The sequence below is a fragment of the Nitrosococcus watsonii C-113 genome, assembly GCF_000143085.1.
GTDB classification, from domain to species: domain Bacteria; phylum Pseudomonadota; class Gammaproteobacteria; order Nitrosococcales; family Nitrosococcaceae; genus Nitrosococcus; species Nitrosococcus watsonii.
The window spans coordinates 1,035,263-1,092,933 of the sequence record NC_014315.1; the positions used below are offsets into that span (position 1 = coordinate 1,035,263).

Annotated in this window: 50 protein-coding genes and 3 pseudogenes (1 of these 53 cut by a window edge); 31 read left to right on the top strand and 22 right to left on the bottom strand. The window is 51.4% G+C overall.

What is annotated here, in order from left to right:
- Nucleotides 1-932: the 3' portion of an argininosuccinate synthase gene (locus NWAT_RS04835; protein WP_013220026.1), read on the top strand. It extends 286 nt beyond the left edge of the window; 932 of the gene's 1,218 nt are visible here — the last part of the coding sequence; its start codon lies beyond the left edge, outside the window; its stop codon occupies nt 930-932.
- A gap of 13 nt (nt 933-945) precedes the next feature.
- Here the strand turns inward: NWAT_RS04835 and NWAT_RS04840 are convergent, their stop codons facing one another.
- Together NWAT_RS04840 and purB are read right to left on the bottom strand one after the other, a co-directional pair.
- A complete protein-coding gene (locus tag NWAT_RS04840; protein ID WP_013220027.1) occupies nt 946-1,809 on the bottom strand; it encodes a secretin N-terminal domain-containing protein in 864 nt (287 codons plus the stop codon).
- A gap of 59 nt (nt 1,810-1,868) precedes the next feature.
- Complete coding sequence (gene purB / locus NWAT_RS04845; protein WP_041350485.1) at nt 1,869-3,236, bottom strand: adenylosuccinate lyase; 1,368 nt, start codon at nt 3,234-3,236, stop codon at nt 1,869-1,871.
- A 246-nt stretch (nt 3,237-3,482) separates the two neighbouring features.
- Here purB and NWAT_RS04850 point away from each other — a divergent pair, with 246 nt between their 5' ends.
- On the top strand, nt 3,483-4,448 hold the full coding sequence (locus NWAT_RS04850) for a hypothetical protein (protein ID WP_013220029.1): 966 nt from the start codon (nt 3,483-3,485) through the stop codon (nt 4,446-4,448).
- A 103-nt stretch (nt 4,449-4,551) separates the two neighbouring features.
- On the opposite strand, the gene NWAT_RS04855 is transcribed toward NWAT_RS04850, so the two are convergent.
- Together NWAT_RS04855 and NWAT_RS04860 are read right to left on the bottom strand one after the other, a co-directional pair.
- Entirely contained in the window at nt 4,552-5,238 is a 687-nt protein-coding gene (locus NWAT_RS04855; RefSeq protein ID WP_083781423.1) for a methylated-DNA--[protein]-cysteine S-methyltransferase, read from the bottom strand.
- Nucleotides 5,239-5,482: 244 nt separating this feature from the next.
- Nucleotides 5,483-6,196 (bottom strand): ComF family protein, encoded by a 714-nt coding sequence (locus NWAT_RS04860; RefSeq protein WP_013220030.1) that lies wholly within the window; start codon nt 6,194-6,196, stop codon nt 5,483-5,485.
- A gap of 51 nt (nt 6,197-6,247) precedes the next feature.
- On the opposite strand from NWAT_RS04860, the gene bioB reads away from it, so the two are divergent.
- The 6 genes from bioB (at nt 6,248) to NWAT_RS04890 (ending at nt 12,010) form a co-directional block, all read left to right on the top strand.
- Entirely contained in the window at nt 6,248-7,285 is a 1,038-nt protein-coding gene (gene bioB, locus NWAT_RS04865; RefSeq protein ID WP_013220031.1) for a biotin synthase BioB, read from the top strand.
- 8 nt (nt 7,286-7,293) lie between these two features.
- Nucleotides 7,294-8,454, top strand: coding sequence for an 8-amino-7-oxononanoate synthase (gene bioF, locus NWAT_RS04870; protein ID WP_013220032.1), 1,161 nt, complete (start codon nt 7,294-7,296; stop codon nt 8,452-8,454).
- Entirely contained in the window at nt 8,451-9,221 is a 771-nt protein-coding gene (gene bioH / locus NWAT_RS04875; RefSeq protein WP_013220033.1) for a pimeloyl-ACP methyl ester esterase BioH, read from the top strand. The genes bioF and bioH overlap by 4 nt, the downstream gene beginning before the upstream one ends.
- A gap of 26 nt (nt 9,222-9,247) precedes the next feature.
- Nucleotides 9,248-10,177 (top strand): malonyl-ACP O-methyltransferase BioC, encoded by a 930-nt coding sequence (gene bioC, locus NWAT_RS04880; protein ID WP_013220034.1) that lies wholly within the window; start codon nt 9,248-9,250, stop codon nt 10,175-10,177.
- Nucleotides 10,178-10,193: 16 nt separating this feature from the next.
- The gene (gene bioD, locus NWAT_RS04885) at nt 10,194-10,898 is read left to right on the top strand and encodes a dethiobiotin synthase (protein ID WP_013220035.1); all 705 of its coding nucleotides are present in this window, start codon (nt 10,194-10,196) and stop codon (nt 10,896-10,898) included.
- A 446-nt stretch (nt 10,899-11,344) separates the two neighbouring features.
- Nucleotides 11,345-12,010: an MlaC/ttg2D family ABC transporter substrate-binding protein gene (locus NWAT_RS04890; protein WP_013220036.1), complete on the top strand. Its 666-nt coding sequence runs from the start codon at nt 11,345-11,347 to the stop codon at nt 12,008-12,010.
- Nucleotides 12,011-12,017: 7 nt separating this feature from the next.
- On the opposite strand, the gene NWAT_RS04895 is transcribed toward NWAT_RS04890, so the two are convergent.
- Entirely contained in the window at nt 12,018-14,111 is a 2,094-nt protein-coding gene (locus NWAT_RS04895; RefSeq protein WP_013220037.1) for an NAD(+) synthase, read from the bottom strand.
- A gap of 396 nt (nt 14,112-14,507) precedes the next feature.
- Between NWAT_RS04895 and NWAT_RS04900 the strand changes: the two genes are divergently transcribed.
- From NWAT_RS04900 to NWAT_RS04975, 16 genes are all read left to right on the top strand, one after another.
- Entirely contained in the window at nt 14,508-16,550 is a 2,043-nt protein-coding gene (locus tag NWAT_RS04900) for an integrin alpha (RefSeq protein WP_013220038.1), read from the top strand.
- An 11-nt stretch (nt 16,551-16,561) separates the two neighbouring features.
- On the top strand, nt 16,562-18,568 hold the full coding sequence (locus NWAT_RS04905) for an integrin alpha (RefSeq protein ID WP_013220039.1): 2,007 nt from the start codon (nt 16,562-16,564) through the stop codon (nt 18,566-18,568).
- A gap of 11 nt (nt 18,569-18,579) precedes the next feature.
- Entirely contained in the window at nt 18,580-20,484 is a 1,905-nt protein-coding gene (locus NWAT_RS04910; RefSeq protein ID WP_013220040.1) for an integrin alpha, read from the top strand.
- Nucleotides 20,485-20,653: 169 nt separating this feature from the next.
- A complete protein-coding gene (locus NWAT_RS04915; protein ID WP_013220041.1) occupies nt 20,654-21,700 on the top strand; it encodes a TIGR03032 family protein in 1,047 nt (348 codons plus the stop codon).
- Between the two features lie 27 nt (nt 21,701-21,727).
- Nucleotides 21,728-22,093, top strand: coding sequence for a DUF488 domain-containing protein (locus NWAT_RS04920; RefSeq protein ID WP_013220042.1), 366 nt, complete (start codon nt 21,728-21,730; stop codon nt 22,091-22,093).
- 41 nt (nt 22,094-22,134) lie between these two features.
- Nucleotides 22,135-22,467, top strand: a complete 333-nt coding sequence (locus NWAT_RS04925) for a hypothetical protein (protein WP_013220043.1) — start codon at nt 22,135-22,137, stop codon at nt 22,465-22,467.
- Between the two features lie 5 nt (nt 22,468-22,472).
- Nucleotides 22,473-23,600, top strand: coding sequence for a V-type ATPase subunit (locus tag NWAT_RS04930; RefSeq protein ID WP_013220044.1), 1,128 nt, complete (start codon nt 22,473-22,475; stop codon nt 23,598-23,600).
- A 42-nt stretch (nt 23,601-23,642) separates the two neighbouring features.
- Nucleotides 23,643-25,529 (top strand): V-type ATP synthase subunit I, encoded by a 1,887-nt coding sequence (locus tag NWAT_RS04935; RefSeq protein ID WP_013220045.1) that lies wholly within the window; start codon nt 23,643-23,645, stop codon nt 25,527-25,529.
- 73 nt (nt 25,530-25,602) lie between these two features.
- Nucleotides 25,603-26,058, top strand: a complete 456-nt coding sequence (locus NWAT_RS04940) for an ATP synthase subunit C (RefSeq protein WP_013220046.1) — start codon at nt 25,603-25,605, stop codon at nt 26,056-26,058.
- Between the two features lie 41 nt (nt 26,059-26,099).
- Nucleotides 26,100-26,489: a V-type ATP synthase subunit F gene (locus NWAT_RS04945; protein ID WP_013220047.1), complete on the top strand. Its 390-nt coding sequence runs from the start codon at nt 26,100-26,102 to the stop codon at nt 26,487-26,489.
- A complete protein-coding gene (locus tag NWAT_RS04950; RefSeq protein ID WP_013220048.1) occupies nt 26,486-27,124 on the top strand; it encodes a V-type ATP synthase subunit E in 639 nt (212 codons plus the stop codon). Before NWAT_RS04945 ends, NWAT_RS04950 begins: the two co-directional genes overlap by 4 nt.
- A gap of 8 nt (nt 27,125-27,132) precedes the next feature.
- A complete protein-coding gene (locus NWAT_RS04955) occupies nt 27,133-28,914 on the top strand; it encodes a V-type ATP synthase subunit A (RefSeq protein ID WP_013220049.1) in 1,782 nt (593 codons plus the stop codon).
- Complete coding sequence (locus NWAT_RS04960) at nt 28,911-30,350, top strand: V-type ATP synthase subunit B (RefSeq protein WP_013220050.1); 1,440 nt, start codon at nt 28,911-28,913, stop codon at nt 30,348-30,350. The genes NWAT_RS04955 and NWAT_RS04960 overlap by 4 nt, the downstream gene beginning before the upstream one ends.
- Nucleotides 30,350-30,967 (top strand): V-type ATP synthase subunit D, encoded by a 618-nt coding sequence (locus NWAT_RS04965; protein ID WP_013220051.1) that lies wholly within the window; start codon nt 30,350-30,352, stop codon nt 30,965-30,967. The genes NWAT_RS04960 and NWAT_RS04965 overlap by 1 nt, the downstream gene beginning before the upstream one ends.
- Before the next feature lie 487 nt (nt 30,968-31,454).
- A complete protein-coding gene (locus tag NWAT_RS04970) occupies nt 31,455-32,258 on the top strand; it encodes an RDD family protein (protein WP_013220052.1) in 804 nt (267 codons plus the stop codon).
- A gap of 118 nt (nt 32,259-32,376) precedes the next feature.
- On the top strand, nt 32,377-33,039 hold the full coding sequence (locus tag NWAT_RS04975; protein WP_013220053.1) for a hypothetical protein: 663 nt from the start codon (nt 32,377-32,379) through the stop codon (nt 33,037-33,039).
- Nucleotides 33,040-33,676: 637 nt separating this feature from the next.
- On the opposite strand, the gene NWAT_RS15590 is transcribed toward NWAT_RS04975, so the two are convergent.
- From NWAT_RS15590 to NWAT_RS04995, 4 genes are all read right to left on the bottom strand, one after another.
- Nucleotides 33,677-35,905, bottom strand: coding sequence for a S8 family serine peptidase (locus tag NWAT_RS15590; protein ID WP_013220054.1), 2,229 nt, complete (start codon nt 35,903-35,905; stop codon nt 33,677-33,679).
- A gap of 242 nt (nt 35,906-36,147) precedes the next feature.
- Complete coding sequence (locus NWAT_RS04985; RefSeq protein ID WP_269724273.1) at nt 36,148-36,741, bottom strand: response regulator transcription factor; 594 nt, start codon at nt 36,739-36,741, stop codon at nt 36,148-36,150.
- Between the two features lie 45 nt (nt 36,742-36,786).
- Nucleotides 36,787-37,857 carry a response regulator gene (locus NWAT_RS15595; RefSeq protein WP_198342178.1) on the bottom strand — a complete coding sequence of 357 codons (1,071 nt, stop codon included), beginning with the start codon at nt 37,855-37,857 and terminating at the stop codon, nt 36,787-36,789.
- A 22-nt stretch (nt 37,858-37,879) separates the two neighbouring features.
- Entirely contained in the window at nt 37,880-39,190 is a 1,311-nt protein-coding gene (locus NWAT_RS04995; RefSeq protein ID WP_198342179.1) for a cache domain-containing protein, read from the bottom strand.
- A gap of 398 nt (nt 39,191-39,588) precedes the next feature.
- Here NWAT_RS04995 and NWAT_RS05005 point away from each other — a divergent pair, with 398 nt between their 5' ends.
- Both NWAT_RS05005 and NWAT_RS05010 read left to right on the top strand, forming a co-directional pair.
- Nucleotides 39,589-41,682: a carbon starvation CstA family protein gene (locus NWAT_RS05005; protein WP_013220059.1), complete on the top strand. Its 2,094-nt coding sequence runs from the start codon at nt 39,589-39,591 to the stop codon at nt 41,680-41,682.
- Nucleotides 41,672-41,872, top strand: a complete 201-nt coding sequence (locus tag NWAT_RS05010) for a YbdD/YjiX family protein (RefSeq protein WP_013220060.1) — start codon at nt 41,672-41,674, stop codon at nt 41,870-41,872. Before NWAT_RS05005 ends, NWAT_RS05010 begins: the two co-directional genes overlap by 11 nt.
- An 88-nt stretch (nt 41,873-41,960) precedes the next feature.
- Here NWAT_RS05010 and msrA read toward each other — a convergent pair whose 3' ends face one another.
- The 9 genes and pseudogenes from msrA to NWAT_RS17970 all read right to left on the bottom strand — a co-directional run.
- Complete coding sequence (gene msrA / locus NWAT_RS05015) at nt 41,961-42,608, bottom strand: peptide-methionine (S)-S-oxide reductase MsrA (RefSeq protein WP_013220061.1); 648 nt, start codon at nt 42,606-42,608, stop codon at nt 41,961-41,963.
- A 156-nt stretch (nt 42,609-42,764) separates the two neighbouring features.
- Nucleotides 42,765-43,139, bottom strand: a complete 375-nt coding sequence (locus tag NWAT_RS05020; RefSeq protein ID WP_013220062.1) for a DUF423 domain-containing protein — start codon at nt 43,137-43,139, stop codon at nt 42,765-42,767.
- Between the two features lie 99 nt (nt 43,140-43,238).
- A complete protein-coding gene (locus NWAT_RS05025; protein WP_013220063.1) occupies nt 43,239-43,922 on the bottom strand; it encodes a phosphatase PAP2 family protein in 684 nt (227 codons plus the stop codon).
- A gap of 17 nt (nt 43,923-43,939) precedes the next feature.
- On the bottom strand, nt 43,940-44,797 hold the full coding sequence (locus NWAT_RS05030) for an NAD(P)-dependent oxidoreductase (RefSeq protein ID WP_013220064.1): 858 nt from the start codon (nt 44,795-44,797) through the stop codon (nt 43,940-43,942).
- A gap of 22 nt (nt 44,798-44,819) precedes the next feature.
- Nucleotides 44,820-47,771 carry an insulinase family protein gene (locus tag NWAT_RS05035; RefSeq protein ID WP_013220065.1) on the bottom strand — a complete coding sequence of 984 codons (2,952 nt, stop codon included), beginning with the start codon at nt 47,769-47,771 and terminating at the stop codon, nt 44,820-44,822.
- 67 nt (nt 47,772-47,838) lie between these two features.
- Nucleotides 47,839-48,612: an HAD family hydrolase gene (locus tag NWAT_RS05040; RefSeq protein WP_013220066.1), complete on the bottom strand. Its 774-nt coding sequence runs from the start codon at nt 48,610-48,612 to the stop codon at nt 47,839-47,841.
- Nucleotides 48,613-48,615: 3 nt separating this feature from the next.
- Nucleotides 48,616-49,485, bottom strand: a complete 870-nt coding sequence (gene hslO, locus NWAT_RS05045; protein WP_013220067.1) for an Hsp33 family molecular chaperone HslO — start codon at nt 49,483-49,485, stop codon at nt 48,616-48,618.
- Between the two features lie 385 nt (nt 49,486-49,870).
- Nucleotides 49,871-50,055 (bottom strand): annotated as a pseudogene (locus NWAT_RS17280) (tyrosine-type recombinase/integrase); the annotation flags it as partial.
- 149 nt (nt 50,056-50,204) lie between these two features.
- Nucleotides 50,205-50,282 (bottom strand): annotated as a pseudogene (locus NWAT_RS17970) (integrase); the annotation flags it as partial.
- 309 nt (nt 50,283-50,591) lie between these two features.
- Here NWAT_RS17970 and NWAT_RS05050 point away from each other — a divergent pair.
- Nucleotides 50,592-51,257 carry a hypothetical protein gene (locus NWAT_RS05050; RefSeq protein WP_013220070.1) on the top strand — a complete coding sequence of 222 codons (666 nt, stop codon included), beginning with the start codon at nt 50,592-50,594 and terminating at the stop codon, nt 51,255-51,257.
- Nucleotides 51,258-51,434: 177 nt separating this feature from the next.
- Here NWAT_RS05050 and NWAT_RS05055 read toward each other — a convergent pair whose 3' ends face one another.
- Together NWAT_RS05055 and NWAT_RS16950 are read right to left on the bottom strand one after the other, a co-directional pair.
- On the bottom strand, nt 51,435-51,968 hold the full coding sequence (locus NWAT_RS05055; protein WP_013219491.1) for a transposase: 534 nt from the start codon (nt 51,966-51,968) through the stop codon (nt 51,435-51,437).
- A gap of 13 nt (nt 51,969-51,981) precedes the next feature.
- Nucleotides 51,982-52,293 carry an IS630 transposase-related protein gene (locus NWAT_RS16950; protein ID WP_013220071.1) on the bottom strand — a complete coding sequence of 104 codons (312 nt, stop codon included), beginning with the start codon at nt 52,291-52,293 and terminating at the stop codon, nt 51,982-51,984.
- Between the two features lie 42 nt (nt 52,294-52,335).
- Here NWAT_RS16950 and NWAT_RS05065 point away from each other — a divergent pair, with 42 nt between their 5' ends.
- From NWAT_RS05065 to NWAT_RS05080, 4 genes and pseudogenes are all read left to right on the top strand, one after another.
- Nucleotides 52,336-52,488, top strand: coding sequence for an addiction module protein (locus NWAT_RS05065; RefSeq protein ID WP_269724279.1), 153 nt, complete (start codon nt 52,336-52,338; stop codon nt 52,486-52,488).
- Nucleotides 52,485-52,778 carry a type II toxin-antitoxin system RelE/ParE family toxin gene (locus NWAT_RS05070; RefSeq protein WP_013219163.1) on the top strand — a complete coding sequence of 98 codons (294 nt, stop codon included), beginning with the start codon at nt 52,485-52,487 and terminating at the stop codon, nt 52,776-52,778. The genes NWAT_RS05065 and NWAT_RS05070 overlap by 4 nt, the downstream gene beginning before the upstream one ends.
- Nucleotides 52,779-52,989: 211 nt before the next feature.
- Nucleotides 52,990-53,709: an SIMPL domain-containing protein gene (locus tag NWAT_RS05075; protein ID WP_013220073.1), complete on the top strand. Its 720-nt coding sequence runs from the start codon at nt 52,990-52,992 to the stop codon at nt 53,707-53,709.
- Between the two features lie 220 nt (nt 53,710-53,929).
- Nucleotides 53,930-54,475: pseudogene (locus NWAT_RS05080) on the top strand (IS5 family transposase); the annotation flags it as partial.
- Nucleotides 54,476-54,562: 87 nt separating this feature from the next.
- Here the strand turns inward: NWAT_RS05080 and NWAT_RS05085 are convergent.
- Complete coding sequence (locus NWAT_RS05085; protein WP_013220074.1) at nt 54,563-55,177, bottom strand: hypothetical protein; 615 nt, start codon at nt 55,175-55,177, stop codon at nt 54,563-54,565.
- Nucleotides 55,178-55,550: 373 nt separating this feature from the next.
- The gene (gene rpoD, locus NWAT_RS05090; protein WP_013220075.1) at nt 55,551-57,287 is read right to left on the bottom strand and encodes an RNA polymerase sigma factor RpoD; all 1,737 of its coding nucleotides are present in this window, start codon (nt 57,285-57,287) and stop codon (nt 55,551-55,553) included.
- Nucleotides 57,288-57,671: the final 384 nt, after the last annotated feature.

The window sequence follows — 57,671 nt, forward strand, 5'->3', positions numbered from 1 at the left end:
GTCCTCTCATCGCCAAACGTTTGGCGGAGATTGCCAGTGTCACGGGTGCGGACGCGGTTGCCCATGGTGCTACCGGTAAGGGTAATGATCAGGTACGCTTTGAATTAGGTGTCTATGCTCTGCAACCTGATATCCAAGTTATTGCCCCCTGGCGAGAATGGGATCTGACTTCGCGGGAGAAATTACTGGCTTATGCGGAGACTCATGGTATTCCGGTAGAGGGCAAGCGGGGGACCCGTTCTCCCTATTCCATGGATGCCAATCTGCTGCATATTTCCTATGAGGGAGGTCCTCTGGAAGATCCCTGGTTTGAGCCCGAAGAATCCATGTGGCGCTGGACGGCTTCCCCAGAGGCATCTGCTGATCAGGCTACTTATTTGGAACTGGATTACCGCTGTGGTGATATTGTTGCCATTAATGGTGAAGTCCTAAGTCCTGCTAAAGTGCTGGAGAGCTTAAATCAGTTAGGTAGCAAACATGGCATTGGCCGTTTGGATTTGGTGGAAAACCGTTATGTGGGGATGAAATCCCGCGGTTGTTATGAAACCCCAGCGGGAACCATCATGCTCAAAGCCCACCGGGCGCTGGAGTCCCTGACCCTAGACCGGGAAGTGACCCACTTAAAGGATGAATTGATGCCCCGTTATGCCAATCTTATTTATAATGGTTACTGGTGGTCTCCAGAGAGATTTTTATTGCAGCAGCTTATTGATGGGTCTCAGGTTACGGTCAACGGCACAGTACGCCTCAAGCTATATAAGGGTAATGTGGTAGTGGTAGGACGCCGGTCAGAGACTGACAGTCTATTTGCTCCTGAGATCGCTACCTTTGAAGACGATGCGGGTGCTTATAACCAGCAGGATGCGGAAGGTTTTATTAAGCTTAATGCACTCCGCCTGCGTATTGAAGCGCTCAAAAAACAGACCCATTAAACTGACGGGTTGCTTATTCCACTTTATCCGCGCGAATAAAGAAATGGCGCAACTCCTCGCTGCGGGAATGAGTGCCGTAGAAGGTTCCAAGCCCCTGCTGTTGACGGTTTCCATCAGCACCACCTAATTCCAGCCACCGCCCTAATGGAACCGAGACTTGTGTTGCTAACTTTTGTATTGCGATACGGCCCCCACCCTGTCTGCTTGGGTTAGCTTGATAAGGTCTAATATCCAGGGTGACTTCATCCCCATGGATGCGGGGAAGCACCTCAAATCCGCTCACCACATCGTGGTAATATACTGAGTTTTGAGTCAGCAGCCCTCCTCCTGGGAGTAGCCAGGCCCTATTGGTCATGGGAATGGAATGGCCTGCTTGTACCCGTGCGGTCTGCCCTTCCATTACCCGCACCTGCTGGGTGTTGCTGCCTTGATCTCGGGTCCGAGTTCCCGCCAAGTAGCCTATTCTCCATTCAGGCTCATTGGTCAAGAAGCTTGGATTTTCTCGTCCAGGGCGCGGAGAGGTAAGTCCTGGCGCCGGGGTATTTCTCCTTTGACTCATTCCAATGTCGGCGCGAAACCGTACTGCTTCGCGGGTGCTTAACTGCTTGACCGTAAGCAACAGTTGCCGCAACGGCTTGTCAAGTTGGGCCAGAATGGTTTTAATCTGTGCCAGATTTTCTTTATTGGTGCGGACAATAATAAGGTTATTATCGGCTTGAAGAGCGCCACCTTTGGCTAGAAAAGGGCGTAAAGCAGGTATCACCTGCTCGGGTAACCGGTGCTTTAAGGGGAGGATGGCGAGTTCTTCACTCTGACTCCAGGAAAGTGGGGAGTAAAGGATCAGCCCGAGCATTAATCCGAAAATAATGTTTGCCATAGCGCTAAGATAAAAGATCTTTTTTCCTTATGGTTAGGGGGTCATTTCCCGGTGAACCATTACACTTCTTTTGCTTGCTGTGCTGCCTGGCCAATATAAGTTTGTGGAGTCAGCGCCAGCAACTGCTGCTTAGCTGTTATCGGCAACTCCAAGCTTTCGATGAATGCCTGGAGGCTATTTCGGTCGATAGGGCGGCCTCGAGTAAAGGCTTTAAGCTTCTCATAGGGTTGAGGTATCCCATAGCGGCGCATGACGGTTTGGATTGCCTCTGAGAGAACTTCCCAGCTAGCTTCTAAATCAGAATCCATTCGTGCTTTATCTGCCTCCAGTTTGCCGATTCCCTTGAGGGCCGAGCGGTAAGCGATAAGGGAGTGAGCAAAGCCAACGCCTAGATTTCGCAGCGCGGTGGAATCGGATAGATCCCGTTGCCAGCGGGAGATAGGCAGTTTTCCGGCCAAGTGTTCAAAAAGTGCATTCGCTATCCCCAGATTGCCTTCGGCATTTTCAAAGTCGATAGGATTGACTTTGTGAGGCATGGTTGAAGAACCTACCTCGCCTTCCACCGCTTTTTGCTTAAAGTACCCTAAAGCAATATAGCTCCAGATATCCCGGCAAAAATCCAGCAATACTGAATTCAAGCGCACCATGGCTTGAAAGAGTTCAGCCATATAATCATGGGGTTCAATTTGGGTTGTATACTGATTCCAATGGAGGCCCAGCTGGGTGACAAAGGTATGGGCTAGAGAAGGCCAATCAATGTCCGGATAGGCAGCGAGATGAGCGTTGTAATTACCGACTGCGCCATTCATTTTGCCATAGAGGGGTACTTTTTCTAAAGCGTGGCGTTGCAGCGCTAAGCGGTGGGCGAAATTGGCCATTTCCTTCCCTAGCGTGGTCGGAGAAGCCGGCTGACCGTGGGTGCGGGAGAGCATGGGGATGTGCTGATAGCGATGGGCAAGGGTTCGGATTGTGGCGATCAAGGTTTCTATTTGGGGGAGAAGCACATTCCCCCGAGCTTCCTTGAGCATCAGGGCATAGGCCATATTATTGATATCTTCAGAAGTGCATGCAAAATGAATAAACTCGCCGACTGATGCTAGTTCCGGATGGTCCTTGATTCTCTCTTTTAAAAAATACTCTACTGCTTTGACATCGTGGTTAGTCGTGGCCTCAATATCCTTGATGCGTTTGGCATCTGTTTCTGAAAAATTGTCCATAATGGCGGCTAAGAAAACTTCAGCCTCATCGCTTAACCGGGAAACTTCAGCAATATCAGGGTGAGCGCTTAGTAACTGCAGCCATTGTACTTCTACCACCACCCGGTAGCGTAACAATCCATATTCACTGAAAACGGGACGAAGATCCTCCACTTTATCGGCATAGCGGCCATCAATGGGGGAAAGAGCGGTTAGCGGTGAGTAATCCATGGGACTTTTTTTAGATCGGAGAGACAAAAGAGTCATTATAACCCAGTCTAGAAAAGATTAAGCGGGCCTTTATTTACCGTGGCTTGAAAGAGAGAAACAGCTCCAGTAGGTGTTTAAACTTTTAGCGATACTGGTCGATGACTCTTACCCTATAGTATCTACAAGTAGCTCGCTCCCCATGAGAAGTTTGTGAATAAAAATAACTCTTATTGTTTGTCCACGCAGGGATTTGAATACAGAGACCTCATGGCGCTGCGGTCTTTGCTGGATCTCATCAATTCCCAGGCCCATGAAGGTTGGAGGCTTATGGAAGAGGGCCAGGCGAATGTCGTGCTGTTTGATGTGGATACCAAGGCTGGGTGGGCTGCTTGGAATACCAATCAAGGCTTGACGCAAAAGTCGATACGGGTATGGTGCTCGCGCCGGGGGCCTACCGAGGCGGTCAAGTATTATTTAAAAAAACCTTATCGGTACCGACACTTAGCCGATTTACTGGCTATGGTGGGACAATCCCAAAAGAAGGCGGGAGAAGTGGCTTTTCCTTCTGCCGCTATAAAAAGCAAACCAAGAAAAAGACTTGCTGGTCCGAGTTTTGAGCCTGCAAAATATTTTCTTGGCTTGCTGTTGTCGGCAATAGAAGAGAAACGGTCGGTACGGTTCCAGTACCAGGATAGTGCTCCCCTATATGTGGAACCTGCGGGTTGGGAATATTTCTACCCGGATAGTGAGAGAGCTTTACGAAGACTTTGCGGTAGTGTGTCATCTTGCATCCAGGTTGAATCAATAACTAAGGATTTACTAGTTCAACAAGTCGCTCAAGACGGGATAAAAAGCTGTTCTTTGCAGAGTCTCATTTGGCTGGCTGCTTTTGAAGGTTCCGCTGGACGGCCCCTCCCAGGCTGGAGAGAAGAGGGTTTATTTAAATTAAAACAGTGGCCTAATTTGGGCGTACTTCAACACGATTTGGATGAAATGCGGCTGGCTGCTTTTATGACCAAGCAGGCGGCAACTCTAGTCTCGATTCTTACTCATACGGGTGTTGCCAAGCGAAAAGCAGTGAGTTTTATTAACGCCTGCTATGCGGTAGGGTTACTGGAGAAAAATATAGAAATTGCAAGCATCTCAGCGTTAGCCACGGCCAATCAAAAGCAAGGCGGAAGCCATAGTCCAGCACACCGCTTAAGGAGTAGCGGCGAGAAGAAACCTCTTTAAAAGGCTTCTTAGCTTTTGTAGTGAGTACAGCTAAGCCGCTTTGCGAATGTTAGATTGATTGGGTATCCGCCCGCTAGGTAATGACGCCTGCCCTTAAGCAGTATCAGGACCTTACGCTCCAACTGACTGACCTTGCTTGACATTGATGAATGAATTTAAGGTCATTGGACTCCTTTTCCAGTAGGGCGCGCTTGCGCTCCAGGCCCCAGCGATAGCCGGCTAGGCTGCCATTGCTGCGGACCACCCTATGACATGGAATAGCCACCGCTAAAGTGTTTGCGGCGCAGGCCCGAGCTACAGCCCGCACTGACTTTAGGGCACCGATACGCTTGGCGATATCAGTATAACTTACGGTCGAGCCGGCCGGAATCGTGCGTAAAGCTTGCCAAACCCGTTGTTGAAATGCGGTGCCGCGTATATCCAGCGGTAAGTTTAAGCTAATACCTGGCGCTTCAACAAAGGCGACTATTTTGGCGATAAACTGCTCGAATGGGGCATCGCCACTAATCAGGATAGCGTGGGGAAATAGCTCTTTTAAGTCGCGCGCAAGTTTTTCGGGATCATCGTCCATAAAAATGGCGCAAATGCCCCGATTGCTCTGAGCGATAAGGATTGCTCCGAGGGAGCATTCGCCAATAGCAAAGTGAATTTCGGTATTCGTGCAGTCAGCACGGTAGCGGGCGGGTGTTATCCCCACGATTTCGTTTGATTTCTCGTAGATAGAAGCGGCTGCTGGAGTGATAGCCTGCTGCAAAAAGGGTGCTGGCTGGCTCTGTTGAAGTTTCGTCATGGCTGATTTCAATGTTGTTCCTGCAAAATTTATCCGCTTGGAGAATTCGTGCTTCAATGGGTACCTCAGCTCTCTTCCTCCCGAGGATAGGTTGCGCTGCTGACAATAAAGAAATGATAGCGCGAATTCGGCGAAACACAAGCAACTTGGTCCTCATTTTCCGTGTGCCGCTTCACCTTGCTTGTGCGTATCAACACGCACAGCCAAACATCGTCGCTAGGGGCGTCGGCACCCATGCGCTCCTTCACAAGGGTAGAACTCGGGCACAAGTCCAAACTTCAACCATTTGCGCTCCTCCCCGGCGTAGCGTTTTGGTGAGTTCCGCCACAGTATGACCCGTAGTTAGCACATCATCCATAATGGCCACATGGCGCGCGGTCAGAGTGTTATTGAGCGCAAAGGCGCCGCGCAGATTACGCTTCCGCTCCTGGCGGGGCAGTTCTGATTGGCGGGCGGTATTCCGCTGCCGTTGGACCGCTTTATAGTGGATAGGAATTTTTAGCTGCTTGGCCACTGGCCGCGCCAGTTCCAGGGCTTGGTTGAAGCCCCGTTCCCGGAGTCGGGTAGGGTGCAAGGGGACCGGGATGATACACTCTGGTAAAGGGTGAACCCGTTGTTCCAGGTATTCAGCGGTTAATTGTCCCAGCAGTGGGGCGAGATGTAATTTGCCATGAAACTTGAGTTGCAAAAGCAAATAATCTAGGGGAGGAGCGTAGCGGAAAGGGCTGAAAGTGTAATGTTGGGGGGGTGCCTGCTGCTGACAAGCTCCGCAAATTCCGGCGATAGGCAGCGGTCGGGCACAGCGGGAACAAGCAGCCCCGAGCGCAGGTAAATCTCTTCGGCAGGGAGCGCAAAGATCGTGCTCCGGTGTGCCTGGTGCTCCGCATAAGGCACACCGGGGAGGATACAATCCCCGCCAGAGGATTTCTAGCCAGGTTGCAGCCCGGTTGACAGTCACCGCTTCTCCATCAAGAATCCAGCGTCAGTTTGACGAGTATAATGATTAATTATGACCTATTTTCCTCCTGCAACTGAAATATGTGACAGTCCACGCCACGATTGGTCCATCCCAGAGGTGTTGACTTTGTTTGAATTACCGTTTGTAGAACTGATTTATCGGGCGCAGACGGCACATCGCCAGCACTTTAATCCTAATCAGGTCCAGATGAGCACTTTGCTCAGTATTAAAACGGGGGGATGCCCTGAAGATTGCGCCTATTGCCCCCAAAGTGTTCGCTATAGCACGCCCGTGAAAGCTGAACCTTTACTGCCCCTGGAGGAGGTATTGGTGGCGGCGCGGAATGCCAAGGCTCGGGGCGCAAGCCGTTTTTGTATGGGAGCGGCATGGCGTAGGCTCAAGGAACGGGAGCTGGAACCGGTAGCGGAGATGATTACAGCGGTAAAGGACCTGGGGCTAGAAACCTGCGTGACGTTAGGCATGCTAGGTCCAGGGCAAGCGGAACGGCTCAAGGCTGCGGGGCTCGATTATTACAATCATAATTTGGATACTTCGCCGGAATTCTATGGCGAGATCATTACCACCCGCACCTATCAGGATCGGCTGGAGACTTTGTCTCAAGTTCGGGAGGCAGGCATTCATGTATGCTGTGGCGGTATTGTGGGAATGGGCGAGGAGCGTTCTCATCGGGCGGGTTTGCTGGCTAATTTAGCTAATCTGCCCCGTCACCCGGAGAGCGTCCCAATTAATAGGCTGGTCCAGGTAGAAGGTACCCCCTTGGCTGGAACTCCCGCGCTAGACCCCTTTGAGTTTGTGCGCACCGTGGCCTGCGCCCGGATTCTGATGCCTAACTCCTTCGTGCGCCTTTCGGCAGGCCGGGAGACCATGAGCGATGAGCTGCAGGCTCTTTGTTTTCTCGCTGGAGCCAATTCCATTTTTTATGGTGAAAAGCTGCTCACGACCCCCAATCCAAGCACGGATCACGACCAGCAGTTGTTTGAGCGTTTGGGACTTGAGTTGTTGTTTCCCCAGGCACAGACTGTTACTTCTGCGCCGGATGCTGATAACGTGGAATCAGCCTCTGGCTGAAACGAGCGGTGCCCGATTTAAAAACGGCCCTTACTGGGGAGCTGAGGCAGCGCCAAACTCGGTCTCTTTACCGCTATCGGCGAGTACTGGAAGGTCCCCAGGGGGCAGAAGTCCAAATAGGTGGCCGCCGGATTTTAGCCTTTTGCAGCAATGACTATTTAGGTCTAGCGAATCACCCTGCAATCCGGACTGCTTTTATGCAGGGAGTCCAAAAATACGGAGTTGGCAGTGGAGCAGCCCACCTAGTAACGGGCCATAGTCGTGCCCATCATGCGCTGGAGGAGGCTCTGGCGGTATTTGTGGGGCGTCCCCGGGCCTTGCTGTTTTCTACCGGTTATTCGGCCAATCTTGGGGTTATCAGCGCCCTAATAGGGCGCCAAGACGCAGTTTTCGAGGATCGCCTCAATCATGCCTCCTTACTGGATGGGGGGCTGCTTGCAGGGGCCCGCTTTAAACGCTATCGGCACCGGGACTGTCAGTCCCTCGAAGTCGCTTTAACTGCCACCAAGGCCCGCCGCAAATTGGTGGTGACGGATGGGGTTTTTAGCATGGATGGGACGCTGGCCCCTCTGCCAGCCTTAGCCGCGGTTGCCGACCGTTTCGATGCCTGGCTGATGGTGGATGATGCCCATGGTTTGGGCGTTTTGGGCGAAAAAGGGCGCGGCAGCGTAGCCCATTTTGGGCTGGAAATGGCCCAGGTGCCTATTTTGGTGGGCACCTTGGGCAAAGCCTTGGGCACTTTCGGGGCTTTTGTGGCCGGTGAGGAGGCCCTTATTGAAACCTTGATTCAGCAAGCGCGGACTTATATTTATACTACGGCTCCGCCCTCTGCGGTGGCTGTGGCGACCCTAGCCAGTTTGCGGCTGATTGAAACCGAATCCTGGCGTCGGGATAAATTAACCCGCTTGATTGCTCAATTTCGGCAAGGCGCCGCTCAGCTGGGGCTTCGGCTCATGGATTCCCCGACCCCTATCCAGCCGTTGTTGGTGGGGGATGCAGGGGCTGCGGTTAAACTAAGCGAGCGCTTACTTGCACGAGGGATACTGGTGACGGCTATTCGCCCGCCTACGGTACCAGAGGGAAGCGCCCGCTTGCGAATTACTTTAACGGTGGCTCATTCCGAGGCCCAGGTAGCGCGCCTGCTGGAGGCGCTGGCCCACGTCTTATGACGCCGCTCCATGTAGTGCAATGCGGCGCAGGTCCTGAGCTAGTGATGCTCCATGGGTGGGGCTTTCATAGTGGGGTTTGGGCTCCCCTGGTGGAGCGCCTGTCGGCTTGCTTCCGTTTGACCTTGGTGGATCTGCCGGGTCATGGCCACAGCCCTCCGTTGCCCCACGGGCGGCGGTTAGCCGCCGTGGCCGAGGCGGTGATACAGGCGGCGCCATCCCAGGCTTCTTGGTTGGGGTGGTCTCTGGGAGGGTTGGTGGCTTTGCAAGCGGCTATCAATTTTCCCAGGGGAGTCAATAAACTTGTGCTGGTAGCTAGCACGCCTTGCTTTGTAGCGGCGGCTGACTGGCCTTATGGGGTTACTTCGAAGGTGTTTATGGATTTTTCAGCATCGCTTCAGCACGATCCTGCAGAGACTTTGAAACGTTTTGTTTGGCTGCAGACTCGCGGAGCCGAAAGGGCAAAAGGGGTAGCTCAGGTTCGTTTAGCCCATTTCAATGCTTCTTATCGCCCATGCACCCAGGGTCTGGAAGATGGTTTGGCCCTGCTTCAGGAGAGTGATTTGCGGGTAGAATTAGAAACCATTGCCTGCCCCACTTTAGCGATTATGGGACAGCGTGATCCACTGGTGCCTCCTAACGTGGGTGCTTGGTTGTCAGCCCATTTGCCCCAGGGTCAAGTTTGTATGATTCCAGGGGCGGGACATGCGCCCTTTCTCTCCCATGGACAAGTATTTCAAGACACTGTAAGCCATTTTTTGCAAGCATAAAGAAAGATCGTCGGAGAAATAAATTTTTGCATTCGGAATACGGTATTGATAAGCGGCAGATAGCCAAAGCCTTTAACCGAGCGGCCGCCCATTATGATGAAGTAGCCATCTTGCAGCGAAGGGTAGGAGAGCAACTCCTGGAGCGATTGGATTGGGTTAAGCTGTCTCCATCTGTGGTATTAGATGTGGGGACGGGGACGGGTCTTCAGGCGGCGGGCCTTCTGAACCGCTATAAAGAAGCGCGCCTTATCGCTTTGGATTTGGCGCCTGAAATGCTCCATAGAGCCCAACAGCGGCTCAAAGAAAGCGTGCCGCAAAGGTTGGGGAGGATATTGAAAATGGTATGGCCTCCCTTCCATCGCCATCATTATCACTTTGTCTGTGGTGATGCGGAGGGGTTGCCTTTGGCTAACCACAGCGTAGATTTGATTTTCTCCAATCTGACCTTGCAATGGTGTCCAGCACCCGATACTGTGTTCGCCGAGTTTCAGCGAGTCTTAAAACCAGGCGGATTGCTTACTTTCACCACTTTTGGACCTGACACTTTAAAAGAGTTGCGGGCTGCTTGGTCTGAGGTGGATGCCTACTGGCATGTGAATCCTTTTATGGATATGCATGATATTGGTGATGGACTTGTCCGGGCCAGATTTATAAAACCGGTGATGGACGTTGAACGCTATACGCTCACTTACCCTGACGTTTATAAACTGATGGGCGATCTTAAACGGCTGGGGGCGCAAACAGTAGGCTCGGGCCGACAAGGGAGATTGATGGGCAGAGCACGGCAGCGGAAGATGGCACAAAGTTATGAAACTTGGCGGGAGGGGGGGCGCTTGCCTGCCAGTTTTGAAGTGGTGTATGGCCATGCTTGGAGCACGACCTTGCAGCGGCGTACATCGGAGGGCTCGGTGCCCATCTCTTTTCATACGCCTAAAGACCCTTCTAAAAACACTTAAATAATATTTTTCCACTGTGGGCAAAGGTTTTTTTGTGACTGGCACTGATACGGAAATCGGTAAGACCCGTTGCAGTCTTGCTTTAATTGCTTGCTTGCAACACGCAGGCTTTCGGGTGGCGGCCATGAAACCGGTGGCAAGTGGTTGCAAGCAAACGGCAACCGGACGGTACAATGAAGATGCCTTATTACTCCAGCAAGAGGCGGATGTATCATTGGCTTATTCGCAGGTCAATCCTTATCCGTTTACCCTTCCTATTGCCCCCCATATTGCGGCCGCTCTGGAAGGGGTCAAGATTCAACCAGCCGTCATAAAAACCGCCTTTGATTCTATGGCTGCCCTTGCCGATAGGGTCGTGGTGGAAGGGATAGGTGGCTGGGCAGTGCCAATTAATGGTCAACACACCATGGCCGATGTGGCGGTGTTACTAGATTTGCCCATAGTACTAGTGGTCGGACTGCGCCTGGGGTGTCTTAATCATGCGCTGCTAACGGCCGATGCTATTTTGCATGCCGGCTTACCCCTTGTAGGATGGATTGCCAATGGAATTGGACCCCGCCAGCTTTTACAGGAAAAAGAGAATATCCAAACTCTTTGCGAACGTTTACCTGCTCCTTTATTAGGAGTTATCCCCCATCTTTTAGAACCCATTCCAGAGAAAATAGCGGCTTTCCTCGATAGAGAACAGTGTGTAACCGCAGCCAACAAGCGACATAAATAGGACGGATGTTCCCTCAAAGTAACAAAAATAGGTGATTTGGCCCGTCATATCCTTGACGCAGGGCTGCCATGGAAGCAAGAGGTAAAAAATTATATTGCCTTGCGGCTTTTTTAAAGATTTTGAAAAACAAATAATTACGTCCTTTCCATGCGTCTATCCCAGTAGCTGGGAAGGTGTTTTATAAAAATGGCATAATTTCTGCTTAATAATTAATATTGGTTAAATTTGAGTAACGCTCTCTTTCAATGTTTGTCCTGTAGTTCTCCTGGTTTTGGGCGCCTTATTATAATGATAGGCGCCTTTTTTTTATGGATAGCGGTCCTTGTCTCAAGGAATTTGCTATCTCCGTTGGAGGGTGGGATCAGAAAGGTTCGCTAGATAGAAGTTAAGGTGGGACAATGGAAATACTAACAGGGTTAATAAGTATTTTTTAGGTGGGAAATAAGATGAAGTGCCAGTATAGAGCAAAACAGTTTTTAGTGCGATGGATCATGGTAGCAGGGCTTATCGTCCCGTTAGGTGTGAGTGCCCAGGCTGCCACATCCTCACCACGGGACATTGTGCTGGAAACCTCCCAGCGGGTGCTAGAGGAATTACAGGATAAAAATGTCACTCCTGCCGATAATCCGGAGTATTTCTACCGCCTGGCGGATAAACTTATTGTGCCACATTTTAATTTTAGGCGGATGTCGCAGCGAGTATTGGGCAAGTATTGGCGCCAGGCAAGCCAGCAACAAAAAGCTGATTTTACGGATCAGTTTCGCCAACTATTGGTACGGACCTATGTGACGGCCTTACATAGCTATAGTGCAGAGGATATTCAAGATTTTCTTCAGGAGCGGATTAAGGTGCTGCCCGCGAATTATCCGCCAGAGGCGACCAGAGCCGGTGTGAAGGTACAGGTGGAGAGTGATAAGGGGAGACCTCCCATTAATATGATGTTAAATCTTTATCTCGATCAGAAAAAAAACTGGAAAGTAGATGATGTGCAGGTAGAAGGGGTCAGCTTAGTTACCAACTACCGGGCAAGTTTTTACCGCGAAATCCGGGCGAACGGACTTCAGGGATTAATTGATAGATTGACGGCGCGTAACCAACAAGTGATGAAATAATACCTCTTCATGAATCCCATGGGGGTTCCCCATCGGGAATCCGCTCTAGTTGGGTGAGCCAGGCCGTGGCCTCGCTGTCGCTGGGGGCACGGTAGTCGCCACGGGGCGACAAGGAGCCTCCGGAGCCTACCTTGGGTCCATTGGGCACACAGCTTCGCTTGAACTGGCTGGATTGGAAAAACCGTTTTAGAAAAACCCCCAGCCAGCGCTTTATGTCAGCCAAGGGGTATTGGTTGCGTTGGGTTTCCGGAATGCCAGGCCAGGCGCCGCAAGTCCGATCGTGCCAGGCAGACCAGGCGAGAAAGGCAACTTTAGTGGGATCATAACCGAACCGTAGGAGGTAATAAAGATGAAAATCCTGGAGTTCGTAGGGTCCGATAACTTCTTCCGAGCGCTGGCCGGGTTGTTCCTTGCTTTTGTGGGGAACCAGTTCCGGGCTTATGTCGGTTGCCCGTATTTCTTCCAGAATGGCGCTGGCCTCCGGGCTTAATGATTGGTTGCGCGCTACCCAGCCTATAAGATATTGAATGAGCGTCTTAGGCACGCTAGCGTTGACATGATAATGGGACATGTGATCCCCGACTCCATAGGTGCACCAGCCCAGCGCTAACTCGCTTAGGTCGCCGGTCCCGACCACCAGGGCACTATGAAAATTGGCAAGCCGGAATAGATGGCTGGTGCGCTCCCCTGCCTGTACGTTTTCAAAAGTCACGTCATAGACTGGTTCGCCCTGGGCATAGGGATGGCCCAGGTCCTTTAGCATTTGCAGGCAACTCGGGCGAATGTCGATTTCATGGGCTTGGCACCCCACGGCTGCCATTAACTGCCGCGCTTGGTTCAAGGTTCGCTCGCTGGTGGCAAAACCAGGCATGGTGTAGGCTAGCACGTGGCGGCGAGGCAGCTTCATACTATCCATTGCGCGGGCGCAGATGATAAGCGCCTGGGTAGAATCCAGCCCGCCTGAGATGCCAATAACCACTTTATCCGTGTGGGCCGCTTGAAGCCGCTTGACTAAGCCTTGGATTTGGATGTCATAGACTTCCTGGCAGCGTCGATCCCGGTTTATGGGATCGCTGGGAACATAGGGAAAACGTTCATAGATTCGCTTGAGGAGCACCGATTCCTGCGCGGGAAGAGGGGCCGAGAAACGAATGGTCCGGAAGGCCGTTAGCCGATCCCGATGGCGGGCGCGAGACTGGCCAAAGCTATTTTGACGCATCCGATCTTGTTGCAGGCGGTCCAGGTCGATATCGGCCGAGGCTAGTTGGGAGGTATAGCTGAATCGTTCCGTTTCGGCCAAGCAATCGCCATTCTCATACACCATGCCATGGCCATCCCAGGCCAGATCCGTGGTGGATTCCCCGGTCCCGGCGGCGGTGTAGAGGTAGGCGGCCAAACAGCGACTCGATTGGCTATTGGCGAGGAGGCGACGGTAATCATCTTTACCCACGGTAATATTGGAGGCGGAAAGATTAATGATCACCGTAGCTCCGGCTAAAGCCGCATAGGAAGAAGGGGGGATGGGTGACCGCAAATCCTCGCAGATTTCGACATGGAAAGTCAGCAGAGGCTGTTCCGCCACCTGAAACAAGAGATAGCTACCGAAGGGCACCTCCTTCTGGTCACACAGATCGATGCACTCCCGCAGGGCGTAATCAGCCGGAGCAAACTGGCGCAGCTCGTAGAACTCCCGGTAATTGGGCACATAGGTTTTAGGCACTACCCCCAGGAGACGGCCCCGATAAAACACAACAGCGCAGTTGAACAGTAAGTGCTCAACTTGCAGTGGCAAGCCCACGATGCCAATGAGGGGGAGCTGCTTGGAATAGTTGAGGATTTGACGAAGCCCCTGCTGGCATTCAGCCAATAAAGCTTGTTGCTGGAAGAGATCATCACAGGAGTAGGCGGAAAGCCCCAGTTCCGGGAAGGCAACCAGCAGGCTATGCTGGTCCGCGGCTTGCCCCAGCAAATCCCTTGTTTTTTGGGCGTTAAAGCTAGGATCAGCGACCCGCAGCTCAGGGACCGCCACGGTGGCGCGAATAAAATTGTGATGATAGAGGTTGAAAAAGGTCTCTTGCTTGCTCATGTTTTTATTGGCCATGCTGGGAGATCCTGCAAAATTCAAGTTTATTGTGCCACGCCCATGCCTCTAAGTAATCCCGCGAATCACGGCTGATCTGATGGTTCATGTCATTAGATTTTATCCTGATTCGAGAAACAGCCAAGAGGCTGGCGGCTAAGAGGCCACGCATTAGCGCTATTTAGCTCAGGCTGCCGTAGCCATGTTCGCCCAACCGCGCCGGGGCTTTTGGTAATGGATTTTTGATTCATGATGTGCTTTGCTTAGCAAAGACCTGGCGCATCCCGTGGTAAGTTCGGCGGCTGGCCTCCTGGGCCATATCATGAGCAATTGGGGCCACCGTCAGTATGCCGTGGTTCCGCTACCTGAGTTGGCTGTGAACAATGGACATGATTCATGACTCAATAGGAGATTTCCATGAACAACCAAGTTAACCCCACTTCTTTTCCCGTTCCGTGTCGCCCTGATTCCACGGTGAAATTCTCCGCCGCTGTGCCTCGCACCGTGGCGCTGCGGCCTTTGGCGGTGGCCCTTCGCCGGGTGCTGGGCGGAGGGTTGCTGGCGGCGGGCCTGATGGGTCCGGCCCTGGGGCAAAGCCTGGGCACGGTCTTGAGCCCGGCTCAGGTCCCCAATCAGAGCAAGAGCCTGGATCTATCCACTCTGGATGGCAGCAATGGTTTTACGCTCAACGGTATTGCAGTTGGTGATCGCTCGGGCTGGTCAGTGAGCGGAGCGGGGGATGTGAATGGGGACGGGATCGATGACTTTCTGATTGGTGCACCTTATGCCGACCCCAATGGCGCTGGCCAAAGCTACGTGGTGTTTGGAACCAACGGAGGGTTTCCTGCGGCGCTGGATCTCTCTGCCCTGGATGGGAGCAATGGCTTTATGATCAACGGCATTGCGGCCGGTGATAGCTCGGGCTCCTCGGTGAGCGGCGCGGGGGATGTGAATGGGGATGGGATTGATGACCTGGTGATTGGCGCACCCTGGGCCGACCCCGGCGGGCGCGATAATGCGGGCCAGAGCTACGTGGTATTTGGGAACAGCGCGGGCCTTCCCGCGACAGTGGAGTTGTCTGCCCTGAATGGCAGCAATGGTTTTGCGCTCAACGGTATTGCGGTTGATGATCGCTCGGGCTGGTCGGTGAGTGGTGCGGGGGATGTCAATGGCGATGGGGTCGATGACATCATCCTCGGCGCGCCCAATGCCGACCTCAATAGTGTTGATAGAGCAGGCCAGAGTTACGTGGTATTTGGGACCAACGGAGGGTTTCCCGCGGCGCTGGAATTGTCCGCTTTGGATGGCGGCAATGGCTTTATGATCAACGGTATTGCGGTTGATGATCACTCGGGCCGGTCGGTGAGCGGGGCGGAGGATGTCAATGGCGATGGGGTCGATGACATCATCCTCGGCGCGCCCGGCACTAGCTGGAGCTACGTAGTGTTTGGCACGAGCACGGGGTTTCCCGCCGTGCTGGAGCTTTCCGATCTGGATGGCGACAATGGCTTTGTGCTCAACGGCATTGAAGTCTATGACTTCTCAGTTCTCTCGGTGAGCGGGGCGGGGGATGTCAATGGCGATGGGATCGATGACATCGTGATTGGCCAAGCCGGTTTCAGCGGCTATTCAGGCCTGAGTTACGTAGTGTTTGGGACGAATGCGGGATTTCCTGCGGCGGTGGATCTCTCCGCTCTGGATGGCAGTAACGGCTTTGTGCTTGGCAGCACGCTCACCGGTTCCCGTACGGGCTTTTCGGTGAGCGGTGCGGGGGATGTGAATGGGGACGGGTTCGATGATCTTCTGGTTGGCGCCCCCGGTACTTACCCCTTTGAAGGCGACTCGCTGGGTTATAGCTACGTGGTATTTGGAGCGAGTACCTTTCCCTCGGCAATACTTCTCCCCTATGATTTGGATGGTAGCAACGGCTTTATCATCAACGGCACTGAGCTCGGTGACCGTTTGGGCCACTCGGTAGGTGGAGTGGGTGATGTCAATGGCGATGGGGTCGATGACATCATCCTCGGCGCACCTAGCGCCAGCCCCAACGGCGAGAATTCGGGCCAAAGCTACGTAGTATTTGGGACACCCTCGGTCGGTGGTCCGGCGGTTTTGCTCAAGGGGCTGATTGCCGAGGTGGAAGCGCTAGATCTGCCGGCAGGGCTTGAACACTGGCTGGCTAGGCCGCTTAAAAGGGCCGAGAAGAAGCTGGATGAGGGCGAGGTGGCCAAGGCGCTCTACAAGGTGGTGGGGTTTATCCAGCGGGCGAGGGTGCTGCGGCAATACGGGATACTGCCGGCGGACGAAGCCAACGCCCTCATTGCCCAAGCCAAGACTATCATCAAGGCGCTGCTGGACTTGCCGGAGCTCTCGCGTGTTGCCGCCACGGATCTTCTTCCCGCCGACCTGATCCCCAGTGACGGGCCGGTACCGGCAGGTCCTCCTGCCACTACTCAATAGGAGACACTACCATGCACGATAATAAAGCTACTTTTACTTCTTGTTCCGTTTCAAGCCGCTCTGATTCACAGAGCTCTACTCATCCACCTCGTGCCCTTGCGCCGCGGCCTTTGGCGGTGGCGCTTCGCCGGGTGCTGGGTGGAGGGTTGCTGGCGGCGGGGTTGATGGGTCCGGCCCTGGGGCAAAGCCCGGGCCCGGACTTAAGCCCGGCTCCGGCCCCGAGTCAGAGCAAAAGCTTGGATTTGTCCACCCTGGATGGGAGCAACGGCTTTACCATTAATGGTAGAGGCTCCTCGGTGAGTGGGGCGGGAGATGTGAATGGAGACGGGTTCAATGATATTGTGATTGGCGCATCCAGCGCTAGCCCCAATGGCGAGAATTCGGGCCAGAGCTACGTGGTGTTTGGAACCAATGGAGGGTTTCCCTCGACGCTGGAACTCTCCGCTCTGGATGGCAGCAATGGCTTTATCATCAACGGCATTGCAGCCGGTGACTACTCGGGCATCTCGGTGAGCGGGGCAGGGGATGTGAATGGGGACGGGTTCGATGACCTGGTGATTGGCGCGCCTAGCGCCAGCCCCAACATCGACCATTCAGGCCAGAGCTACGTGGTGTTTGGAACCAATGGAGGGTTTCCCTCGACGCTGGAACTCTCCGCTCTGGATGGCAGCAATGGCTTTATGATCAATGGCATTGCGGCCGGCGACTCCTCGGGTTCCTCGGTGAGTGGGGCGGGAGATGTGAATGGAGACGGGTTCGATGATATTGTGATTGGCGCGTATGGCGCCCGACTCGATAGTGATCAATCGGGCCAGAGCTACCTGGTGTTTGGGGCCAGCGGGGGTTTTCCCGCAGTGGTGGAACTGTCCGCCCTGGATGACAGCAACGGCTTTATCATCAACAACATCGGGCGCTATGATTATTCAGCTCTGTCGGTAAGCGGCGCGGGGGATGTGGATAACGATGGGTTTGGTGATGTCCTTATCGGCATACGCAATTTAGTTGGCGACGGAGGGGTAGATGTGGGCGGCGGAACCTACGTGATATTTGGAGGCAGTAGTGGATTCGGTAACGTAGTCCTCATCGATCCATCCTATTATCCTGACGATATTTTAGTGAGTGGGGCGGGGGATGTAAATGGGGATGGAGTCGATGACTTTGTGATTGGTGCGCCTGGCGTCCCTCCTTACAGCTCCTATTCGGGCCGGAGCTATGTGGTATTTGGGACAAGTGGGGGTGGCTTGCCGACGGATCTCTCCACCCTCGATGGGAGTAATGGCTTTACCATCGATGGTATTCCGATTAATCCCAGCAGCGGCGCGGTATGGTCGTCGGTGAGTGGTGCGGGAGATGTGAACGGGGACGGGCTCGATGACATTTTGATTGGCGCGCCTGGCGCTAGCCCCAACGGCACATGGTCGGGCCAGAGTTATGTGGTGTTTGGGACGGATGGGGGGTTTCCCGCGGCGCTGGATCTCTCTGCCCTGGATGGCAGTAACGGTTTTATCATGAATGGTATTGCGGCCGGTGACTCTTTGGGTGATTCGGTGAGTGGGGTGGGAGATGTGAATGGAGATGGAGTCGATGACTTTCTGATTAATGCGCCTGGTGCCGGCGATTCAGGCCAGAGCTACGTAGTGTTTGGGGTGGCCTCGGGGGGACCAGCGGTTTTGCTCAAGGGACTGGTTGCCGAGGTGGAAGCGCTAGATCTGCCGGCGGGGCTTGAACACTGGCTGGCCAGGCCGCTTAAAAGGGCCGAGAAGAAGCTGGCCCAGGGCGAGGTAGCCAAGGCGCTCTACAAGGTGGTGGGTTTTATCCAGCGGGCGAGGGTGCTGCGGCAATACGGGATACTGCCGGCGGCCGAGGCCAACGCTCTGATTGCCCAGGCCAAGACTATTATCAAGGCGCTGCTGGACTTGCCGGAGCTCTCGGGCGTTGCCGCCGCGGATCGTCTTCCCGCCGACCTGATCCCCAGTGACGGGCTGGTACCGGCAGGACCTCCCGCCGCCACCCGGTAGGAGAAATTTCCATGAACGATAACAAAGCTACTTTTACTTCTCGTCCCGTTTCAAGCCGCTCTGATTCACAGATCTCTACTCATCCACCTCGCGCCCTTGCGCCGCGGCCTTTGGCGGTGGCGCTTCGCCGGGTGCTGGGTGGAGGGTTGTTGGCGGCGGGCCTGATGAACCCGGCCCTGGGGCAGAGCCTAAGCCTGGAGCTTTCCGATCTGGATGGCAGCAACGGCTTTGCACTCAATGGCATCGGACCCGGTGATTCCTTGGGCGATTCGGTGAGTGGTGCGGGGGATATGAACGGCGATGGGTTCGATGATCTGGTGATTGGCGCACCCGATGCCAGCCCCAACGGTGTTAGCGGAGCAGGCCAGAGCTATGTGGTGTTCGGGACCAGCGGGAGATTTCCCGCAAGTCTGGATCTGTCCACTTTGGATGGTGGTAACGGTTTTATCGTCAACGGCATCGCGGCCTTTGATGGCTCGGGCCGGTCGGTGAGTGGTGCGGGGGATATAAACGGCGATGGATTTGATGATCTGGTGATTGGCGCGCCTGATGCCAGTCCCGACGGTGTTAGCGGAGCGGGCCAGAGCTATGTGGTGTTTGGGACTAGCGGCGGTTTTCCCGTAAGTCTGGATCTGTCCACTTTGGATGGCGGCAATGGCTTTATCATCAATGGCGTTGCGGCTGCTGATCACTCGGGCCGCTCGGTAAGCGGAGCGGGAGATGTGAACGGCGACGGGTTTGATGACCTGGTAATTGGCGCGCCCAGCGCCGACCCCAATGGTAGCCGTTCGGGCCAGAGCTACGTGGTGTTTGGGACGAATACGGGCTTTCCAGCCGCGCTAGAACTCACCGCCCTGGATGGAAGTAACGGCTTTGCGCTCAATGGTATCGCGGCCTTTGACGGTTCAGGCTGGTCAGTGAGCGGAGCGGGGGATGTGAACGGCGATGGGTTTGATGACCTGGTGATTGGCGCGCCTGCTGCCGGCTCCCCCTTTGCTCCTCCCTTTCGTCCCCATGGCAGCGGTTCGGGCCAGAGCTATGTAGTGTTTGGGACGGGCGGGGGTTTTCCCGCAGCAGTGGAGTTATCCGCCCTGGATGGGAGTAATGGTTTTTCGCTCAACGGCATCGCGGCCTATGATAACGCAGGCTCTTCGGTGAGCGGCGCGGGGGATGTGAATGGGGATGGATTTGATGATCTGGTGATTGGCGCGCCCACTGCTTCCCCCAGCGGCGACTATTCGGGCCAGAGCTACGTAGTGTTTGGGACGGGTGGAAGGTTTCCCGCCGCGCTGGAACGCTTCGCCCTGGATGGTAGCAACGGTTTTGCGCTCAATGGTATCGCGGCCTTTGACCTCTCGGGCCGGTCGGTGGGTGGTGCGGGGGATGTGAACGGCGATGGGTTCGATGACATTGTGATTGGCGCGCCTGGCGCCGATCCCAACGGTGTTAGCGGGGCGGGTCAGAGCTACATGGTGTTTGGGACGAATACGGGCTTTCCCGCCGCGCTGGAACTATCTGTCCTGGATGGCGGCAACGGTTTTGCGCTCAATGGCATCGCCGGGGTTGCCGGTGACCTCTTCTTGAGCGCTGGTGACCTCTCGGGCTGGTCGGTGAGCGGAGCGGGAGATGTGAACGGGGACGGGTTGGATGACATTCTGATTGGCGCGCCTGGCGCCAGCCCCAACGGCGACCATTCGGGCCAGAGCTATGTGGTGTTTGGCACGCCCTCGGCCAGCGGCCCGGCGGCTTTGTTCAAGGGGCTGCTTACCGACGTTGGCGCTTTGGGTTTGCCGGCGGGGCTGGAGCGCTGGCTGGCCGAAAGGTGCGGGGATGTATTTAATAGGTCAGGGCTTTGCAGCAGCTCAAGATCATTCCAGAGACCGAAGCCAACGCCTCCAACAAGGGGGGTTTATTAAATTCCGCAGGTGTCGGGTGCGTCGCATCACCTATTCTATGATTCTTCCACCCCACAATCACAATAGGAGCTTCCCATGAACAACCAAGCTAACCTTATTTCTTCTTCCGTTGCGCGCCGCCCTGATTCTCCTCGGCGGGTACTAAGTAGTCTGACCTAGGGGACGGGGGATGACCGCGCCCATCTTCGAATTTCTGGTCTCGCGCCAATTCACCGCCTGGCTCGCTGAACAGCGGGTGAGCCTGGCGTTGACCACTTACCAGGCGGGAAAGTTGTTTCTGCTGGGGGTTAACCCGGATGGGAGACTGTCGGTGTTCAACCGCACCTTTGCCCGCTGCATGGGTCTGCATGCTACCCCCAGCACACTCTGGATGAGCAGCCTCTACCAACTCTGGCGGTTCGAGAATACCCTCGAGCCGGGGCAGAATTACCAGGGCTTTGACCGGTTGTTTGTTCCTCGGTTGGCCTATACGACCGGGGATCTGGATATCCATGACATTGCCCCCGATGGCGCGGGCCGACCGGTGTTCGTCAGTGCCCTGTTTAGTTGTTTGGCTACGGTGAGCGAGCGCTATAGCTTTGCGCCCTTGTGGCGACCGCTGTTCATCTCCAAGCTCGCCGCCGAGGACCGCTGTCATCTAAACGGCCTGGCCATGGACGGGGGCCAGCCGCGTTTCGTTACTGCGGTGAGCCAAAGCGATGTAGCCGACGGCTGGCGGGATCACCGTGTCGAGGGCGGTGTGCTTATAGAGGTTACGAGCGGTGAAGTGGTGCTTGAAGGACTGTCCATGCCCCACTCACCGCGTCTCTACCGGGATAAATTGTGGTTGCTGGACTCAGGTCGGGGCGAGTTCGGTTATGTTGACCTGGCGCGGGGCCGCTTCGAGCCGGTAGCCTTCTGCCCTGGCTATGCCCGGGGCTTGGGCTTTATCGGTGACTTTGCCGTGGTGGGGTTGTCACAACCACGGCACAACCAGAGTTTTTCTGGCCTTCCCCTTGAGGAGCGCCTCCAGGCTCGCCACGCCGAGCCCCGTTGCGGGTTGCAGGTGATTGATATCAATCGTGGCGATGCGGTGCATACTCTGCGCATCAGTGGGGTGATTGAGGAACTCTATGATGTCGCTGTGCTTCCTGGCGTGCATCGGCCCATGGCCTTGGGCTTTCGGAGCGATGAGATCCGTCGGATGATTAGCGTTGCCCCCGAGCTTGCTAATTAAAAGCAATTTATGTAGGAGTGGAATTCCGTGAGTAAAATTGCCCTGAAGAGAGCCTATGAGGAACCGGATAAAGATGATGGCTGTCGTGTTTTAGTGGACCGTCTCTGGCCCCGGGGAATTAAAAAAGAAGACGCTGCTATTGATGAGTGGCTTAAAGAGATTGGGCCTAGTAATGAGCTGCGGAAATGGTTTGGGCATGATCCGGACAAATGGCCAGAATTCAGAAAACGCTATTTCCAGGAGCTGGAAAAGAACCCGGAAGTAGTGGAGCCATTGATCGACATAGTCAAAAACCAGCCGCAAGTTACCTTGGTTTTTAGTGCTAAGGATAGCGAACATAATAACGCAGTGGCCTTAAAAGAATATTTGGAAGAAAAACAATCATCAAAATGATTTAGGCTGTTCGGTTGGCGTTGGGGGGAGAATGATTTTTCATGAACGAGGCGAAAGAAACCTTAAAGCGTCTGCTGGAAGCGGAGCTGCGTGCTCAGGCGTTAGTAGATCAAGCCAGTCAGGAGCGGGATAAAATAATCCAGCAGGCCCTGGCCGAGGCCCGCCAGGCAGAGGAGCGTTTTATCTCCCGCATTCCGGAGATTCAGCAATCTTTTGTGAGCAGGGCTGAAAGGCGGGCAGAGCAAACCACAAATGAGTTAAGCCGGCGCTATGAGGAGCGGGAAGGAGAGATTAAAGCATTGGCCAGGAAACGCCAGGAGGAAGCCAGCGAAGCAGCGCTTGCCCGTCTTCTCGATCCGGTTGCCTATTCATAATAAATATGCACCGTTCTTTTTTAACGATCACCAAGAGCCCTTCTATAACCACCGTTACCCGTTATGCTTATTTGAATACCTTGGTTTCGGCTCTCTCCGGGCGTCTCCTGTCGGCAGAACAGCTCCGGGATCTGGTGGACCCATCGGCCTCGGATGCTTCGGTTTTGTTGCGCGCTGCCGGATTAATGGCGGTTTCCCTGCAAACAATGGAGGATCGCTCTTTGGAACAGACCCTAGTGGATACTTTGTGGATGGAAGCCCAACGACTCATTCGTCCTCTCAGGGCCGAAGCCCGGGAGCTTGCGAGCTATTGGCTACGCCGTTTTGAGATAGGTAACCTGAAAATTGTGCTCCGGGGTAAGTTGACTGGACGTCCAAAGGAGGCCATCCAAGCCGATCTTATTAAGATTAATGGAATAACGGCCTTGCCCTTGAACGCGTTGATGGAGGCCGAGGATGCTCAGGAGATGCTCCATTGTTTAGAGGGAACCCCCTATGCTGGTGTTGCCCGCCAGGCCCGTTCGGTCTATGGAGGAGAGCCTTATGATGTGCCTCATGTCGGAGGAGAGGGCCGAGAATTGTTTCTTATCGAAGCCACAATGGATAGAGAATACTATAGCGGATTGGCGTGGCGGGTAAACGCTATCCAAGAAGCACTGGACCGCCATTATCTGCGAATATTGATCGGCTATCTCATTGACCAAACTAACCTGGTTTGGTTGTTACGCTACCGGTTTGCTTACCGTCTTGGGCCACCGCTAACCTATTTTCTTTTATGCCCCGGTGGGTATCATTTGCGTAGCCAGCACTTGCTGGCCCTCGCCCGTGGGGAAAACTTCGAGGAAACTTTACACAATCTACCCACTCCTTTAGCCCTTTTGGTAGCAGGGGCGGTTTCCACTTCCGAGGTGGAAGACAGACTGGGAAGCCATGTACTCGAAGTCGCGCAATTTATCCTGAAACGCACTACTTTTAATTTGGGACGGGCCTTCGCTTATCTACTTCTTCGTGAAAAAGAATTATTACGCATCCATGGGATCATCAAGGGCCGCACTTTGCAGCTCGCCCCCCATCTTATTCACCAGGCCATGGGACTGGAAAGTGCTGGTTTCAGGGAGGATGAGTCTTTTTAGCCCTCCCTGGAGGGGCCTAGCGGTCCAAGAGGTTTATAACGGATGTTGGCATCCTTATCAATGCGGCGAGTTATCCTTCATATGGTCACGGAAGAGGCTCCGGAGGCTGCCCTTGGCTTGGCGGAAAGCGGGGTGTTTAGTCCAGAGCCCCTTCCGGCTGGGGAGGAAAGTTTGCCAGAATGTCCCGCCACCAGCTACCAGGCGTTATTTCATGATGCCCAGATGCGTTTGCAAAAGGTGAGCGAATACCTGGGGGTCCAGGCTGCCATCCCGCCAGAAAAGGTGCGGGCCATCAGCGAGTCCGAGTTGGCGGCGTTTAATAAGTGGTTGGGGAGGCTCTGGCGGCGTTGTTCTCAGTTGCAAGAAAAAGGACGGGAACTGGATGAGAAGATACTGGCCATTAGCCAATTAGACACGTCCCTGGATACCTATGCCCGGTTGGACGTGAATTTAGGATTATTACAGGGGGAATTGCGGTTTCTAGATGTTCGGCTTGGAGCGGTCCCGCAAAGTAATTTCGGTAAACTCCAGGAGGCGGTAGGCATGGCGGGCTATATTCTTAAACCGTTTGCCGAGTCTGATTCTGCGGCCTTGGTTGTGCTTGCTGGGGTGAAGGGACATGAACGGCAAGTGCAAAGCGTGCTTCGGGCGGCCGCCTACCGTCCACTTCAACTGCCCGCCGAATTTCAGCATCATCCCCAGCAAGTTCGCCAGCAGCTCGCGGCTCAGCGCCAGCGTTTCCAAGAGGAGCGTCTGGCGTTGGCTCAGGAGCGGGAGTTGCTTCATAAAAAGCATGCACAGGCGTTGCATAAGGGAGCCCAGAGGCTGATTCTAGCCGCTCCCTATGCTTTTCTAAGCGCCTCTCTGCGGAGCCAGGGCGGGCTGGCGATGGTGCAAGGCTGGGCGCCAACGGAAAAAATAAGTTTTTTGCGGAAGATTTTGCAAAGGCGGCTAGCACAGCGTTTTGTGCTAACAACACGAGAGCCGACCTCAGATGAGCGGCTGATGACGCCTTCCCTCATACGCGTTCCTCACTGGCTCCAGCCTTTTACCGATTTAGCCCATAATTATGGTGTGCCCCGTTACGGTGAATTAGATCCTTCCTGGCTATTTGCCCTGACCTTCATCGCCATGTTCGGCATGATGTTCGGCGATGTGGGTCATGGCGTGGTTATCCTGGCGGTTGGCTGGGGGTGCCGCCGCCGGTTGGGGCACTATACGCCTTTCGTACTCTCCCTGGGGGTTTCCTCTTGCTGCTTTGGCTTTCTATATGGCAGCGTTTTTGGTTATGAAGAGATCCTTTCCCCCTTATGGATATCGCCCTTGTCCAATCCCCAACGGATGCTTATGGTCGCCCTTTTGTGGGGAGTGGGATTTATTCTGCTAGCGACGGCTATCGGGATTCGCAACCGCCTGGCGGAGGGGCGTTATGCTGAGGCCCTATTAGGCGGGCGGGGACTGGCGGGGAGCCTGGTATATTTAGGTGCCGTATATGGTGCGTTTCGCTGGATGGAAGAGGACGTATTCGGGGCGATGGAGGCAGCGGCCGCGATCTTGCCATTTCTGGTCCTGGTGGGGTATCACTGGCATCAGGCTCAGGTTCCTGGCTTTGGACGGGGGGTGGTCGTGCTTATTGAGAGTTTTGAAATAATCATGGGTTACTTTGCCAATACCCTTTCTTTTCTTCGGGTCGCCGCTTTTAGCTTGAATCATGTGGCGCTGGCGCTGGCTGTATTTGCCCTGGCTGGGACAATGGAGGCGGTTGGCCATTGGGTCACGGTAGTAGTAGGTAATCTTTTTATTTTAATTTTGGAAGGGGCCATTGTGGCCATTCAGGTATTACGGCTGGAATATTACGAGGGGTTTTCCCGTTTCTTCAGTGGTGATGGCCGGGCCTTTGAGCCATTGATATTAGGGCCTCTAAAATAATTTCTAATCAATGCTACTATGAAAAAAAATTGAGATTGAGACGTGTTTCGTTGCTAACAGGGGATCAGTCGTCATGTATGGGTTGATTATTTTGATGGGTTTAAGTTTGGTGGGCTTGGTAGGTTGGGGAGTGTTTTATGAAATACGTCCACGCCATCCAGATTTTGCTGCGCCTCGTTGGTGGAGCAGCGTGGTAGGGATGAATGTACTTGTTTTTGCGGTTGCCCAAGTCGGCCTATTGTTTTTAGTTGTACAGGATGCCATGGCCGAGGAGATAGCAACGGGGGGGGGAGCCGCGCCTCCGGAGGTTTCCCTGGGCATGGGGTTGGCGCTTTTGGCCATCGGCCTACCGACGGCGGTAGCGACGGTGGCCGCGGGTTTGGCCGTGGGGGCAGTGGGGTCCTCCGCCCTGGCGGCTATCTCCGAAAAACCAGAGTTGTTCGGGCGCACGCTCATTTATTTGGGACTGGCGGAAGGGATAGCAATTTATGGTGTGGTGGTCACCATTTTAATGCTAGGTAAGATTTAGGAAGGTTTCGCCGGCAGGCTATTCCTGAGCGTAATTAATTTATGGCCGAGCACATTCTAGATCTTAGCGCCGAGTTCCGGTTAGCAACATCGGGAGGAGGAGTCTCCGGTACCCGTCTGATTGTGATGGGAAGTCCGGCCCTTACGGAAGGCTTTGCTTTGATTGGTTTTGAGACCTGGCCTAATGGGACCGAGGAAGATCTGGATAGGCTGTTGGAAGCATTGGAGAAAGGGAAAGAAAAAGCGTTGGTTTTATTAGAGCCGGAACTTTCCCATTGCCCATCGGCGTGGCTGAGGCGTGTGCGGGCCGAGAGTTCCCGTATTCTGATCACAGAAGTGCCGCCCTTGCATGCGCCAGGGGATTATCATCCAGTGGTGGAGGATCTCGTCGCGAAAGTATTGGGCCAGAGCGCCTTAGAGGAAAAATCATGACTGCCGAGGCCAGTGTGGAAACTTTGGAAGCCGCTCTCCTGGCCCGCGCCAAGCGCCTAGCCGAAGAATATTTATCCCGGGCGCAGCATAGCCGTGACCGCATTATTGAAGAGGCTAATGAACGTCTGCGTTTTCGGGAAGAGCGGGAAATACTGGCGGCCAAGGCGATGGCCGAGCGGGTCTATCGGCGGCAGGTGCAGGCAAGCGAGCTTAAGCTCCAGGGAAAACTGGATCGTCTCCGCTGGGAATGGGTACAGGCGGTAGTTCAGGATCTTAGCCACCAGTGTAAGGTGTTGGCCACCGATAAGTCCCGTTATTTACCTGTACTGCAGCGATTACTGGCTGCGGGGGCTGCCGCTATCGAGCGGGAAGAGCTGATTGCCGAGATCAATCAGCAAGACCTGGGGCGCTTGCAAGAAACCTGGAAAACCTTTGCGGCAGAGACGGTACCGGACAAGCGCGTAGTTTTATCTTCCGAACCGCTCACTTGCAGTGGTGGGGTGCGGGTGGTGAGCAAAGATGGCCGCATCCGCGTGGATAATACTTTTGAAGGACGCCTGGAGCGATTAGCGGAGGAACTTCATCAAAGCATTATGGAGCGCCTTTTTGTCCCTCCAAGCGGTCTCCATGGATAGAGGACTCCATGGGAAAACTGCTTGAAGTCAATGGTCCGCTGGTTAGGGCGCGCCTGCCCCAGGTACCCAATGGGGAGCAGGTGCGAATTGGAACTCTTGGTTTGGTAGGTGAAGTCATCGGCCGGGAAGGCCAAGAGGCCCTGATTCAAGTTTACGAGGGGACCGAGTCGGTGCGCCCTGGGGAGGAAGTCGAAGCGCTCGGTCATCCCCTCTCGGTGGAATTGGGACCGGGCCTTTTGGGGCAGGTTTTTGATGGGATACAACGCCCCCTCGGCCGTCTCCTGGAAGTCAGCGGGGATCGGATTTCCCGTGGCATCCAGATCCAGGGTTTGGAGCAAGCGCGGGTTTGGCGCTTTCAACCCAATCCCCAATTAGCTGCCGGTATGACGGTTACCGGCGGCGTTTGTTTAGGCGCCGTGCCGGAGACCCCTACTATTGAGCATCGTATTCTGGTTCCTCCTGAATTGTCGGGTGAACTGTTGGAGCTGGCCCCCGCAGGGGAGTATCGATTGAGCGATGTCATTGCCCGCCTGGATACGGGTGATCATCGCTCCCAGGCGTTAACGCTTTCCCATCGCTGGCCAGTACGTAACCCTCGTCCCTACCAGCAGCGGGAACATGGGGTGGCGCCATTGATGACCGGTCAGCGGATACTGGATACTTTTTTCCCCTTGCTTAAAGGCGGCAAGGCGGCCGTGCCTGGACCTTTTGGCGCCGGTAAAACCATGGTTCAGCAACAAATTGCCCGCTGGTCTAATGCCGATATCGTCATTTATGTGGGTTGCGGTGAGCGGGGCAACGAGTTGGTTGAAGTCCTGGATTCTTTTCCAGAGCTAACTGACCCCCATACCGGCCGCTCCTTGATGGAGCGGACCTTGCTGGTTGCCAATACCTCCAATATGCCGGTGGTTGCCCGGGAGGCATCCCTATATGTCGGTGTAACCCTGGGGGAGTATTATCGGGACCAGGGCTACGACGTGGTGATTGTGGCCGATTCCACCAGCCGCTGGGCCGAAGCCCTGCGGGAAGTGGCGGGGCGTCTCGGGCAGATGCCCGTGGAGGAAGGTTATCCAGCTTATTTAGCTTCCCGGTTAGCTGCCTTCTATGAGCGTGCTGGACGGGTTCAAACCCTGGGAGGAAACGTGGGTTCGGTGACTCTCATTGGCGCGGTCTCTCCACCGGGGGGTGATTTTTCCGAACCCGTGACCAGTCACACCAAGGAAATCGTGCGCACCTTTTGGGCCCTCTCGAAAGAGCTGGCGGATGCGCGCCATTATCCGGCCGTCTCTTGGCGAGAAAGTTTTTCCGATGATATTGCCGTAGCCGCCCGCTGGTGGGCTGAACAGATTGATAAACATTGGCAGGCAGGGCGTGCCGAGGCCATGACTTTATTGACCCAGGCGGAAGAATTGTCCCGGATTGTGAACCTGGTCGGCCCTGAAGCTTTGTCGGGGACTCAGCGTTGGGCTCTAGAAGGGGCGATGCTGATTAAGGAAGGACTATTGCAACAAAGCGCCCTAGATCCGGTAGATAGTTTTTGTACCCCCGAGAAACAGTTTGTGCTTTTGGATCTCATGCTTCAAGTTTACCATCGAGGCGTTGAGTTATTAGAGCAGGGCGTGCCGGTGCAAGAACTTTTGGGCCTTCCCATTCTCACCCGTGCCAAGCGCTGTAAGAGCGATTATGAAAACACCCGGGTGGAAAGCTTGCGGGATTTTGCCAAGGAGATAAAGGAAGTCTTCAGCCAGCTTAGCGAGGAATACGCCGGGACGGGAAAGCCGTCAGGATGAAAGCAAAAGAGTACCGTACCGCCTCCGCGGCCCGGGGGGGATTATTATTTATGCGAGACATTTCTGGGGGCGCCTTTGGGGAGCGGGTCGTGATCAAGGACCATCGGGGGCAGCGGCGCAATGGGCAGGTGATCTTTACTTCCGGCGAGGTGGTTTTGGTGCAGGTCTTTGAGGGCACCGACGATCTGGATTTAGAGCGCACTTGGGTCCGGTTTCTGGAAGAACCTTTTGAGATCCCTTTATCGTCTGAGGTCTTGGGACGTATTTTCGATGGTGTAGGAGGCCCGTTGGATGATCGCCCTCCTCTTATAGCCTCCCTCAAGCGCAATGTGAACGGCGCCCCTGTTAATCCTGTCGCTCGCGCTTATCCGCAAGAATTTATCCAGACGGGAATTGCCGCGATTGACGGTCTCAATTCCCTGGTACGGGGCCAAAAATTGCCTATCTTCTCGGGCTCGGGACTTCCCCATAACCGTTTGGCGGCTCAGATCGTGCGTCAGGCTAAACTGCTGGGTGAAGAGACCCGCTTTGTGGTGGTTTTTGCCGCCATGGGGGTAACCTATGGTGATGCCCGTTTTTTTCAGGAAGAATTCGAGAGCAGTGGCGTACTGGGCGATGTGGTGATGTATCTGAACCTGGCGGATGATCCTCCCATCAAACGTTTGCTTTTGCCGCGCGCCGCGCTGACTTGCGCCGAATATCTGGCCTTTGAACAGGACTTGCACGTATTAGTGGTGATGACCGATATGACCCATTACGCGGAAGCCTTGCGGGAGGTGGCTACGGCCAAGGGCGATGTGCCTTCCCGTAAGGGTTATCCAGGGTATCTCTATTCCGATCTAGCCGAGATTTATGAGCGTGCTGGGCGGATTAAAGACCGACGCGGTTCAATCACCATGGTACCGGTAGTTTCCATGCCTTCGGATGACATTACCCACCCCATTCCCGATTTGACGGGTTATATTACGGAAGGGCAAATCGTGCTCTCCAGGGAACTCCACCATCAGGGCATCTATCCTCCGGTCGATATTCCCCCTTCCTTGTCCCGTTTAATGAAAGATGGGATTGGTAAGAATTCTACCCGGGAAGACCATCCCCGGGTTGCGAGCCAGCTTTATGCCGCTTATGCCAAGGCGCTGGAAGTGAGAAATTTAGCCTCTATTATCGGTGCGGAGGAGCTTTCCCCGTCGGACCGGCAATTCCTTGATTTTGCCGGCCAATTTGAACAGCGGTTTGTCAAGCAAGGGGAGGAGGAAGATCGCTCTATTATTGAGACTTTGGATTTGGCGTGGGATTTACTTTCCTTGCTCCCGCGGTTTGCCCTTACTCGGGTAACGGAAGCGGATCTGGCAAAATATCATCGGTGGGAAGGTGAATCAGAGGAGGAAAGGACGGAGATAGGCCCTTCCAGGGCGGGAACTTCTGGAGAACGCTAATGGTGCGGCAACCGCCTACCAAAAACGCCTTGCTTAATCTTAAACGCCAGGTCGCCTTTTTACAGGAAGGGCATGACCTATTGGAGCGCAAGCGGGAATTGCTGACGCGGTTGGTTTACGAGCATTTGACCCATTACCGCCAATTACGGCGTGAAGCCCATGCCGCCCTGGACGATTCTTATTACTGGCTGTCCATTACCCACATGCGAATGAGTAGCCGCCAGTTACGCCAAGCTGCCCAAGGCATACATCCTGGCCTTTCCGTGAAGATTCTCCCCCGTTCCAGCTTGGGAGTGGAATACCCCGCGGTCACCGTGGAACGCCAGCCCCTGCAACCCATCAGTTTGCTCTGGACCGATGCGAGTCTGGATGAGACCCGGTCCAAGCTAGTGGAACTGGCGATGGTGCTAGCCCGGCTGGGTGAAGCAGAAACTTTCCTACGCCGCATGGTGGCTGAACAGCGCAAGACTCAGAAGCGGGTTAATGCCCTCAAGTACAATGTAATTCCTCGCTATCAAGCCGCTGTTCGCTATATTCAGTCGGCCTTAGAGGAAGAGGAACGGAACGCTTTATTTCAGATTAAGGTGTTACGGGAGCAGGGCAAGAAAGGATGTTAGGGGAGGTAGAAAAAAAGTTAAAATCTGTTGCATTTTTATGCTTTTACTTTTTTCTCTACCGGTCCCTCTCATCAAGGACGCCTCGACCATAGGGCATGGTGCGGCGCTGACCGAACGTGAGGCTACTTCATAGCCTTACCAAAAAAATCTAAGAATCAATCTATTTCGAAATAAAATATATTTCCAGTCAATTCGCCCATTCGCTAGCTTTAGGTTGTGCCTCATGATTATAAGTAAAAAAGTAAATACTTTTCTCAGCTTTTATCCTTCTATTAACTTTCTTCTAGATTACACGCTTGCCTGTGGATAATTTACAGGCATACCCTTCACTCCCGTTCGTAGATAAATGTCTTAGATTCCATACGTCATATTTGCTGTGTAGTCGCTTAGGGAAATTGCGTAGTGGTACGTATGTAATTATCTATTTTAGATATTTATAATTGCAGAATTTCATTTATTGTAGCGCTGGCTGCGAAAAGGAGAGAATATGACTGTTTGGTGGTATGCTGAAGGAGGTAAAAAATCTGGTCCCATTGAAAGAGCTGATCTCATGCGACTTATTCAGGCTGGGACGATTGGGCCAAAAACAATGCTCTGGAAGAAAGGTATGGAATCATGGCTTTCTCTCGATGAAGTTGAAGAACTACATGAACTGAAATCATCGCTACTACCCCCCCTGCCATCCAGGGTAAGTAGCTCAATTACTTATCCTGTGGCTTCTCGCTGGCTGCGATTCTTCGCCCGTACTTTCGATCTATTTTGGGAGACTCTGTTCTTATTATTCCTACTCAGTTTTGGTCTGGGTTTTGCCTTAGCTATCCTAGACACTATATCAGGGGAACATCCTGGGGGCTTTGTTGAGTGGCTTAATGGTCCCTTTGCGTGGATTTATAATCCATTCAGCGGGATACTGTTCGGGATGTTCTTTCTTCTCATGGCGTTAATATTGGATGCCTCTGTGTATCGGTTTATTGGCAATACACCAGGTAAGGCATTGCTTGGATTGAAAGTGGAACTGCTCGATGGATCACCTCTAAGCTTTAGCCAGTATCTTGGCCGTAATTTCTCAGTATGGGTGAGTGGTCTTGCTTTAGGTATTCCTTTCATCAATCTTGCCACAATGGCACGCCAAGCAGTCAGAATTGGTAGAGGACAGCCAGCAAGTTACGATAAATCCCCAGGCTATCGTGTGTATGCCAAGCCTCTCGGATGGCAACGCTTATTGAACTTTGTCCTTGCTTTCATTGGTTTGGTTGCTGTAGAGGCAGTGTTTAAACGGTTCATCGATTGAAGCGTACCAATGCGGATGGTAATTCATTTTAGGAAGTTGTTAAATACCCGCCTTTCTTATTGATTTCTAAATTTAAGCATAGAGTCATCGTCATCCTAATTTATTGAGAGATTTACCTATGGAAAGAGTAATAGTTTTTTTATTTATCAGCGTTGCTTTGAACGGGTGTGCGACTGTAAATTCAATGGCTGTAGATAAAGGGACCCGAACAGTAGACACGGCAGCTAAATCTATTGTGCTGATGACAATAGATATATTTCGCTCTGATAATAGTCGTCATGTGCCTATCCCAATCGTCGTGAAACTCGAGAAGCCAAACGCTCAAAGCAACCAGGATCGACAGAATTTTAAGCTGGCTAAGAATACGGATGCGGTTGAAGAAAATGGCCATACTATCTACATGGCACGTATAGCGCTTGAGCCAGGTTTATATAAACTTGCTGAAGTTAGTGGCCAGGCAAACGCATTTCCATTCTATGGCACTACCTTCATGGTGCCGCTTTTACTTGACCTTGAGGTGGCGCCACACTCCGTAACTTATATTGGCCGCGTTACAGCGGAACTTTGGCCGCGGCAGGAGGGGGAGTTCCGCGCTGGCAGTATTATCCCATTAATTGAACAATCGGTAGCAGGAATCTCCACCGGAACCTGGGATATTACTGTTGATGATAGATCTGAAAAGGATATTGCGCTCTTTCGAGCCAATTACCCTGCACTTGCCACGATACCTATTAATAGTAATCCCCTTCCCTCTTTCGATCGAGCGGCGCTTCAACGGTAGTTGGTGAGGTAATTAGATAGAAGACTAGCACAAGGGGGCACCCAGTTGCTGGTCATTCTTATGCAGTAATTCCGGGCCAGTTTTTTAGCTTGCTTGACCGGGTGACGGGTAAGTTAGTTTCAATGTCAAAGGTAGCTGCTTGTAGAAAATATCCAACCGACACGTATCCGTAGTATTGAAACTCAAGACCAATTAAGTTCTAATCGAAGCTGCACGTCGCAAAAAGGCGGATGCCTGTTGCCAAGGTTTTTTTAGAGAGGCTTGGTGGATATAGAATAGATAGGAAATTAATAGTGTGGTTCCTTTAATCATCTTCCATATTGGGCAAAATCGTACTCTGTTTTTAGTTCACTGTTGATTTTCATGCCCTTGCTAGAATAATATTTTCTATTATCCTAAAGTTTTTAAGCAATCTAAAACGGTCTCAGAAAATAGAGCCTAATAAGTTCTCCCCCATCCTCTATTTCAAGAAAGGGGTAGAAAATCTATAAAGTTAAAATAAAAATTTCCTTCCATCGCTAGGAATGTTGGAGCACGCTCATGGAAATTATCTACGAGCGTGCTCCAATTAGATGCGAATACTGAAATTTTCAGTCTATCCTATCGTGTCATCCCGTTCTCAAGTACTTCAAAATCTCTAGTCTAGGAAGGTCAAACTATCCTGCACAAAAGCAGCGCAAAAAGCTACTCCTTCGTCCACCCAGCCTTTATCAAGCATAACCCGGCGCATCGAATCCGAGCTAACAAAACGATGATTAGAATCATTGTACATCCAGCGATTATTATAGACCCGATAGATGGGGGCAGAGTCGGCAGGACAAATACCATTAGTTGGCAACTTGGCATAGAAGGCAATATCCTCATAGGTCCATTTATCATCAGCATAGATGTTATCTGGGTTGAGCGTTTTAAGATAAGCGCAGTCCTCTGCGTTTGCTGTATAGAAATGGGAATTCGCCCCCAAAGTGTAAAACCTGCAAACAGGTACCGCGCCTTCTTCCGGTCCGGACCAGGCATAGGAGTATTTTCTGGTGTTGTACCAACCTTCCAGCCCCTCTCCACCCTGGTATAAGAGTGCCACGTCCTCTTTCGAAGCTGTTAACATGTAATGGTCAGATATAACGTTTGAAAATTCATAAACTAAACGATAATTTTTTAGAACCTCGGCAAATTCCACGGAGCGATAGGCATCGGCTATGCCGCTGCCACACATGGAGGTACCATAATCATCACAGCTACCTCCTTCGCTAAATGGCCTGCTAGCAAAGCGTAGTAGGGGATAAAGTTCTATTCCCGATAAATTTGGATTTACCGCAAGCACTAAGGAGGCGATTCCGGACACATGGGGAGCCGCCATACTCGTGCCGTGATACCACTGATAGTCATAACCTTGGGGTTCTTTAGCGCCTAGACCGATCGTGGAAAGAATTCCATCCTCCTTATGGGTATATCCTATGCCCTCGATCCATTCCCCCATATCTCCACCGGGCGCGGAAATAGCAGTACTAATATTATAAAAAGGCTGCTTATATGTGTAACCGGCTGGCTCTCCTGAGGGGTTAGTGGCGACTACGACAAAAACGTCGAAACAGTTAGCTGGAACGGAATAGAGGGCGTTGCTATTGTCCTCCCTAAATCCTTTATTGCCGGCGGCAACTATGATCGACACTCCTCGGCTTACTATTTTATCAATAGCTTGGCTATACGAGAATGGGCAGGAAAGCCCTGGGCCGCCTACGCTTAAATTAATTACTTGGGCGGGGTTAGGATTATCGGGAACACCGGGTACGGGAAGACCAGCTGCCCACATCATCCCCTCTATAATATCGCCATCAGTTCCATTACATGTCCCAAGTACCCGCACGGGCAGAATACGGGTTTTCCAGTTTACTCCAGCAATACCATAGCCATCGTCACCGCTAGCAGCAATAATTCCTGCTACATGGGTGCCATGCCAAGAACTAGGTTCATCGTGATTCCTACTGCATTCGCCTTTATTAACCCAATCTCCAGGATCTGACGCATCGCTATCACGCCCATCCCCATCATTGGCGTGGAAGGGATTGGAAACAAAGTCATATCCCGGCAGCAGGCGGTCGGCAAACTCCGGGTGGGATAAAACGCCTGTATCCACCACCGCTACGATGGTATCAGGGGAGCCGTGAGTGATGTCCCACGCGTGAACCGCATCGATTCCTCCGATAACGCCCTCAGATTCACTCATCATATTCCACTGATCGCCAAAATTAGGATCGTTGGAAAAAGACTGGGCTTGTGCTATCGACGGCTGTGCTCGTACCGATGAGGACTGCATTTGCACGCGCTGGTTTGCTTCAATCCAGTCAATGCTGGGAAGTTCCCTGGCGGGCTGGAGAAAGGCGTCAATGGCTTCCTTCCCTTCTTTAGGCGCTAAAAAACTAAAGACATAAGCTTCATTAACCGTTGCCCGCTCAAATATGAGTTTTTCTCCCAAGGCAGCTTCCAGCTCGGCTACCATTTCTGGCGGGGGCGGGAGATTGTCCCGAGCCAGGGCCTGGATTTCAGGGGATTTAAAGCGGACGATGACTCCTACCGCAATCGCTGGCGGTAACTGAGGGGCTTGGGAGGAAGGGGTGTCCGCTCTTGAATCAGTGTGTTCCGTGCTTTTAACAGTAGCCTCGTTGCCCGTGGAAGTATCGTGATTAATATTCAAATTTAAAGGCAGCGGCGATTTCTCCCGCAGTAGCTTCTCCATCAACCGCGATAACGCTTCATTCTTAGAGGCTGAAGGTCCTTTTTTTTCCAGGGATTGTTCAGTAGCGATGGTTGTACTTAGAATAAGACTAAAAAAGATACAAGCTCCCAGGTAAATTCTTATTTTGAACATTTATATTTTTCGCTTTTTAAGTTTATTGTTTAGAGTTACGTTATTTAAAGAAAGCTTATTTTTACAACTCTTGCCTATGGGTGCGCGGCTATCAGGCCCGCTATGTATTTCGCGGATCACGACTATAGACTATAGAATTTTTTGAGACAGAAGAAAAATATTTGTTGACTTAAAAACGTTAGCTAGTATTAAAAATACTTTCCGTTGCTAGATTAACGGCTGAGCTATGACCCGTTCCGTGGTTAGTCATCGTTATTGTCTGGTTTGTTATGATGCTTTTTATATTGGATAGCGGTATTTCTTCTTTGGAATAATTTTTTAAGTTCAAATTTTTGCCATATGTGTTTACGCTGTTCTGAGACAGTAAGCGTGCTGGTTCCAAGCACCCAAGCCATTTCCGTGGCCTTTTGGCCATCGTCCATTAGCCGTAGCACCGCCCGTTTCTTGGGAGATAACTTTTCGGGAGGTGGGGACGGTATAGCTTCAGATTCCAGGCGAATAAAACCGCCAAGTGGATTATCGACGATGTATTCAATTATAGATACGATTTTTCGCCAAGGCGTTTCCTTCCACAGATAGCTATGCGCGCCGGCTTGTTTTGCCTCTCTGATGTATTCTTCCTTATCTTGGTTGCTTAATATCAGCACGATTACATGGGGGAATTGGCTACGAATTTGCTCGGTTAATTGAATGCCATTCATGGCGCCGTGTATCTGGAGATCTACTATCGCCACATGAATGCCTGGCCTGCTTCGTAGATACTGCAAAGCTTCTTCCGCTCCACTGGCTTCGGTAACGACTTTAAGCCTGGATACAGATTCCAACATAGGGCGCAAGCCGCGGCAAATTTGGAGGTAATATTAGCTTTATAGCCATTGTTTCTATTCATCTTTCTCCTGTTTAGGATCACACTGATGGTGGGGAATAGTAGCGGTTACCGTAGTGACCTGGGAGGAGGAAGTGATAGTTAATTTTCCATCCATAGCTTCCACGCGCGCTTGCATGTTGCGTATATTAAAACCACGGTTTTGATCAGATTTTTTATGGGCTACGTTAAATTCATCACCCTCATACTCAACGGTAAGCTCAACGCGTTTGGAATCTTCGCTGTCCAGTTTTACGGATACATATCCCCTATGAACAAGTTGCTTAACATTATTTAATGCCTCTTGCGCGACTTGAAACAAAGCCGTTTTAGCCTCGGGAGATACATTATCCACCTTGCCATGGGTTCTGACATTTTCTGCTCTGCTAGTTAGGAATTTTAGGAGTCCAATTTTAAACATATGCCAATTTATGGCTATTGCTAGACGAAATATTTCAACTGGATTGTTATGACTCTTTCTGTATGGGATAGCAATCTTTAACTTTTCGAATGGTTGGTGTGCATTTTTAAGTCCAATTTTTTGCCATATATTTGTAGCTATTTTGTTGATGTTATTCAAAGCAGTTCCACGCACCAGCGCGATTTTCTTGTGCGATAGACTATCACCCATCAGCCATAGCACTTCCCGCTCACTGCAAGTTAACTTTCTAAGTGGAGAATCGGGTGGTAGGGGTGGTACACCGTCGGGCGGATTATCGACGAGGTTTTCAATTGCAGACACGATTTCTCGCCCGTCGGTTTCTTTCAACAGATAGTTACGCGCGCCGGCTTGGGTTGCTTCTCTGACGTACTCTTCTTGATCCGCGTTGGTGAATATTAAAACAGCCACATGGGAGAATTCAGTACGAATCTGTTTGGTTAATTGAATGCCATTGGTGTCGCCGTGTATCTGGATATCTACTATCGCTACATTAATATCAGGGTTGCTTCGTAGATACTGCAGAGCTTCTTCCGCCCCCCTGGCCTCGGCAACGACTTTAAGCCTGGATACAGAGTCCAGCATAGGGCGCAAGCCGCGGCGTACCCAAGGATCATCATCAACAAGCATTATTTTAATAGGTGTCATGGTGTGCATAGGAGGTAAATAATTAATGACAGGGAATAGTAGCGGTTACCGTAGTGCCCTGGGAGGAGGAAGTGATAATTAATTTTCCACCGATTGCTTCCACTCGCTCTTGCATATTGCGTATACCAAAGCCGCGGTCTGGATCGCGCTTGATGCGATTCACATTGAAGCCGACGCCATCATCTTCGATGGTAAGCTTAACGCGTTTGGAATCACCTTCCAGTTTTACGGATACATGCTCTGAATGAGCACATTGCTTAACATTATTTAATGCTTCTTGCGCGACTCGATACAAGGCGATCTTAGCCTCGGTGGATACCTGATCCACCTCGCCATGGGTACTGAACTCGGCTGCTATGTCAGCATCCTCCATGTTAAGCGAAAGCTGCTCTATAGCTACTTTTAGGCCAAGATCAAGAGCGATGGGGTGCAGGTCGCGCACAATCCGGCGAAGTTCGGCTAGGGTATCTTTCAGTTTTGTGGGGAGATCTTCTAGCGTCATGTGGATGGAGGTAGATTGATCATTATTTGATAATCTAATGAGGATGGCCTCAATCATGAACTTTATACCTGCTAGCATATTCATCACGCCATCGTGCAGGTCTCTGGCTATCCTGGCGCGTTCTTCTTCCTGGGCATTTACGATCCGCTGGGCTAATAGTTTGAGTTGGGTATCCGCTCTAATATTGATCGCTAGACTTAAAAGTATTATCAGGATGATTACCAAGAAGGCGATAAAAACTATCCAGAATGTTGTATCGTTAATGTTATCCCGAACCTGGGAGTTAACTTTTTCCAACGCCCGATCAATATCATCAAGGTAAACACCCGTGCCCAGCATCCATCCCCATTTGGGCAGCGCTATGACATAGGCTCTTTTAGGTTCAACGTTATGGCTGGAAGGCTTCTTCCAGACATAGTCTTCGAACCCGCCTCCGTGTCGCGCACGGTTAATGAGATCCTGGATGACTAACTTGCCATTAGTATCCCTTATTTCCCATTGATTGGTTCCAACCAGATTCCACTGGCGCGCATGGACAAGGCTATTGCCTTCATAGTCATAGATAAAGAAATAGCCATCCTCACCATAATCCAGCTTGGCTAAAATAGTTTTAGCCTCCTCCATTGCAGCGGCATCTGTTCGCCCTGAATCATAAAGATGGGCAATTGAACGCCTTGCCAGCGCGATGTAGTTTTTTAACTCTGAGTCTTTGCTAGCAAGGTAGGTTTCTTTAATAATTTCTTGCTGTTGTTGCTCAAGCACAATGGCTTGATGGCGTACCGTATATGCAATGATGGAAGCCGCGGTTATGAGCGGCACGATTGCAAGCAAAATAATTTTCCATCTTGATTTTATTTCTGGCCATAATTTTTTCAATGGTTAGTGTACGCAACTATTTAATAGATGTTTATACCTACGACTAGGTATAGCCGGAGAGTTATTTTTAAGGGATACTCATCATAACTAACAGGCAAGGGAGGACAAAGGTAATTATTTAAGAAGACCTTGTATTGATGGTGGAATAGTTTTTCCGGGGAGGAAGGTAATGATGAATCTCTTTAACAAAATTACTTTGTTTATATTATGCATTGCTGTTTTTATCATCAGTGTGCTGTTGCTGATTATCCTCTTACAGAGCAGTGAGTCGATTATCGCTGTTTTAATCAAGTTTGCTGATGATCTCCAAATTCAATGGATAACCATAGTCATTTCAACTTCAGAGAAGAATAATGTATCGTTTTATCAATAAACTTTCCTGGATCATACTAGCTCTCATCGGTGCGTGGGCGTTCGGTATCATAGCCTTACAACGTGGTGAATCTATCGGCGCCATTTGGATTGTAATTGCTGCGGTTTGCATTTATTTAATCGCCTACCGTTTTTACAGCCTCTTTATTGCCGATCGTATACTAGAGCTAGACCCGGCACGCAAAACTCCCGCCCATAAATTCCACGATGGTCTGGATTATGTGCCCACTCATAAATACGTCTTGTTTGGACATCACTTTGCCGCTATTGCCGGGGCCGGTCCCTTGGTCGGCCCGATATTGGCGGCGCAGATGGGTTATATGCCGGGCTTATTGTGGCTTTTAGCAGGGGTTGTCTTCGCTGGCGCGGTGCAGGATTTTATCGTGCTATTTATTTCGATGCGGCGCGATGGTCGCTCGTTGGGCGATCTTATCAAATCCGAGCTAGGAGAAGTGCCAGGTATGATTGCTTTATTTGGCACCTTTTTTATCATGGTGATTCTGTTGGCGGTGCTGGCGCTCATTGTTGTCAAAGCCCTTGCTGAGTCACCTTGGGGAGCCTTTACCGTTGCCGCTACTATCCCCATTGCTTTATTGATGGGCGTTTATACCCGTTATCTCCGCCCAGGCTGTATCGGCGAGGTCTCGCTACTTGGTTTTGCCTTGCTGATGATGGCGATAGTAGGCGGACAGTACGTGCAGGAAATTCCCACCCTGGCTTCCCTGTTCACCTTATCCGGCGAGCAGTTGACATGGATGCTGATCGGTTACGGCTTTGTGGCTTCAATATTACCGGTCTGGCTATTGCTGGCGCCGCGGGATTATTTATCCACTTTTCTAAAAATTGGTACTATTACCGGTTTAGCTATCGGTATTATCTTCATTTCCCCAGAGCTTAAAATGCCGGCCTTTACGCAATTTGTGGATGGCTCTGGCCCGGTTTGGTCCGGGAGCTTATTCCCCTTCCTGTTTATCACCATTGCTTGTGGCGCGGTATCCGGTTTTCATGCTCTTATCGCTTCGGGTACCACCCCCAAGATGATCAGCAATGAGAGTCATGCCCGCTTTATCGGCTACGGCGCCATGTTGATGGAATCCTTCGTCGCTATCATGGCTTTGGTGGCCGCTTCCATCATTGAGCCGGGGATATATTTTGCAATGAACAGCCCGGCCGCCCTGATTGGCAGTACTGCGGAATCGGCTGCGCAAGCCATTTCCCAATGGGGTTTTTATATTACCCCCGAGATGTTGACTCAAACCGCGCAGGATGTAGGCGAGCATACTATTATTTCCCGCGCCGGCGGCGCGCCGACTTTGGCGGTCGGCATGGCGCATATTCTGTCGGAATTTATCGGTGGTAAGATGATGATGGCGTTTTGGTATCACTTCGCAATTCTGTTTGAGGCGCTTTTCATCCTGACTGCGGTTGATGCGGGTACCCGTGCTGGACGTTTTATGCTACAGGACTTGCTTGGCGCTTTCATCCCGCCCATGAAGCGCACCGATTCGATTGCTGCCGGTCTTATCGCCACGGCTCTTTGCGTCGCTGGCTGGGGCTATTTTCTCTACCAAGGTGTGGTTGATCCGCTAGGTGGAATTAATACCTTATGGCCGCTATTTGGAATTTCCAATCAGATGCTGGCTGGTATTGCCCTAATTCTCGCCACCTGTGTCTTGTTTAAGATGAAGCGTGATCGTTTTACCTGGGTTACTCTCGTGCCCACGGCGTGGATTTTAATCTGCACACTGACGGCTGGTTGGCAAAAGATATTTCACGCTAATCCGCGTATCGGATTCCTGGCCCATGCCAATACCTACAAGGTCGCGCTTGCTGAGGGCAAATTACTCGCGCCAGCCCGGTCGATAGAGCAAATGCGGCAAGTAATTTTTAACGACTATTTGGATGCGGCGCTCGCTAGCCTATTTATGCTGGTCGTTATCAGTATGTGTGTATTCGGCATCAAAACGATTCTGCTCGCACGTGCTACACGCAGCCCCACCGCCCAAGAGGCGCCCTTTGAAATATTGCCCATTGATGGGCTGTCTAGCACGGATGGGTTCAGCCATGTTAAATAAAATCAACCAACTCAGTCATTATCTCGGACAGAGTATGCGGTTAATGGTCGGTATGCCTGACTACGGCGCTTATCTTACGCATATGCGGGAGGTTCACCCGGATCAGCCGGTAATGACTTATGATGAATTCTTTCGGGAGCGGCAAGAAGCGCGGTACGGCGGTAACGGCAAAATTGGCCGCTGCTGTTAATTTCATCTTTCAAATAGCGCGGTTCAGCAGGCCCTGATTGAGATGTTATTTAAGTGCCAGGCATACAGCAGGGTTGACTTACTTTCGTTTAAATCTCTAGCGGGGCCGGGCAGGCGATCCCGGTTCCGCCGAGCCCGCAATATCCTCCTGGGTTCTTGGCTAAATATTGCTGATGATAGGATTCCGCATAATAGAATTCCGGCGCCGGGCTAATTTCCGTCGTGATGGGAGGGTAACCCGCTTCCCGAAGCCTTTTTTCATAACTTTTTCGTGAGTCTTCGGCCGCTGTTTCTTGGGCATTGTTATAGGTATAGATAGCGGAGCGGTATTGAGTGCCTGCATCATTTCCTTGACGCATGCCCTGGGTCGGATCATGGGACTCCCAAAAAATTTTAAGCAAAGATGGATAGCTGATGACTTTGGGATCGTACACTACCCATACCGCCTCGGCATGCCCAGTCATGCCCGTGCAGACTTGCTCATAAGTAGGATTGGGCGTATGGCCGCCCGCATACCCTACCGCGCTGGTGTAAACACCTTCCGTTTGCCAAAATTTGCGTTCCGCGCCCCAAAAGCAGCCCATCCCGAAGAGAGCTTGTTCCATTCCTTCGGGGAAAGGGGGCATGAGGGGGTGACCGTTGACATAATGCTGTTGTGGGACTGGCATTTTTTCCGCCCGGCCTGGCAGCGCCTCCTCGGCAGCCGGTATTTCTATTTTTGGGTGAATTTTAAACATGGAAAGCCTTCCTCCTTGTTGTATTCCTGTGCTTTCGGACAGATCTGTTCCGTTGTTGGTTCAACAAGAGATTATAAATACGAAACTGTTCGTAAAAGAGTTTCGGTATAGAGGTAAAAGGGAATAGCTAATACTAGTTAGTTAATTCCTGATATTTTAACTGGTGCGCAACAGGGCCACCGCAAGCAATATCCAGGCAATAATGAAGCTGCTTCCCCCTAAAGGGGCAATAGCGCCTAGCCAGCCTGTTCCCGTGAGCGCCAATACATAGAGACTGCCAGAGAAAAGGAGGATACCCGCAAGCATCAAGCCTCCCGACCATTTGATTAAGGCGCTGCTTCCTAGCCAATGGGAAATCATGCCAATTAAAATGAGGCCCAAGGCATGATACATGTGGTATTCAACACCGGTTTGCCAGACTTCCAGCATGCGGGGCTCAAGTTTGGTCCGTAGTCCATGGGCGCCGAAAGCGCCGAAAGCAATACCCAAGGCAGCGATGAAGGCGCCTGTGCTGATAAGAAATTTAGCCACGATGATTGTGTCCTTCCCAAGAAAATTTTTAAGGCAGCTATGCGCTTTTATACTGCCTTTAAGGGGGTGAGAGTTTAACAAAAGGCGGTGCCTTTGTCTTTAGCTCTGGATGGCCCTCCCTTTATTTCCCATTAAGGCATATACCAGTTTGGCGGTGAAATATACGGCAAAGAAAGAGAATACCACATCGCTCATAAAGTGGGCGCCCTGGGCAATGCGCGCTAACCCGATGAGACCACCCAAACCGATCCCGATTCCCAGCCATCTCCGGCGTTGCCTTGGAAAGAGATAGCCAAAGCTCAAGAAATAAAAACCCATGGAAGCATGACCGCAGACGAAGGAGCAATTATGTTCACACTGATCGCTTGGTACGCCTGCCGCAGTGAAGGTTTTATCCCCGCCAAACTCGACGATCTGCTTGGGGCGCGCTCGATCCCAGTGGTTTTTGAATACCTCGTTTACCAGTAATCCAGGCCCAAGCAGCAGCACCAGGGCAAGATAAACCGCGGGTTTTCTGTGGGCTATAAGATAACGTTGCAATGGACTGAAGCTGAGCAAGATAATAAGGGGGAGGGCAACTTTAAGCAGGTCGACTATGACGGGAACAAGTTCGTAGAGAAAAACGAAGAGTGTTTCTCTCGCCAGGAAGAAGCCGAGGGGTAGTTGATAGAACCAGCCGCTGACTGTCAAGTCCAGGGTGGGAACAAGAAAGAAGATCGAACCCAGGATAACCATCAGCACGAAATCAACGTGCTTTTTAATTAGCGTCTTCCAGGAGGTCATTTTTTGCTCCCTAGTGCTTAATCGGGCCGCTTGAGGCGGTACAAGGCGGAGATGTCCTCATCGCCGAAGCCTTGTTCCAGCAGGCGCTGATAATCGGCAAGAGTCATGGTGGTAACGGGCAGGGGGAAGCCAAGCTGCTCCGCCATGGCCTGGCAAATGCGAAGGTCCTTATGGTGCAGGGAAATTTTAAAACCAGGAGCAAATATGCCCTGGGTCATAGTCTTGCCGCGTTTTTCTAGAAACCAGTTGCTAGCCGCGCCCCTGGAGACCACGGCAATTACTTTTTCCATGTCTAAACCTTGGGCTTTGCCAAAGGCCAGGGCTTCGGCGACCGCTTGGTTGATGCCCGCCGCCATGATCTGATTCACTGCCTTGGTAGCTTGGCCAGCGCCGACTTCGCCCATATGCATGATACGGCTCGCCAGGGTTTCGAGCGCTGGCCGGATTTTTGCGAGAGTTGCCCCAGGACCTCCCACCATTATCGCCAAAGTGCCGTTACGGGCGCCCTCTACGCCCCCCGAGACCGGTGAGTCCAGAAACTCGGCGCCTTTGCCGTGGACGATGGCGGCGGCGCGGCGAGCAGTTTCCCAGCTTACCGTGGAAAAATCCACCACTATTTTGCCGGGGGTAAGGCCCGAGGCGAGGGCTTCAACCAGGGCAAGCACATCCTGGTCGGCGGAGACGCACATGAATATTGTCTCCGTCGCCCCGGCCAATTCCGCTGGTTCGCGGGCGCGGGCTATCTTTAATTCTTGAGCCAGCGCTTTCGCCGTTGCCGGAGTCCTGTTCCAGATAGCCTTAAGAAAGCCTGCTTTTGCCAGGTTCCGAGCCATGGGAAGGCCCATGGCGCCCAAGCCGATAAAACCTACCTTCATGGCTGCTCAGTTCTAGCCCTTGTCATACTTTATAGGTGTCTAGCTCCAGCCCAGTCAGTTGTTCAAGCTGGGTGGTATTGGTAAGTACGGCAATGCTGGCCTTTTCAGGCTTGAGGTAGTTTTCAGCCACCCGTTGAAGGTCTTCAAGGCGCACTTTCAGTATTTGGCTCCGGAAGCGGCGGCGCTGTTCAGGGGTACGGCCGTAAAGGCTGTTATAGAAGGCGCTCTTGGCCTCACCAGAAGGCGATTTGGGTTTGTCGATGGCGCTGATGACCCCAAGAATCGCTTCTTCTACAAGGTGCCATTCATGATCGTTTTCCAACAACCATTGCACGGATCGGTCAAAATCTTTCAAGGTTTCGGCGAGGCGTGGGTCCCGGTAGGAAAAAAATCGAAAAGCCGCGCTGTCGGAATCTTGCCCGGCGCCACCGCCATAGGCGCCACCCTGTTCACGAATGGCCCGGTGAAGATAGTTATTGCGAAGAAATCCTCCCAGTACCGTAAGGGCTGCCGCATCGGAATGGCCAATGGGCACAGTGGGATAGGCCTTAGCGCAGAAATTGACTTGCGTGCTCGTGGTCCAGGCTTGGCCCACAGAAGCGCGCACCTCGGGTAGATGTAAAGGGGTAAACTTCGTTTTGGTTTCTGCACTGGAAGATCCGTATTGACTCAAAGCCGCTAAAAATTCTGAGCGATATTCTTGTTCGCCGATGAGCAGCCACTGGCGGGGGGCAGCGAGGAGGCGTTCGTGGATGCGGCGGAATTTATCAGCTAGCGCTTGGCGAGCGATTTCACTGTTGAGACTTTCATCCAGTTGTTGCAGCAAAGCAATGCCTGCCAACCCGCTCAGGCGATGGCTCAGGGCGGCGGTTGGACTCATCCCACTGGCCGCCGCCGCCATGGCGAGGGCATGGCCACTACCGGTGATCTGATCCTCCCATTCGGCCCGGCGCTGGGCGATTACTTCCCGGAGGTGGTCCAGTTCATCGAATCGTACTTCCTGCAGTGTCGTTTGCAGGAGCTCGGCGAGCTGCTTATGGTTAGCGGCGAGGGCTTTACCGGACAAGACAAAATGGCCATTCACCTGCTGGACATTGTCTATCTGGCCGCGCAGGGTGGTGCTGGCATTGATGCCACCACTGACGCTATCTTGCCAAGCCTGGGTTTGGCGGTAATCCAAGTGACTGACACCCAGTTCCGTAAGACAGGCAGTATAATGGGGTAATACCTCCAGCAGGTCATCTTCCAGGTGGGGCATATCGATGACAATCTGTTGATATGCCAAGCCATTCGTACCCTGGGCAAAAAAGGTGGCCGGTAAGCTACCAACCGTTTCCGGCGTACCTTGGGGAATAGAAAGGGTAGCGGGAATGTCTTCGATCCCCACCTTAGGTAGAAGTTCCAGATCATCTGGCTGTTGTTGGCGGGCTGCAAGCTCGGCGGCCAGTTTTACCACGGCTGCTTTTTGCTCCTCGTCCATGGCTGCCTTTAAGGCCGCGAGACGGGCTTTTTCCGCTTTAGCGCGGCGAACGCCGAGGCTAGGATCAGGCTTGAGAGTCAAGCGTACCCGATGGGGGTTATCAAGAAGATTCTCCCGTACCAAATTTTTAATAAAATTAGGATCTTCGATCTCCTGGCGCAGCTTTTCCAAGACGGGATCGAGATTGAGCAGCGCTACGGGATCGCCCTGGTGGATAGCGCTGGGTAGTCCCTCAAGTATCAGTTGAAGGCCGTAGGGCATGCCATCACCACCGACTTCCCGTTGATGCAGTTCCAATTGGTGCAGCACGGCTTCAACTTGTTCCTGGGGAACGCCTTGTTCGGCCACTTCTCGCAGGACTGTTAGTACCCGCTGTTCAAGCGCCTCGGCATGCTCTGGCTGAGTTCCCTCGAGGCCGCAGATAAAACTCATCTCCCGGTTGCTGTCCTCCAAGCCGCACAGGGGAGAAGGGGCAGCACCCAGGCCGCAAGTTTCTAGGGCATGGCGCAAGGGGGAGGCGCTATTATCCAGCAATACGCCGGAGAGCAGGTGGGCCTTAAGTTGCTCCTCCAGGTCGGTGCTGCGGCCGAGCAACCAGCCCAGTACGATGTGGGTTTTATGGGCTGTGTCTTCGGCCTCCAGGGTATAGCTTTCTTCTACTTGCAGTGGCGCGGAGTAGCGTTTTTCGTCCCCCACGCTAAGCTTCATCTCAAGCCGATCAAACTCGGAGAGAGCTTGAGATTCGAACGCCTGGTGGTGTTCCTGGGCTGGGATGTCGCCAAAGGTCATGAACACCGCATTGGAGGGATGATAATGGGTTTGGTAGAAACTCTTGAGTTGCTCGTGACTGAGATCGGGAATGTGTTCTGGATCGCCCCCACTGTTGTAGTGATAGGTCGTCGTGGGGAACAGATGGCTGGAGAGGGTTTGCCAAAGGGTCGCCACCGGCGAACTCATGGCCCCCTTCATTTCATTGAATACCACACCTTTAAATACGAGCTCAGACTCCGGATCAGCGGGGTTTTCAAACTCTACCCGATGCCCCTCCTGGGCAAAGTCCAAGGGATCGAGGCGGGCGAAAAAGGCGGCGTCCAGGTAAATGCCTAGTAGGTTGCTGAAATCCTTTTTATTTTTGCTGGCAAAGGGATAGGCTGTCCAGTCGGCGCTAGTAAAGGCATTCATGAAAGTATTGAGAGAGCGCCGCAGCATCATAAAGAAAGGGTCGCGCACCGGATAGTTTCTGCTCCCGCACAGGGCAGTATGCTCCAGGATATGGGCCACCCCCGTGGAATCCATGGGGACCGTGGGGAAAGCCACCAAGAATACATTTTCTGGATTATCTGTGGCGAGATGGAAATGTTTTGCGCCGGTCTTTCGGTGGCGATATTCTTCAACAGTAAGATTAAGAGAATCAATCTGTTGGCTGCGTATTTTATCGAATGCCGGATGGGTTGAAGAACAGGTTTTGGGATTGAGGATAGCGGTATTATTCATAGTTTCTTCGCGCCGGCAACCCCCGGCTGCGGCCGGGGGAGGAAAGCGTCTCTCCTAGAGGTTAAAATTAAGACAAGTCCGCGGATGACTTCCACATTTTGGCTTCCCGCAAAAGCCACTGTTCAAACTCGTGGAAGTCTTTGACGGTGGCTTCCGGGGGCGGCAAGCCGGCCGGCCAGGGGGTTTCTAGCCGGTTAATCCAGACTGCGCGCATGCCTACTTGTTGGGCGGCAATAATGTCGCATTCTGGATGATCGCCTACATGGACGGCCTGATGAGGCTCAACACCTGCCTGTTCCAACGCTTGATGAAATATGTCCGGGGCAGGTTTGGCGGCTCCCGCTATAGCAGGGGTTAGAGAAAAATGGAAATGAGCTTTTAACGGTGTATATTGAATATCGGCATTGCCATTCGTGAGCGAGGTAAGGTGGTAAGTGCGTGCTAGCTTTTCAAGGATGGGCGGAACATCGGGGTAGGGGGTGACCCAGTTGCGGGCTTGAAGAAAAACAGCGATGGCCTCTTCCGCCAAGTCTGGTGAATGGCCAGACTCCTCAAGCAGCAAGCGCAGGGAAGCGATGCGCACGGCCGTTAGATCGTGCGCAATCTCGGTATACCGTTCTCGAATAAATCGTCTATGGCTCCGCAGGCTCTCCAGATCGTGCTTGGCTGTCAGGTATGGGGCTTGCTGTTGAAGCCACTTAAACTGAACTTCCTCGGCCTTTTTTAGCACGCCTTCGCTGGGCCAGACGGTTTCATCTAGATCAAGGGTAATAAGGGCTAGCTTGGAAACAGGTTTTGATTCCCGCAAAGGCGGTGGAAAAGCCGGTTGTAATATCGCCATGACTTAATGTCGCGTAGAGGGCGCTGGGGCTTTTATCTGTTCGGTAAATAGTTGTTCCATATCCACCCGATCGAAATGGTAATGGCGGTTGCAAAACTCACAATCTACCTCAATCATGCCTTGCTCTTTCAAGATGGATTCTACCTCCTCTCGTCCTAAGGCCGCCAGGGTTTGTTCGATCCGCTCCCGGGAACAGCCGCAACGAAAAGAGACCAACTCTGGCTCAAACAAACGAACCTGCTCTTCATTGAAGAGGCGGTAGAGCAGCTCCGTGCTGGATAAGGATAACATTTCTTGGGTCGTTACCGTGCTTGCTAGCAGCGCGATACGCTCCCAATCAGCCTTGTGCCCTTGTTGAGAAGGGAGTTCCTGGAGGAACAATCCCACTGCCTGCTGCCCATCCGCAACCAGCCAAAGGCGAGTTTGAAGTTGTTCCGAGCGGTAAAAATAGGTTTGCAGTGCTTCCGCCAGATTCACGCCTTCTAGGGAAACGATGCCTTGATAAGGGCTTTTTCCTTCTGTTTGGATAGTGAGTACCAGCCGGCCGGAGCCGTAAGTTTCCGCTAATGATCCATGAGGAACGTCGCCATCCCAACGGGCTAATCCACGCAAGGTTCTGTGATGGGTAGCTTGCGCCACGAGGGTCTGTAGAGGGCCTTCGCTTTGCGTCTGGAGGATAAGGGAGCCTTTAAATTTGATGGTAGCTGAGAGCAAAATCGTAGCCGCTAACGCCTGACCGAGTTGGGACTGTACAACGGCAGGGTAATCATGGCAGGCAAGCACGGCTTGCCAGCTAGCGTCGAGTTGCACCAACTCGCCCCTGATTTTGGCTTCTTCAAATAAGAAGCGGTGTAGGCTATCCCGATGACTCATTAAGCAAACTTACCGAAATTTAAATAGGCTATATACATACAGTATGTGAAACATTATTAGACACCCTTTTAGGGTGGAGTTCAATGAGGCGTATAGGATTGTATAAAATATATTTATAATTATTAAGGAGTTGGAAGCATGGATCGGTATCTCTTGCTATTGAGTGTTTTACTGCTATTAATGCTGGGAGCCTTTTTTATGAGTTTGATCCACTATCCTATTGGATGGCTGATCCTGACGGCCTTGCTGATCATGAGGGTGGGACAGCTTAGAAAACGAAAGCATAAAAGTTAGGGTAGAGAGGTTCGATGATTGAAGAATGAGATGGGGAGGAAGGGTTTGTGAGGTGGTCGCTATGGAGGCAGGAAAAAGAGAGGGAAGAGGATTATCCCTCCAAGTCGTCCAATGGACTTGTCACCCCATGATCGCCCTGATTTAAAACATGGGTATAAATCATCGTCGTTTCTAAATTACGATGTCCAAGCAAGGCTTGATCGTTCGAATATCTGTACCCCGCTGCAACAAGTGCGTTGCGAAACTATGCCTAAAAGTGTGGCCACTGACTTTTTTGTTGGGCGGCAATCACTACATTCTGCTCTATTGCCAACCCGCTTAAATAAAGGCTCAACCTTTACCTCGCTTTCAACAAACAACGCATCTTTCTCTGTCAGTTGATGAAACCTAACAAACTGTTTAATCCAATCGCTATAAGTTCTCTCCGTATGGAGGGAATAATGCTTTAAGCGCATAATCCGGCGAACTTCTTCCAGCCAAGTAGGGGTGTTTTTCCTTGGCATCTTTTAACTAGCATTTATGCTAACTTCTAAAAAAATATGTAGGCGTATTTGCCCTATTTTTAAGTTAATATCAAGTTATTAGGGCAAATTTACCTAAATAGGAACTTATCCTGGCAAAAACCCCTAATTTATTGGGTAATATCAATTTATCAGGGCGTATTTACTTGAGAATAAATTGTTCGCGCCGCTACGCGTCGCGAACAACCGTTCGACTGGCAGAACCCCCTGCATAATCAGACGCCGTGCGCCTATGTATGCAGGAGAACCTGCCAGTCAACTCCCCGATTATGCCTTCAAGGGAAAAATATAGTGTCTGAAGATAAAGATGAGTTAGTTAAAGCATCTACAGGAACCGAGACGGCTCTAGACGTGGCGTCGTTTGTTGGCAGTGCTGTTCCATGGATTGGCGGTCCCGTGAGCAATGTATTGGGTGGAATGTCCTTGGGAAGAAAACTTGGAAGAGTACGAGAGGTTTTAGAGTCATTATCAAATGACCTTAAGGAGTTTAAGTCTGAAGCGTCAGAAAGCTATGTAAAAACGGAAGAGTTCGAAGACTTGTTGGAGCAAACCTTGAAAAGAGTGGGAGAAGAACGAAACGAAGAGAAAAGGCATTTATATAAAGCATTTTTAACTGATGCTATAGAATCCCCTGAGCCATACGATGACCAACTTTGTTTACTCCGTACATTTGAGCAAATATCACCAGATCATATACGAGTGTTAAAAGCTTTTTCACAAGAACCTAACCCCAATCCAGGGATGATGGGTTCTCCCATTCAAACTCTAAGAGAAAGGCTGCCGGAGCTTGATGAGCAACATATTGAAGAAATTGTGGCACAGCTAAATGACATGCGCGTAACAAATCTAGGAAATTTGAAGGTAATGATGACAGGTCATGGTGCCGCCGATATCCGCATAGACTTTTTCCATCAACTCCTCAAGTTGAAGGAGATCGTCTGCTACGAGGTTGCGTAGCTTAAGATGAAGATCAGAAGGAATTTCAATACTCATGGGCTAAACAGTGAAAATATAAAATAATAAAAAATTGAATAGGACAATAACCTATAGGCGAGGTTTATAACATGGCTAATTTTTCTTCACAGTCATAAAAATTTGATCTATTTTTTCGCCCTAGCTGGAAAAATATTATAGTCATTTCATTGAATTATAAGACAATATAAGTTGGTCGATTGTTGTGTTTTGAGGGATGGATTTTCTCCTTTTTTTCATGGCGCCGAATGTTTTTTCTATGGGGTTAAAGTCTGGCGAGTAAGGCGGCAATGGTATGACCATGTGATAAGCCGGCGCCACGAACTTCTGAATACGTTTATGCTTGTGGAAGCTGGCGTTATCCATGACGATGATGGTGGGTTCATCCAGCTTTTTCATCAGGCATCGCTCAATCCATGTTTCCACAAGAGCTGCTGTACATGAGCCTTCAAAAAGGATGGGAGCCAGCCATTTTTTCTGACGTCCCGATGCATTGTGACGTTGCGCCATGATCAGATTGGTTCTGCGCTTGCGTTTTCCGCTCACAAGACCAAGAATTTTTTGCCCCTTTGTTACCCAGCCCATATCTCTATAGCAAGGCGCATCAAAGCCAGTCTCATCAATGTAAATCAGGTTCTTAAAGCCCCTCATGCGATGCTCGGCGCGGAGCTTTTCCAAATACTCCTGCCTTTTCATAGTACAGCGCTCGCTATACCCGCGCTCTTTTTTTTACGATGCCCAAGCGCTTGAGCGCATAGTGCATTCCGCTCACAGCAACGCCAAAAATCTCAGCACGCTCATGCAAGAACATATCGGGATGGTCCTTAACATGTTTCTTTAAAGCCTCTTTATCAATCTTGCGATCTCTCGAACCATGAATTTTCGGGGTTAAATCTTCCATATCAAGCCATCTGTATAGAGTAGAGCGGGAAAAACCGAAAAGACGGGATGCTTCAACCTTACTGCCGCCGTTTTTTATGTACGAGAGCGCGGCCTCTCTCAAATCAAGTGAATAAGTCATGCTAAAGCATAACATGTCCCATAATTAAATGAAATAACTATACTGTTAGAAAGTCTAGATTATGAAGAAGACTTTCTGATTTCAGATGAGTGGATGAAGGAAATTCAGAAACGCTGTCGTGAAATAGATGAAGGAAAAGTACAGCTCATATCAGCAGAAAACGCCTTGGTCCAGCTTCAGAAGAAATATTCATGAAACCCTGTTGGTTTCATCCGGAAGCGTTTGCAGAGGCTGATGAGGCGGCTGCATTTGATAAAGAGCAGCAGTCTAATTTTGAGGTACGCTTTCTGGAAGCGTTGAACGACACGATTTCCCGAATAAGGAGAAATCCATTGATCTATCGTCGCATCGAAGGGGAAGTAAGGAAGTGTCGGATACTGCGCTTTCCCTATGGTGTCATATACTGCGTTAGTAATGAGCGCATAGAGGTCATCGCGGTCCTGCATCTTAGGCAGCGGCCGGGTTATTGGAAATCACGCACCTAACTCGGTGCTCAACTCGGACGCCTCCTTCGTCGGCGCCGGTTAGCTTCGGCGTTCGCGCCGCGCAGCGGCGCGAATCGGGGAGTTGACTGCGCCAAACGGCTGCCCGCGTCGCGAACAACCGTTCGACTGGCAGAACCCCCTGCATCATCAGACGCCAGCGCCTATGTATGCAGGAGAACCCACCAGTCAATTCCCCGATAAGGAGGTATTAATGATGGAATCAAATAAAAGCAATGCAATCGTTCTTGGCGTTTGTCTAATTATAGCCTTATCTTCTCTCGGCTATCTTCTTGGTGATGCCGCCATTAGATTTAAGCAGTACGAGCGAGCAGTTACTATAAAAGGACTATCGGAAAGAGAATATAGTGCAGATATCGTAATCTGGCCCATCCAGTTTAGTACCGCAAGTAATGATCTCGAAGAGATGTATAGATCCATAGATGCAAACACGGAAAAGATAAAATCGTTTCTTGAAAGCGCTGGCGTTAATGCCGGTGAAATATCATATTCATTGCCTGCGATCACGGATAAGTCAGCGCAACAGTATGGTAATCAAGCTAAATCTGAATTCAGATATACCGCCTCCCAAACAGTAACCGTTTATTCCGAAAACATTCATGTGGTGCGAGATGTTATGGGAAGTATGTCTGACTTAGGAAAGCAGGGAATTGTATTTACTGGCGGTAATTATCAATCACAAACTGAATATATTTTTACACGCCTAAATCAGGTGAAGCCTGAAATGATCGAAGAGGCGACAAGGAATGCCCGTGAAGTTGCAGAGAAATTTGCCGCCGATTCTAAAAGTACTTTAGGAAAGATTAAATTCGCCTCTCAAGGGCAATTTAGTATTAGTGCCAGAGATAAGAACAATCCTCATATTAAAAAAGTGAGGGTGGTTTCAACAGTTGTTTACTATCTTTCGGACTAATTAAATTAATAGTATGCAGAGGGATATAGTGCTAGCTGAGCGTATCTTGCGCAGCTGATGCCGGACGTTAAGTGTTCAAGGAGAAAAATGAGTCTCCTAAGTTTTTTGTTTAAGAAAAAGATGGCATTGAGGTTATGAAACGAAGTTGTAATTGCCGAACTAAATAGTGTAGTCACGAAGTAAAAAGCATGCGATTGTGTATGTTACGAAAGGCTCGCACATGCCTTACTCACATCGCAGAGACGATATATCAGACAAGACATGGGCATTGCTCGAGGCGCACCTTCCCGGTCGCAAGGGCAGTTGGGGCGGAATCGCCAAAGACAATCGCCTATTTATGAACTCCGTTTTTTGGATCATGCGTACGGGCGCGCCGTGGCGTGATTTACCACCTGATTATGGCGGGTAATACCCACCGCCGTTTTATCCGTTGGCGCGATAAGGAAATCTGGGAGAAGCTGTTGGAAACCCTCATTGACGAGCCGGATTATGAAGGGCTGATGATGGATATCAGTCATTGCAAAGTTCACCCTCACGCGGCAGGCGCAAAAGGAGGAAATCAGGATATGAGCCGCACAAAGGGGGGCTCAACACGAAAATACATTGGGCCGTGGATGCGTTGGATATGCCGGTCAGAATTATTATCACAAAAGCTACTCGAGCCGATTGTACGCTGGCTGGCCGTTTGATTGAAGGATTGAGTGCTGATTATTGACTGGCTGATCGCGGCTATGATAGTGAGGCTATCATCATGCAAGCACATGCCTAAAACATGGCTGCTGTTATTCCGCCATGTAAAAATCGTGTCATTCTCCTCCCTCGCCGCCGAAACAGCAACAGGTGCAGCGCTTTGTTAGTTTTTCACTATTTCATATTCAATAATTGCGACTGCCGCTTGCAAGCGAATACTTTCACTGTTACTACTCAGTAGCTCATGAAGTACGTTTATAGCTTCTGTGCGACTACTGGGCGACTTAGAGTTTGCCTCGACGCCAGCTTCGAAGCCGATGTTAATGAAGTCATCAAGAAGATCGTAGTGTTGTGAAATTCTTGAAAGAGTTTTTCTTGCCCCTGAAAGGGAACGCAAAACAGCTTTAGGTAGATTATGTCTGGGCTCTGTTTTTAAGTGCTCCACCTCTACATAATGAGGGTTGCCTTCTTCATCTGTGTCAGTTGAACGATTATACTGGTATGGACTACTCGTTCTAAATAGGTGAATGAGAGACTTGTCTTGCAGGGAAGGCGTTAAGATGATTGAGCCAACTGGCATATTCACAAACAAATCGACCATAGATATAGATATTGCAGTTATGTCTGGGTATGCGCTTCTAAGAATGGTAGATATATCCTCCCTTTCTTTGCCTTCGAAACTCGCTTCGCAAGGCCATCCTATACTGATTCGGCCATTAAGAAACTCGTTTTCACGGTTTTTACCATGAGGCTTAGCTCTAAGTATGTATGCGTTCATAGATGTTCTCCTGAAGTTCTTTGAAGTACAGGAGAAATATTACCTTGCCACAGCAGCAAAGTAAAGCACTAGTGATTCTATTTTATTACTTAGAACTACTAAGTATACCCAGATCGGTTAGAGATTGGCTCATCGCCAAATTGGCGTTATGATTTTCTTGCTCGCGGCGCTTGAGGGTCGGTAGAAATCGGAGTTAAAGCATATGGAGCGGTAAAAATCCCGAGGCCAGGGCTAGTCCTTTGCCGAGGATTATCGGGAAACGTGAATTTATCAGACGAATACAATTTACAGGAACAAAGCTAACATCAGCCTTGATAAAGCTCCAAGAGAGGAGCAGGGAAGTATACACCCTGCTCTGAATATACTTCTTTTCCTAGTCCTCAAGAAAATTACGTAGGGCTTTGGAGTGTCCCAAGCGGCGCAGTTTACCCAAGGCTTGAGCCTCGATTTGCCGGATTCGTTCCCGGCTCAAATCAAACTGCCGGGCCACTTCCCCTAGAGTATGATCCGTGTCCATGCCGATCCCAAAGCGCATGGCAACCACTTGGGCCTCCCGGGGAGAAAGTGCTGCGAGCAACCGCTGGGCCCCGGTCTGCAGTCCGGCTGTGATAGCAACCTCCATGGGATTTGGGACTTGCTCGTCTTCCATAAGTTCACCTAATTGCGAGTCCTCATCTTTACCTAGAGGGGTTTCCAAGGAGATGGGCTGTTTAGCGATCTCGTGCATACGATGGATCTGTTGCTCGGATAAGTCGAGACGCTCGGCCAATTCCTCAGGACGGCCTTCGCGACCTTTTTCCTGCCGGAGTTGGTAGGAAGCCCGGTTGAGTTTGCTGAGTTTCTCCATCACATGGACCGGAATGCGGATGGTTCGGGACTGATCGTCAATAGCCCGCGTGATTGCCTGCCGGATCCACCAATGGGCATAGGTAGAAAATTTATAGCCCCGGTGGTAATCGAATTTATCCACTGCTTTCATCAGGCCGATATTCCCCTCTTGGATCAAATCCAGAAAGGTCAATCCCCGATTGCGATACTTCTTCGCTACCGAGACCACCAAGCGTAGATTGGCCTCCACCATTTGTGCTTTAGCCCGCTGCGCTTGAAATTGGCTCTGGACCAAGCGTTGGTGAATTACCTTGAGCTCGGCCAAGGGCAGTCCCGCCTCGGCTTCTACCTGAAGCAGTACTGCTTGAGCTGCCCGAATCGTTTTGGCTTGAGCCTGCAACCGTTGCCGGTCTATCCCGCTGTGGGCTAAAAGATTGTCCAGCCACTGGGGATGGGTGGTGTTGCTGGATAAAACTTGCCAAGAGTCCTCTTGGGACATGCCGCCCTGGTGGATACAGCAGTTCCTTATGATGTGCTCCTGGGTTTGCGCTTTGCTTATCCAGGTTTGCACTAATTGAGTCAGCTGTTTGATTCTGGACGGAATAAGGCGAAGGAACCGAAATTCTTGAGCAAGTTTACTTCGCAGCTCCCGTGCCCGAGGGCTTGCTATCCCTTCTTGGGTTAACGTTGTTTCCAGTTTGCTATAGAGAGCGCAGACTCGGGATATATGTTTGTTCGTTTCTTCCAAATTTGATTCTTTTTCATCCCTTATCCCCGTTTCTTCTATTTCTGCTTCAGTAAAGCCAGTTAGCCAGTCTTTTAAACGGCCCTTGCCTGCGGCCACTTCGTCGGTCCAACGTAGCAGTTCGGCCACGGCCGCAGGGCAGCCACCTAATGCTTCGGTGCTTTGGTTTAGGCCTGTCTCAATCGCCTTGGCTAGCGTGATTTCTTCCTCGCGGGTAAGGAGGGCATGGGAGCCCATCTCCCGCATGTAGGCATAGACCATATCACTAACTGTTCCGGTGCCTTCTCCTTCCAAAGACGGAACTGCCTCGGCTATTTCCTCCTCTGCTCCATGCTTAAGCAATAACGTGGAATCTAGGGTTTCATCAAACTCATCGAGACCCTGGTGATGAAAAAGATTGGCCATGGTTTCGGCCTCATCACTGTCCTCTACTTCCTGTATAATGTATTCTTGTAGCTCTTCCTCAGTCAGCAAACCTTGCGCCTTGCCTTTGAGAATAAGCCTTTTCAGCTCCTCTTGTCTCACTTCAAAATCCATGGACCTATTCTCCTATATTTGCTAATACACGATGTTTTTTAAAAACTATTACCATTTATTATGGTTAAATAAATTGAGATCTGGGGCTCCTGTCCCCTATGGCTAGCCCTCCGCTGTAAAAGCAGTAATATGCCTGCTTTTAAAGTTAGTGCAATGTGTCATGGTTGTACTTCTCCTCTTTGAGGTGATATGAGCGCGATCCTCCACACCGTTAGGAGCTAGAAATACAGAGTTGATCTAGGCCACACTAGCACCCGTTTATTGATATATTCCGTTTTTGGTAACAATCCCGGAGAGATCTCAATAAAAATAGAGGGGCTTGAATTTATAGGATATTGCCTACGCCCTCAGAACACCTTCGTAGCCAAGGGGTCCTTTCTTCTC

What these genes read in the sequence shown, in the direction of transcription:
- NWAT_RS04840 (WP_013220027.1), bottom strand. Translation starts at nt 1,809, where the DNA reads ATGGCAAACATTATTTTCGGATTAATGCTCGGGCTGATCCTTTACTCC.
- purB (WP_041350485.1), bottom strand. Translation starts at nt 3,236, where the DNA reads ATGGATTACTCACCGCTAACCGCTCTTTCCCCCATTGATGGCCGCTAT.
- NWAT_RS04850 (WP_013220029.1), top strand. Translation starts at nt 3,483, where the DNA reads ATGGCGCTGCGGTCTTTGCTGGATCTCATCAATTCCCAGGCCCATGAA.
- NWAT_RS04855 (WP_083781423.1), bottom strand. Translation starts at nt 5,238, where the DNA reads ATGACGAAACTTCAACAGAGCCAGCCAGCACCCTTTTTGCAGCAGGCT.
- bioB (WP_013220031.1), top strand. Translation starts at nt 6,248, where the DNA reads ATGACCTATTTTCCTCCTGCAACTGAAATATGTGACAGTCCACGCCAC.
- bioH (WP_013220033.1), top strand. Translation starts at nt 8,451, where the DNA reads ATGACGCCGCTCCATGTAGTGCAATGCGGCGCAGGTCCTGAGCTAGTG.
- NWAT_RS04890 (WP_013220036.1), top strand. Translation starts at nt 11,345, where the DNA reads ATGAAGTGCCAGTATAGAGCAAAACAGTTTTTAGTGCGATGGATCATG.
- NWAT_RS04895 (WP_013220037.1), bottom strand. Translation starts at nt 14,111, where the DNA reads ATGGCCAATAAAAACATGAGCAAGCAAGAGACCTTTTTCAACCTCTAT.
- NWAT_RS04900 (WP_013220038.1), top strand. Translation starts at nt 14,508, where the DNA reads ATGAACAACCAAGTTAACCCCACTTCTTTTCCCGTTCCGTGTCGCCCT.
- NWAT_RS04905 (WP_013220039.1), top strand. Translation starts at nt 16,562, where the DNA reads ATGCACGATAATAAAGCTACTTTTACTTCTTGTTCCGTTTCAAGCCGC.
- NWAT_RS04910 (WP_013220040.1), top strand. Translation starts at nt 18,580, where the DNA reads ATGAACGATAACAAAGCTACTTTTACTTCTCGTCCCGTTTCAAGCCGC.
- NWAT_RS04915 (WP_013220041.1), top strand. Translation starts at nt 20,654, where the DNA reads ATGACCGCGCCCATCTTCGAATTTCTGGTCTCGCGCCAATTCACCGCC.
- NWAT_RS04925 (WP_013220043.1), top strand. Translation starts at nt 22,135, where the DNA reads ATGAACGAGGCGAAAGAAACCTTAAAGCGTCTGCTGGAAGCGGAGCTG.
- NWAT_RS04930 (WP_013220044.1), top strand. Translation starts at nt 22,473, where the DNA reads ATGCACCGTTCTTTTTTAACGATCACCAAGAGCCCTTCTATAACCACC.
- NWAT_RS04935 (WP_013220045.1), top strand. Translation starts at nt 23,643, where the DNA reads ATGTTGGCATCCTTATCAATGCGGCGAGTTATCCTTCATATGGTCACG.
- NWAT_RS04940 (WP_013220046.1), top strand. Translation starts at nt 25,603, where the DNA reads ATGTATGGGTTGATTATTTTGATGGGTTTAAGTTTGGTGGGCTTGGTA.
- NWAT_RS04945 (WP_013220047.1), top strand. Translation starts at nt 26,100, where the DNA reads ATGGCCGAGCACATTCTAGATCTTAGCGCCGAGTTCCGGTTAGCAACA.
- NWAT_RS04950 (WP_013220048.1), top strand. Translation starts at nt 26,486, where the DNA reads ATGACTGCCGAGGCCAGTGTGGAAACTTTGGAAGCCGCTCTCCTGGCC.
- NWAT_RS04955 (WP_013220049.1), top strand. Translation starts at nt 27,133, where the DNA reads ATGGGAAAACTGCTTGAAGTCAATGGTCCGCTGGTTAGGGCGCGCCTG.
- NWAT_RS04960 (WP_013220050.1), top strand. Translation starts at nt 28,911, where the DNA reads ATGAAAGCAAAAGAGTACCGTACCGCCTCCGCGGCCCGGGGGGGATTA.
- NWAT_RS04965 (WP_013220051.1), top strand. Translation starts at nt 30,350, where the DNA reads ATGGTGCGGCAACCGCCTACCAAAAACGCCTTGCTTAATCTTAAACGC.
- NWAT_RS04970 (WP_013220052.1), top strand. Translation starts at nt 31,455, where the DNA reads ATGACTGTTTGGTGGTATGCTGAAGGAGGTAAAAAATCTGGTCCCATT.
- NWAT_RS04975 (WP_013220053.1), top strand. Translation starts at nt 32,377, where the DNA reads ATGGAAAGAGTAATAGTTTTTTTATTTATCAGCGTTGCTTTGAACGGG.
- NWAT_RS15590 (WP_013220054.1), bottom strand. Translation starts at nt 35,905, where the DNA reads ATGTTCAAAATAAGAATTTACCTGGGAGCTTGTATCTTTTTTAGTCTT.
- NWAT_RS15595 (WP_198342178.1), bottom strand. Translation starts at nt 37,857, where the DNA reads ATGACACCTATTAAAATAATGCTTGTTGATGATGATCCTTGGGTACGC.
- NWAT_RS05005 (WP_013220059.1), top strand. Translation starts at nt 39,589, where the DNA reads ATGTATCGTTTTATCAATAAACTTTCCTGGATCATACTAGCTCTCATC.
- NWAT_RS05010 (WP_013220060.1), top strand. Translation starts at nt 41,672, where the DNA reads ATGTTAAATAAAATCAACCAACTCAGTCATTATCTCGGACAGAGTATG.
- msrA (WP_013220061.1), bottom strand. Translation starts at nt 42,608, where the DNA reads ATGTTTAAAATTCACCCAAAAATAGAAATACCGGCTGCCGAGGAGGCG.
- NWAT_RS05025 (WP_013220063.1), bottom strand. Translation starts at nt 43,922, where the DNA reads ATGACCTCCTGGAAGACGCTAATTAAAAAGCACGTTGATTTCGTGCTG.
- NWAT_RS05030 (WP_013220064.1), bottom strand. Translation starts at nt 44,797, where the DNA reads ATGAAGGTAGGTTTTATCGGCTTGGGCGCCATGGGCCTTCCCATGGCT.
- NWAT_RS05035 (WP_013220065.1), bottom strand. Translation starts at nt 47,771, where the DNA reads ATGAATAATACCGCTATCCTCAATCCCAAAACCTGTTCTTCAACCCAT.
- NWAT_RS05040 (WP_013220066.1), bottom strand. Translation starts at nt 48,612, where the DNA reads ATGGCGATATTACAACCGGCTTTTCCACCGCCTTTGCGGGAATCAAAA.
- hslO (WP_013220067.1), bottom strand. Translation starts at nt 49,485, where the DNA reads ATGAGTCATCGGGATAGCCTACACCGCTTCTTATTTGAAGAAGCCAAA.
- NWAT_RS05055 (WP_013219491.1), bottom strand. Translation starts at nt 51,968, where the DNA reads ATGAAAAGGCAGGAGTATTTGGAAAAGCTCCGCGCCGAGCATCGCATG.
- NWAT_RS16950 (WP_013220071.1), bottom strand. Translation starts at nt 52,293, where the DNA reads ATGACTTATTCACTTGATTTGAGAGAGGCCGCGCTCTCGTACATAAAA.
- NWAT_RS05070 (WP_013219163.1), top strand. Translation starts at nt 52,485, where the DNA reads ATGAAACCCTGTTGGTTTCATCCGGAAGCGTTTGCAGAGGCTGATGAG.
- NWAT_RS05075 (WP_013220073.1), top strand. Translation starts at nt 52,990, where the DNA reads ATGATGGAATCAAATAAAAGCAATGCAATCGTTCTTGGCGTTTGTCTA.
- NWAT_RS05085 (WP_013220074.1), bottom strand. Translation starts at nt 55,177, where the DNA reads ATGAACGCATACATACTTAGAGCTAAGCCTCATGGTAAAAACCGTGAA.
- rpoD (WP_013220075.1), bottom strand. Translation starts at nt 57,287, where the DNA reads ATGGATTTTGAAGTGAGACAAGAGGAGCTGAAAAGGCTTATTCTCAAA.